The organism is Mesorhizobium sp. M0518, assembly GCF_040321125.1.
In the GTDB taxonomy this organism is placed as follows: domain Bacteria; phylum Pseudomonadota; class Alphaproteobacteria; order Rhizobiales; family Rhizobiaceae; genus Mesorhizobium.
In genome coordinates this window covers 1-53,028 of the sequence record NZ_JAMYQY010000030.1, presented here as the reverse complement: position 1 = coordinate 53,028, position 53,028 = coordinate 1, and the positions used below count along the sequence as shown (strand labels likewise).

Sequence of the window (53,028 nt, the reverse complement as noted above, 5' to 3'; positions counted from 1 at the left end):
CGCCCGGCTGGTTCAATCCCACTCGGCTCGGCACCGTCACCTTGCCCGTCGTCGACCTGCCCGTGGCAGACTCACGGAAAGGCGGCTCATGAATATCCGGGCCATCGGCAATCTCCTGATCCTCGCCACCACCGTGGCGCTGAGCTACGGCATGCAGGTGTCGAAGCCGCATTATGCCGAGCTCACCGCACCGATCCCGGTCGACGGCGCCGTCCACGACACGGTGCGGGCGCGCAGCTTCGCTGTCCGCCTCGACAGAGTGGTCTTTGCCCGCACGCTGAAGAGCGACCAGTTCGGCCAGGAGAAGCTTTTGACGACCAGCGGCCTGTGGGCGGTGGTGACGACCAGTCTCACCGCCACCAGCACCTCCACCACGGTCGCCGACGGCACCTGGCAAGGCCCGACCGGCCTGCGCTACCACCAGAGCGAACGGCTGGGCTACCGCCAGGACATGCCGCCGCATTCCATTGATCCGGGGTTGGAAAGACGCGGCCTGTTCATCTTCGAGATGCCGCCCGACCAGATCCCCGGCGCCAGCCTGCTGGTCGCCGCGCGCCGGTTCGGCCCGCTCGACGCCCAGGCCCGCATCAGCCTCGACGCGGTGCCGACCGGCGCCGATGGCCAGCCAGCGGATGTCTTGCCGCAATACGATCTTGATGCGCGACTGTAGGAAGGGGCGCAAGCCTAACTGCCCATGACCTGGCGCAGCAATGCAATCACTTCCGCAACAGAAGGACCTTCGACAGGGGGTGGATCGGCCCGCTCACAAAATTCCCTCCAAATAAACAGCGTGAGTTCCGCGCCATCGGTGCCCGGTTCGCTTGACGCATCAGTGAACTGTTCAAGGGATCGATATCGATGGTCGGACCAGAAGAGCCGTTCGACCCAGTCATAGACAGGTATCAGGTGAAAATGGAACGAATGACCCGGAGAATGGCCGTAGCGACTGATGTAGAGCCGGTTAGGCCGCAGCCGCGACGTCAATGCCTTCTGAGCTTCCGCAAGCAATGGGCCCAATTCGGCCAGAGCCGCTTGCGGCAGTTCCAAGAGGTTGTTGGTCGGCAGCTTGGAACCAAGCACCAGGTACCCGGGCAGAGCAGAGTCAGTCCGGTGGCTCAGGAGCCAGAAATCCGTCGCGGAAATCTGAAACGGTTCGGGACTCTGCAAATTTTGTTCTCCGATGCAGGGAGCTCAATCGTTTCAGAGTAACCCAGCTTGAACCCAAAGCAATTCCGCAGCGCAGTTTGCGCTCGAAACTCTCAACACTGAGCAAGACCAAGGCAAAGGCATGACCGCAGTTTCGACCGATCTCGAACCAGCCGCCGACGAAGGCCGAGAGACCGAGAAAAAATGGCGCCGGCGCGGTCTTGCCGCGCTCGCTATCCTGCTGCCGCTGACGCTGGCCGAGACCAGCTATGACAGCGTCCGTGAATGGCTGCACGGCGACGACCTCATCGCCAGGGATGTCGAGTTCGGCCAGTCCGTGCCATTCGGCGGCAGCGAGTGGCGGCTGGCCGATCTGCGCGGCGGCAAGGCCGGCCGCTTGCCCGACCACGCCTTCGCCGTCATCGCCACCTTTGCGGTAACGGTTGGCGACCCCGATCTGCAAAAACAGTGGCTGGGCTGCAAGGTGATACTGACCGACGCCGCCGGGCGCCGCTGGCTGTCCGACTTCATCTCCGGCGTCGGCCTGCCGGACGGCGTGATGAACTGCACCTCGGCGATCTTCTCCGGCGCCAAGAAGGGCGAAATCATCACCGTGGGCGAAACCTTCATCGTGCCCGAGGACGCCATCAAGACCATCCGCCCGGCTGTCGGATTGGGCAGCGAGCGGCCGTGGTTCCTGCGCTTTCAGAGGCCGCCGAAGTGAGCGTCCTTCTCCCCGTAAACGGAGAGAATTCACTTCCCCGCCCGCTTCGCCATCGAAAACGCTGTCTCCAGCACGGCGGCGAGAAAGCATATGCGCAGCGGCTCGATCAGGATGCCGGTGGAGGAATCCTGGAACGGGCTGCCGAACAGCAGCGTCACGCCATGCGAAAAAATCTGCCAGACGTCGAGCTCGTGCGGACCGATCAGCCGCGTCGTGCCCAGCCATAGCCAGGCAGCGCCCCAGTCGAGCAAGCGGTAGCCGACGACCAGCGTGCACAAAAGCACCAGACTGGAGCTGACTGTCAGCCGAACCCCGTTGGCGATCGGCAGATAGCGCGAGCGGTAACCGGCGATGAAATGCTCGACGAAATCACGCAGGAATTTCGGCAGGCCGACATAGCGCCGGCCGGCGCGCTCCAGCCGGCCGTGCACGCGCATCAGGGCGGCATCGTCGCGCACGTCATAGCCATAGATCAGCGCCGCCATCACCAGCCAGATCAGCGGCAGCAACATGAAGAAGAACAGGTTGACGGCAACCGTCGATGGCGCGATCGACTCGACCGGCACCATGGGGGCGGCCGAGGCCATCGGCACCGGGTTCGCCAGCCCGTCCACTGAGGCCTGCAGGGCCGACCAGAAATTGCGGCTCATCAGCCATTGCAGCGCCGAGTCCTTCCAGCGGCTGATCACATAGAGGCCAACGAAGATCCAGTTGGTCTCGCAGATCACCACGACGATCTGCCAGAACGAGGCGGCTTTCGTTTTCGTCTGCATGAATTTGGCCAGCCGGTGGATCAGCCAGGACACCGCCACCGAGACCAGCAGCCAGCGCGAATCGAGCACGTCGAGCACATTGGCGCTCTGGCCGAAATCGGCCTGGTCGAGCGTGGCGCGCGAATATTGGCGAACGATGTCGCCCAGAAATCCCCAGGCCGCGTAATAGGCGAAGAACGGCAGCAGCGCGATGGTGATCATCCGCACCAGCCGCGAGCCGCGCCGGTCCACAGCACCCGGCTCCTTGACGGCTTGCGCCTCGGTGGTTGCGGCCTTGTCCGCGCTGCGCTGCGCGGCCAGCACATGCGGCAGGCCGGGGCGCAACACATGGAACATCGCCACCGTCACCACCAGCTGCGCCAGCGCCACCAGCGTCAGCATCGCCAGCCCGGCGAAGTGATTGGCCAGCGCCACCTTCGCCGCGAGCTGCATGAGGAGATCGCCGACCAGCACGCCGGCCAGCACGAGTGCCACGAGTTGCGGCCAGAACCGCCGCAGCAGCGAAAAACTCAAGGTGATCGGTCTGATGATATCGGCAAACATGAGGTTCTCTCACGATGCCACCCGCCCCAGGTCTTTCTAGCAAAGCATGCTTGTTTTGCAAGAATGGGGGTCCCTAGCAAGCGCAGGTGCGAGGCACCCCCCTCTGTCCTACCGGACATCTCCCCCGCAAGGGGGGAGATTGGACGTCATGACTGCTTTCGCCAATTTTCAACGTTGAAGAGAAAGCGGCGAGGACGAAGCTGCCAATCTCCCCCCTTGCGGGGGAGATGTCCGGCAGGACAGAGGGGGGTGCCTGGGCGCCAACCGCTCCTCCCCCTTTGCTCCTCACCTTCTCACCCGCGATTTCAGCCACCGGTCGAACGCCACCGCCAGGATCAGGATGAGCCCGATGACGATGCTTTGCGTGTAGGACGAGACGTTGTTGAACTGCAGCCCGTTTTGCAGCACGCCGATGAGCGCGGCGCCCACCACCGTGCCGCCGACAGAGCCGATGCCGCCGAACAGCGAGGTGCCGCCGATGACGACGGCCGAGATGACCGTCAGCTCGTAGCCAATACCGGCGACTGCTTCGGAGGAGTTCAGCCGCGCCGACAGCACGAAGGCGGCAAGCCCGGCAAAAAAGCCGACGATGACATAGACCGAGATCAGGATGCGGTCGACGCGCAGGCCCGACAGCCTTGCCGCCTCGGCATTGCCGCCGACGGCATAGACGGCTCGGCCGTAGCGCGTGTAGCGCAGCACGATGTGGCACAGGATGGCGGCCGCGGCGAAGATCAGCGCCGGCACCGGCACGGGGCCGATCAGCCCGGTTCCGAACCAGCGCATCGAGGCGTCGAAGCCCGAGATCGGGCCGCCGTTTGAGATGGTCAGCGTCAGCCCGCGAAACACCGTCAGCCCGCCCAGCGTGACGACGAAGGGCGGCACTTTTAGCCGGGTGATGACAAGCCCTTGCACCCCGCCGGCAGCAGCGCCCACAACGACGGCGGCCAAGAGTGCTGCGAACCAGCCGAACCCTTGCGTGCCGCTCGTCGACAGCGACAGCGTGTTGGCGGAGCCGCCCTTGGCGACCACGGCGGCGACCATACCGCAGAAGGCGAGCAGCGAACCGACCGACAGGTCGATGCCGGCGGTGAGGATGACGAAGGTCATGCCGAGCGCAATCAGCCCGGTGATCGAGATCTGCCTTGTGATGTTGAACAAATTGATCGGGTCCATGAAGCTCGGCTTCAGCACCGTGAAGACGATGATCAGCGCCACCAAGAACAGCAGCGGCCCGAAGCTCATCAAAAGCCGCGCGAAGTTGACACCGCCGCGCTGATCCTGTTCCCCCGCCACGCTCATAGTATCTCCTTGCGGTCGAGTGCCATCAGTTCCATCAGTCTTTCCTCGTTTGCCTCGACGCCCGGCATCTGGCCGGTGATGCGTCCCCGGCGCATGGTGACGATGCGGTCCGACACCGCAAGCACCTCGGGCAGCTCGGACGAAATCATCATCACCGCAATGCCGCGCGCCGCAAGCTGCACCAGGATCTGGTGCACCTCTGTCTTGGCGCCGACATCGACGCCGCGAGTCGGCTCGTCGACGATCAGCACTTTCGGATCGCGCGCCAGCCAGCGCGCCAGGATCACCTTCTGCTGGTTGCCGCCCGACAGGCCTTCGATCGCCTGCTCGGCCGAAGCCATGCGGATCGACAGCATCTTGCGAAACCCGGACAGCGCATCGCGCTCGCGCCGCTCGGCCATGAAGCCGAAACCGTTGCTGAAGCTGCCCAGCGAAGCGATGGAGAAATTCGGCAGGATGCCCAGCGCGGCAAAGATCGCCTGGTGCTTGCGGTCCTCCGGTAGCAGGCCGATGCCGAGCGCAATGGCGTCCGCGGGTGATGCCGGGGCGATCGGCTTCCCGTCGAGCGTGATGGTGCCGGCCGCGATGCGGTCGGCGCCGAAGATGGCGCGCGCCAGTTCCGTGCGGCCGGACCCCACAAGCCCGGCGACGCCGAGGATTTCACCGGCCTTGAGGTCGATGTCGACGCCGTCGAGCACGATGGCGTGGGGCGCCTCGGGGTCGCGAACGGTGCGCAGGCCGCGCACCGACAGCACGATATCGCCGGCCACCGCGCGCTGCGCCGGCCGGGCGTAGAGCTCGGACGCCGCGCGGCCGACCATCTTCTCGATGATTTTGGGCAGCGCGATCGGTCCGCCCTCGCGGTTAAGATGCCCGGCCAGCCGCCCGTCGCGCAGCACCGTCATGCGATCGCATATGGCGGACGCTTCCTCCAGCCGGTGGGTGACGAACATGATGGCGACCTTGTCCTTGCGCAGCCGACCCATGATCGACAGCAGCCGCTGCACCTCGGTCTCGGTCAGCGCCGAGGTCGGCTCGTCCATGATGATCAGCCGGCTTTTCAGCGACAGGGCGCGGGCGATCTCGACCAGCTGCTGTTCGGCCACCGACAGCGCCGACACCGGCGTCATCGGATCGATGGAGAGGCCGACGCGGGCGATGATCGAGCGCGACTCTTGCTCCATGCGCCTCCAACTCACCAGCCCGAGCGGACCGAGCGGCGCGCGGCCGATAAAGATATTCTCCGCCACAGTCAGCGTCGGGATCAGGCTCAGTTCCTGGTAGATGGTGACGATGCCGAGCCGCTTGGCATCCTGCGGGCTGGATGGATGATAATCGGCACCGTCGAAAGTGATGCGGCCGCCCGACGGCGGCATGACGCCCGAGAGGATTTTCAAGAGCGTCGACTTGCCGGCGCCGTTTTCGCCCAGCAGGCCGAGGATTTCGCCGGGGCGGATGTCGAGCGAGACATCGCTCAGCGCGGTGACGCCGGCGAAATGCTTGGTGATGCCCTCGACGGCAAGCAGGATGGGCTCGGGCGATGCGGCTTCAGCTGGCGACAATGGTTGCTCCCGGATTGCAGTTCATCACGGCTCCATCAGCGCTTGAACACCCCCCTCTGTCCGGCAGGACAGAGGGGGCGCTGTCCCGCCAGCCTTGCCAAATCGCCCTACTTCGTCTCGCCAATCCTCTCCGCCTTGTCGAGATTGTCCTTGCCGATGACGATCGGCGTCAAAAGCACCAGCTTCTCCTTCGGCTCGGTCTTGTCCTTGGCAAAGGCCACCGCGATGCGCACCGCGGTGCGCGACTGCTCGCCGGGAAACTGCTCGACGGTGCCCGCAAGCTTGCCGTCGCGCACCGCGACCAGCGCTTCCGGCAGTGCATCGAAGCCGTAGATCTTGACGTCGGTGAAGTTGCGAGCGGCGCAGGCCTCCATGGCGCCCAGCGCCATGTCGTCATTGGCGCAGACGATGGCGTCGGGCTTGCCATTGGCGGCAAGGCCGGCCTCGGTCACCGACAGCGCCTCGGCGCGGGCGAAGTTGGCGGTCTGCTCGAAGACGATCTGATACTTGTCCTTCAAGGGATCGAGCACATTGTGCACGCCCTTGTTGCGGTCGATCGCCGGGCCGGCACCGGGCTGGCCCTGCAGATGGAACAGCTTGGCGCCGTTCGGGAACGCCGCCACCACGGCGTTGGCTTCCGCCTCGCCGCCCTTCACATTGTCGGCGCCGACATGCGCGAGGATGCCCTCGACGCCGTCGACGCGGCGGTCGATCGTCACTACGGGAACGCCGGCCTTGACCGCTTCCTCGATGGCCGGCGCCAGCGCATTGACGTCGAGCGGCGAGATGACGATGGCGTTGACCTTCTGCACCAGGGCGGCCTCGATGTCGGCGGTCTGCTTGGTGGCCGAGTTCTGGCCGTCGCTTTCGGTCAGATTGACGCCTTGCGTGGCGGCTTCCGCCTTGATCTCGTTCAGCATGTGCACGAAGAACGGAAAGCCGAGACTGGGCACCGAGCCAAGGATGGTGAGCTTGTCCTGCGCAAACACCGAGGGCGCGGCAACCATCATGGCGCCGAAAGCCGCGGACGACAGCAGGAATTCACGTCTGTTCATGGGATCCTCCTCCACAAGAACGCACGACCCGAAAACCGGATCGGTTTCAGGAAGGATCATGCGTCGGTTCAAAGTGTGGAGCATCCTCCCTGCGCCCGAAAACGCATGCCGCTCCAGCTGGCCGCCGCTGTAAAAAGAGCCTCCCACCGACGCCTGCGCAGGGATGCTAACCCAGCGCCAACCATTTGTGCAACCTCGATATAACAGCGCCGTCCGGCAAAATTATCGGAATTGTCGGATTTTTGGATCGTGGGCTGGCATCTCACTGAGGCGTCTGGCTTCCATTCCCTCGACCCGGCACTACCTTGGATTGACCCGCGAAGCTTTTGTGATTTGGAGAACCCGTATGAAGCTGCAAGTCATCTGCCATATGCTCGCATCACTCGACGGCAGCCTTCATCCAAGCCGCTACACGACAAGTCCGGACGGGACCCAGGCGGATTGGTCGAGCCTCTACGAGCATATCCACAATGATCTCGCGGCTGACGCCTGGATCGTCGGCCGCGTCACCATGGCCGAGATGAGCAAGGCCGGCGCGCATCCGCCGGCCAATGCCGGCAAGGTCGACCGGCCCTATCATTTCGCGCAAAGGAATGCGGGCAGCTATGCCGTGGCGCTTGATGCCTCGGGCAAGCTTCATTTTTCCAAACCCGACATCGGCGGCGACCATGTCGTGGTGCTGCTTGGGCATGATGTCGCCGACAGCCACCTGGCCGAGCTCGCCGCCGACGGCGTATCCTATATCATGTCGGAAGCGGCGGACATCAATCTCGCGGCGATGCTCGAGGTGCTCGGCAGCGAACTCGGCATCCGCCGGTTGCTGCTCGAGGGCGGTGCCGGCATCAACGGTTCCTTCCTTGCGGCCGGGCTCGTCGATGAACTGAGCCTTCTCGTGGCGCCCGCGATCGATGGACGCGCAGCAAACCAGGCCTTCGTCGAGTTTGGCGAGAGCGGCCTGGCGAGCAAGATGCAATTGTCCCTGAAGAGCTGCGAGGCGCTGGCGCATGGGCTCGTCCATCTGCGTTACGCAGTTACTCCTGGATGAGGGCTGACCGCCTCGTACAGAAGGGCCGGCAATCTGACTGATTACCGGCCCCTGTATCGTCAGCTTTAGGCCGATGCTTCAGTCAATCAAGCGGCGTATTGCATGGCATCGAGATCGGCGATCAACGTCGGGCCGGTCGGGTGCCAGCCCAATCGTGCCTGTGTCAGCGCGCTGGAGGCCGGCAGGTCCATGGTGGCGAACATCGCCATCCAGCCGAAATGCTCCGCCGCTCTTTCCGGCGCGATGGAAACGACCGGCAATTTCAGGCCCCGGCCAAGCGCCTCGGCGATGGCCCGCACCTCGACGCCTTCCTCGCCGACCGCGTGATAGCGCGCGCCCGGTTGCCGCTTTTCCACGGCCAGCCGGTAAAGCCGCGCGGCGTCGAGGAGATGGCCCGCGGAGAAGCGGTTGCGGCCTTCGCCGACATAGGCCGAGACGCCTTTTTCACGCGCGATTTCGATGAGCGGCGAGATAAGCCCTTGCTTGACCGGATTGTGGACCTGCGGCAGCCGCACCACCGACACATTGATGCCGGCGTCCAGCAAGGCATTGCCGGCCAGCTCCGAGGCGATGCGCGGATTGGGATGGCCGGGATTGAAGACGTCCTCGATCGCCAGCTCGCCATGCCCGGGGCTGCCCATGCCGACGCCGGAGGTGATCACCAGCGGCCGGTCGGAGCCGGCCAGGGCGGCGCCGAGTGCGGCGATGACGCGCTTGTCCTTTTCGCAATTTTCGGCAAACCGCGAAAAATCGTGGTCGAACGCCGTGTGGATCACAGCCTCCGCCTTGGCCGCGCCGTCGCGCAACCCCTCGGGATCCTCGAGCGTCCCCCGGAGCACTTCGGCGCCCGCGGCGGCCAGCGCCTCGGCGCCGGCGTCGGAGCGGGTCACGCCGACCACCTGGTGGCCCGCCTGGATGAGTTCGGGAACCAGCGCCGAACCGATGAAACCGGTCGCGCCGGTGAGAAAGATACGCATGCAAAATCTCCTGCACTAGTTGCCTGCGTAATATTGCTGGTCTATTATTCTATTAAAGTAGTGATCTTATCATGGTATAATGACTAACAGGATGCCCTCCAATTCCGCCGGCTCGCTGGCAGCGTTCCTCAAAGACCGGCGCACGCGGCTCGATCCGGCTTCCTTCGGCTTTTCGGGCCGCCGACGCACGCCGGGACTGCGCCGGGAAGAGGTCGCCCAACGCGCCAACATCAGCCCGACCTGGTACACATGGCTGGAGCAGGGCCGCGGCGGCGCACCCTCGGCCGATGTCCTCAATCGCATCGCCAAGGGGCTGCTGCTGACCGAGGCGGAGCGCGAACATCTTTTCATGCTCGGGCTGGGGCGCCCGCCCGAGGTCCGCTACAGGGGCGTCGAGGGTGTCAGCCCACGGCTGCAGCGCCTCATCGACACGCTCGATGCCAGCCCCGCCATAGTCAGGACCGCCACCTGGGACGTCGTTGCCTGGAACTGCGCCGCGCGGGTCGTGCTGACCGACTATAGTGCCCTGCCCGAGGGCGAGCGCAACATCCTGCGTTTCATGTTCCTGCGCCCCGCCATCCGCGCCAAGCAGCACGATTGGAAAAACCTGGCCCGTTTCGTGGTCGCTTCGTTCCGTGCCGATGCGGCACGCGCCGGCGCTGTCTCCGAGGTGCGCGAACTCGTCGACGAGCTCTGTAGCGCCAGCCCGGAATTCGACGCGCTGTGGCGCGAAAACGACGTGCTCAGCCACGGCGACGGGACAAAGCGCCTGAAACACCCGGAACTCGGCGATATCGAGCTGGAATATTCGGGCTTCGCGGTCGACGGCCGGCCGGATCTGAGCCTGACCGTCTACAACCCGGTCGACAGCGCCGTCGCCGACCGTATTCGCGCGCTGGCTCTCGCCCGACACCCCAAAGAGTAAGGGCCGGACGGCCCGTCCGCGGGGATGACGCCCGCCCTCAAGCGCGCTCGCAGACCGCTTTCAGGATCTGCAAGGTCGGCCCCCAGTAGAGATTGGCATGCGGACGGATCGCCGGTTCGGCGAAGTCGCTGAGCGTCAGCGTCAGCGTCGTTCCCCCACCCACCGGCGTCAGATCGAAGCTGACCACGGTGTGGTTTTCGGGCACGTCCGCCAGCCGCGAGGCCGACAGCGTGCTCCAGTAGCCATACGCGAAGCTCTTTTCAGGCTCAAAAGCGCGGACGGTGCCATGGTTCTCGAACGGCATTCCGTGCAGCAGTCCGCGCATCACGATCGCGCCGCCGGCATGCCCTTGCAGGCTGACAGTCAACTCCTCGTCGGACATCCATTGCGGGATCATTTCTGGCATCGTCAGTATCCGCCAGACCTTGGCCGGCTCGGCACTGATGACGACGGTCTTGGTGATCGGCGAGATGTCGAGAGACTCACTCATGCGAAGCAAGTTTATCGCGGATGCGGCGGCGACAATATCGCCGGTCCAAGAACTGCGGATGCCGCCACTGCCCCCTTGCTTTGCGCACGATTGCAGCAGCGCGTCTTGCGAAGCCATTGCAGCCCGTGGCATTTGTCGGCTCCACCAGCACAGACGGCAGCATGACACCACGGCAGACACGACAAAGCGGCAGGCAGGCGGCGCCCGGCGTCAGCCTGAACCGGGCGCTGTCGAAGCTCGGCCTGTGCTCTCGCACGCAGGCCGAGGTGCTGATCGCCGAAGGCCGCGTGCGTGTCGGCGGCAAGGTCGTGCGCGATGCAGCCCTGCGCGTCGACCTCGACCGTGACCGCATCGTTGTCGACGACAGGCCGGTGGTTGCCGAGCGCAAGGTCTATCTCGTCCTCAACAAGCCGCGCGGGCTGGTCACCACCCGCGACGACCCGCAACAGCGCGACACCGTCTATGCCTGCCTGGAAGGGCTCGACCTGCCCTTCGTCTCCCCGGTCGGTCGCCTCGACAAGGCGAGCGAAGGCCTGCTGTTGATGACCAACGACACCCGGTTTGCCAACCGGCTGATGGATCCGGCCTCGCATTTGCCCAAGACCTATCACGTGCAGATCGGCATGGTGCCGGACGCAGCGATGCTGGACAAATTCCGCGCCGGCGTGACCGTCGATGGCGAGACCCTGAGCGCCAGTTCGATCGAACTTTTGCGCAGCGGCGGCCGCACCGCCTGGCTGGAGATCGTACTCGACGAAGGCCGTAACCGCCACATCCGTCGCCTGCTCGCCGCGCACGGCGTCGAGGTTCTGCGCCTCATCCGCATCGCTATCGGCCGCCTGCCGCTCGGCGACCTCGCCAAGGGTACGGCACGGCATTTGACGCCGGAGGAACTGGAGCTGCTGGCGGGGTGAGCCCCGCGTATCGTCGATGTCGGCGGCCTTGCATCCGCGCCACCTCCTGACAGGAAGCTGTCAGGAGGCCTGGCCTATAGGTGACTCATGGGCCGGGCTGCGGCTCCAGCAATCCAGGAGCAAAACAAATGAATTTCGTCTCTGTCCGCATCATCACGTCGGACGTCCAGCGTCTCGTGCGCTTCTATGGCGAGATCACCGGCATGCCCGTGACTATGTACACAGAAGACTTCGCCGAACTCGCGACACCTGCCTGCACGTTGGCAATCGGCAGCACGCGCACCTTGATGCTGTTCGGCGGCGACATCGCCCGCCCCGCCGACAACCACACCGTCATCCTTGAGTTCCGCGTCGGCGACGTCGATGCTGAATTCGCCAGGCTCTCGGACCTACTCAGGGATGTAACGGTGCAAAAGCCGACCACAATGCCCTGGGGTAATCGCTCGCTGCTGTTTCGCGACCCCGATGGCAATCTGGTGAATTTCTTCACGCCGGTAACCGCCGAGGCGATCAGGAAATTCGACAGGTAGGGGGAGCGGTACCGCCGGCCGATGCCGCACTACTTCTGGTTCCATTTCCGGATGACCGGCTCGCTCAGATCATGCTCGTAGCCGAGCACGCTGATGCTTGCCGTATCGAGCACGAACAGCGCGCCGCCTTCGGGCGGCAGCCCGATCCAGCGCGCCGCCAGCACGCGCAAAAAATGCGCGCTGGAAAACACCAACATGTCGGCATTGGCCTTGCGTAACCCGTCAATGATCCTGTCGGCCCGCGCGCCCACATAGGCCGCCATCTCGCCCTTTGGACAACCATCGCGAAACACATTCCAGCCGGGGCGCTCGGCCAGGATCTGTTTTGTCGTCAGCCCCTCATAGGCGCCATAGTCCCACTCCTGCAGATCGTCCTTCTTGACGCTCTGCGCGCCGAAGCCGGCCAATACGCTGGTGTTGTAGGCGCGCTGCGACGGGCTCGACCATACGGCCGAAAAGGACAGGCCCTTGAGCCTATCCGCGACGCCCCGCGCGGCGGCCTCGCCAACCGGGGTCAACGGCATGTCGGTGCGGCCGGTATGCTGCCCCGAAAGGCTCCATGCCGTCTCGCCATGCCGGACCAGATGGATTTGGGGATACACGCTGCTCATGAGATGCCTTTCGATGTGGTCCGGCACCTTAAGCAACGATGCGGCAAAGGGGAATCCGCTTGGTACAAAACTGCGTGGTCGCCTGGCCTTGATCCGCGGCGGGCCGGCCCTGTGATCATCCTGGTGCCGCAACTATATCAAGGCCAGCCTCTACAAGGCTCCCGCCACCACAAGGGCACGGGCCCTTGCACAACAAGTCGAGATCATCATGTACAAACATCTGCTCATCGCCACGGACGGATCGGAACTGGCCGACAAGGGCGTTGCCCACGGCCTGACATTGGCCAAGGACCTCGGCGCCTCCGTCACCTTCGTTACCGTCTCGGAACCATTCCCGATCTTCGCCTGGGGCGGCGCCATGGCCGGCTATGCCGCCGGCGATGAGCTCGTCGCCTACAAGGAAGAGGCAGGCCGCTATGCCAAGGAAGTGCTCGCCAAATGCAAGGCGTCGGCGGACGCCGTTGGCGTGGCCGCGGAGGTGGTCCATGTCGAGGACAAGCGGCCCGCCGAAGCCATCCTGGAACTGTCGCAGGCCCTGCGCTGCGACCTGATCGTCATGGCCTCGCACGGCCGTCGCGGACTGGGCAAGCTGCTTCTCGGCAGCCAGACGGCGGAAGTGCTGTCCTACACGGAGATTGCGGTGCTGGTGGTGCGGTAACAGATTTGGCCCAGCGCGCTCCTCACATGCCCGTGAGGCTAAAGCGATAGGATTTATATTGTACGGATTCAATCCGTACCATATAATAGCAGACAAAGGAGATAGCCATGCCTCGCAACGTCGGTGATAACGGTCGAATCGATTTCCGGATTCCGCCCGAAGCGAAAGCCGTGATCGCACGTGCGGCCGCCTTGTCGAATGTCGGCCTGACCGAGTTCGTTACGCGCTCCGCACTGCGTGACGCCCAGGCTGCGATCGAACGCGCCGAACATCTTGCGCTGTCAGAACGGGACAGTCTGCGCGTCCTCGACCTGCTTGAAAACCCGCCCTCCCCGACCAACCGCCTTATCCGCGCCGCCAAAGCCGGCCAGACTCTCGCGTGAACTCCGTCACATGGCAAGAAGTGCCGATCGGGAGACAACATAACCGTGCCGCCTTCGACTGTGGCGACGCGGACCTCAACATCTATTTGCAGCGCTTTGCGCGTCAAAGTCATCAAAGCGGTGGCGCAAAAACTTTCGTCGCCGTGACGGCGCAAGATCCTTTGCGCATCCTCGGCTTCTACTCTCTCAGCCCGGCTTCGATCGACTTTGCCAGGACCCCGGCAGTCGCCAAACGCGGCCTTGGCCGCTATGACGTGCCGGTCTACCGTCTGGGTCGGCTCGCCGTAGACCGTACGATACAAGGCCGCGGCCTTGGCGGCGGTTTGCTGCTCGCCGCCGGGAAGCGCTGTATGGCAGTCGCGGAGGAGCTCGGCGGCGTTGCCTTGCTAATCGATGCCAAAGGTGACCAGGCTGCCCACTGGTATGAAGGTTACGGTGCGATCCGTCTGGATGACGCGCCGCTGTCCCTGGTCCTGCCTTTCGCCGCGATCGCCAAGGCGATAGCTGCATTCTGAACGCCTGCCGCAAGCTACAGAATACCGTCCTCCACAAGATAGACACCCAGCGCCAGCAATCCGACGAAGAACACTTTCCGGAAGGTCTCGATGCTCATCCTCCGGCGCAATGCCTGGCCGGCGAACATGCCGGCCAGCGCCGGCGCAAGGGCTGCGACCGATCCCGCCAGTTGCGCGCTCGGCGACGCCAGGGCACCGGTCCTGAACAGCCCGATGGCGAGCGCCGCCGTCGACACGGTGAAGGATAGGCCGAGCGCCTGGATCAGGTCTTCTTTCTCCAGCCGCAGCGATTGCAGATAGGGCACTGCCGGGATGACGAAGACGCCGGTGGCGCCGGTGACCAGCCCGGTCGCCACCCCGACCAGCGGTGACATCAAGGCTTCGTGGCGCACCGGCGTGGTGAAGCCGGCCTTGGCGAGGCCGAGGATCGCATAGAGCACCAGTGCGGCGCCCAGCCCGGCCGAAGCCGCGCCCGTATGCGTGCCGGTCAGCAGCCCGGCACCGGCAACGGTGCCGAGCATCACGCCGGCCATCATCGTCCATAGCCGCTTACACAGGCCGCCGAAGGACGGGCCGGTCAGCAATTGCCAGAGATTGGTGACCAACGACGGGATCAGCAGCAGCGCCGCGGCCTGCGCAGGCGGCATCGTCACCGCCAGCAGGCCCATCGCAACGGTCGGCAGCCCCATGCCGACGACGCCCTTGACGAAGCCGGCGGCGAGGAACACGGCGCCGATCCAGGCGAGGACGCCGGCGCTCAGCATGGTCGTATCTTCAAGGCGGGATCAGTCATGCAGCAGCATATCGGTTGCGTCGGCATCCAGGCTGGCGGCCTTTGCCGGCGCCGCATCGCGGCTGGTGGATACGACCGTCGCCGCGCATCCCCGCAGGCCTGATCCCGCTGGCGCCATGGCAAGGCCAGCCACGGCAATGGCCAGCACGATCGCCGTGCTTTCGAGAATGCCGAGCCGGCCTGACGTTCGTTTGTTCATCACAATTCTCCTTCGAAACTGTTTGACGAAGATCCCGGCCGATCACAATGTGGAAGTTGTGCTGCCAACCTTCGGCCAGGACGAAGGCTGGAGGGCCGATCGCCTTCCCGGGCGCTGAATATTCGCAGGAGCAAAAGAATGCGCTTCGATCTGGTCGATCTCCGCCTGTTCCTGCTGGTGGCCGAACGCGGCAGCATCACCCATGGCGCCGAGCTTGCCGGCCTGGCCCTGGCGTCGGCCAGCGCCCGCATCAAGGGCATGGAGGAGCGGCTCGGCGCGCCGCTCCTGGAGCGCCGCCGCCGTGGTGTGGTGCCAACGCCGGCGGGACAGGCGCTGCTGCATCATGCGCGCGCCGTGCAGAACCAGATCGAGGCCATGACCGGCGATCTGGCCGCCTATGCCACCGGCCTGCGCGCCCGCGTCCGGCTGCTGGCCAACACCGCCGCTACAGCCGAGTTGCTGCGCGACATCCTGCCGGCTTTCCTTGTCGCCCATGCCCAGATCGACATCGATCTCGACGAGCGCCCCAGCCATGAGATCGCGCAAGCCGTGGCCAATGGTGCGGCCGATCTCGGCATCGCCGCAACCTGGGCCGGCCTGTCGCATCTCGAACAGAAACCGTTCTTCACCGACCGGCTGGTGGTGATCGCCGCGCGGAACCGGCCCGGCCTTGAAGGCCGCACCGTCAACCTCACTGAGGTTCTCGGCGAATCTTTCGTCGGCCTCAGCACCGGCCATGCGCTGCAGGAGCACATCACGCGCCAGGCGGCCCGCCTTGGCGGCCATCTGCATGTCCGCATCCGCGTGCCTGGCCTCGACAATGTCTGCCGGCTGGTCGCGCAAGGCGCCGGCATCGCCATCGTGCCGGAAAGTGCGGCGGGTCGTTCCGTGCGCACACTGCGGCTGACCGACGACTGGGCGACGCGCCAGCTCAACCTCTGCGCCCGCCGCTTCGAAGAGCTGACGCCACAGGCAAAACTGTTGGCGGCAGCGCTGGTCTGAGCCCTGACAGCGACCACCTATCACCAGTAGCGCTGAATCATTGCCTTGCTTTTCCAATATCCGTGACGTAGCTTGTTTGCACATTGGCAAAAAAACCGCCAAAGTTTTTTCCTTTTGTGAAAGACGGGGACTTTGCGAGAACATCTCGATCTGACCGATCGGCGGCTGGTCAAACAGCTGTCGCAGGATGCACAGCCGGGCATCAACCGCATCGCGGAGATATTGGCGATTTCGGTGCCGACGGTGCGCACGCGGTTGCGCAACCTGCTCGACCGCAACCTGCTCAAGATCGTCGGCCTGCTGAATCTGACCGAGCGTCCCGAGCTGATCTCGGCCATTGTCGGCATCAATGCCCAAGGGCGCGGCCGGGCCCGCGAACTGGCGCAGCGCATTGCCGAACTGCCCTTCGTCAACTCGGCCTCGGTCGTCACCGGGCGCTTCGACATCATCGTCGACGTAACCGTGGCGGGTGACGTCGCCGACCTCTACCGCGTCACTAGCGAACTGATCCCGGGTGCCGGCGAGCCCGGCGAAGTCGTGCGCAGCGAAACCTTCGTCGTCATGGCGTCCTGCAACAAATGGGTCAGCCTGCCGGAAGGCTGCTGGTCGGACGACCGCAAGGAGCCGGCATGAAGATCGCGGTACTCGGCGGCCTCGGCCTGCAAGGCCGGGCGGCAATCGCCGACCTTGTTGCCAGCGACGGCGTCGAGGAAATCGTCTGCGTCGACACCGCAGCGGATGGCCCGGCCCGGCTTGCCGGCCTGACCGATCTTGCCCGTGTGCGCTTCGTCGTGCCTGAAGGCGCGATCGGCCCGGCGCTGGCCAATGTGCTTGATGATGTCGACGCCGTCATCGACCTGTTGCCGCAGCCATTGATGCGCGAGGCGGTGCAGGCCGCGATCGCCACGCGCACGCCGCTGGTCACCACCAACTACGCCAAGTCGATCGCCGATCTGGCGCCGGCCGCCGAACAAGCCGGCGTCTCGATCATGACCGAATGCGGGCTCGACCCCGGCATCGACCTCGTACTCTACGCGCGCGCCGCCAGGCAGTTCTCTTCGATCACCGCGATCGATTCCTATTGCGGCGGCATCCCCGAGCCGAAGGCGATGGCCAAGCCGCTGTGCTACAAGGTGAGCTGGAATTTCGACATGGTCCTGGTCAGCCAGAACCGCGACAGCGTCATGATCGAGGGCGGAAAGCGCGTCGCGGTGCCGGCCGGCCAGCAGCACGAAAACCCTTTCATCCATGAGATCGAGGTCGCGGGCCTGGGCAGGCTGGAAGCGTTCCCAAATGGCGATGCGCTGCATTATGTCGAGATGCTGGAGGCAGCCAAGGGTCTGCGCCGTTCCGGCCGCTACACGCTGCGCTGGCCGGGATGGTCGGCCTTCTGGGCGCCGCTAAAGGAGCTCGGTTTCCTCTCTGAGGACAAGGTGCCCGGCACCTCCAACAGCCCGCGCGAATTCCTCGGCCGGCTGCTCGGCCCGCAACTGCAATATGGTCCCGGCGAGAAGGACCTGTGCGTGATGCGCAATGTCTTTTCCGGCCTCGAAAGCGGCCGCGCCAAGACGGTGACGTCGGACCTGATCATCGAGCGGGACCTGGCTTCGGGCCTGTTCGGCATGAGCCTCGGCGTCGGCTATCCCGCCAGCATCGTGGCGCAGATGCTGGCGCGTGGCGAGATCACCAAACCCGGCCTGCTCAACCCGCTGCTGGACGTGCCCGACGAACCCTTCTTCGACGAGCTTGCCAGACGCGGCATCAAGGTCACCGAGACGGTGGCCTGGGACTGAGGATTTTCGAACGGTGGCTGCCGCCGGCAACGGCGCTGCCGCTCAAAAAGCACCCCAAAGGGTGAAAAACAACGAAGACATGGAACAATAAAACAAGGAGGACTACCAAATGAAGATTGCCAAGCTTTTCATCGCCGGACTTGCGCTCGCCGGCCTTACCACTGCTGCCTCAGCCGGAACACTGGACGACATCACCAAGCGCGGCGAACTGCGTGTCGCCGTGCAGACCCAGGGACCCCCTTTCTCGCTGGTTGGCGCCAATGGCGAACGCACCGGCAGTTCGGTTGAACTGGCCGAACTGATGGCCAAGGAAATGGGTGTGAATCACCTTCCTCGATTTCGACTGGGATGGTCTGATCCCGGCGCTGCTGTCAGGCAAGGCCGACCTTCTGGTCGCCGACATGACACCGACGCTGGCGCGCGGCATGAAGGTCGCCTTCACCACGCCTTACATGTACACCGGCAGCACCGTCTTCACCAAGGCCGACAGCAAGTTCAAGACCACCGAAGACTGCAAGGCCAAGGGCACCAAGATCGCCGTGCTGCTCGGCGCCACCGGCGAGAAGGAAGCCAAGAAAGCCTTCCCCGACGCCGACATCAAGAGCTACAAGGGCGGCGGTCCGCTGCTGCTCGACGCCGTCAACAACGGCCAGGCCGATTGCGGCGTCAACGACGTCTCGGCGGTCAAGGGCCAGTCGACCGCCTATCCGGCCGGCAGCTTCACCATCATGCCGGACCTTCTGTCGAAGGAGCCGCTTGCCTTCGCCACCCGCTATGACGAGCCGGACCTGCTGGTCTGGATGAACCTGTTCCTCAACCAGGTCACCATCGATGGTCGCCTGCAGAAGAACCTCGACTACTGGGTCAATTCCGACGCCTGGAAGAAAGACCACTAAGCAGCGATAAACCCAGGCGGTTAGCGCGCGTCTCAAGCGCCGCGAAACCGCCTGGAATTTCGCTTCATCCGTCGTTTCCTGCACTCTGGGGATTGCACCCAACGATGCTCGAAAATTTCAGTTTCCGCACCATCGTCGAATACCTGCCGCTGTTCGGACAGGGCCTGATCACGACCGTCTGGCTGTCGGCGCTGTCCTTTGTCGGGGCGCTCATCGTCGGCATCGTGCTGTGCGCCATGAATCTGCAGCGCGGCTGGCTGTTTCGTGTGCCGGCCAAGGCTTATATCGATGCGGTGCGTGCCACGCCCTTGCTGGCGCAGCTCTATTTTCTCTATTTCGGCCTGCCCCGGCTCGGCTTCGTCCTGCCGGAACTCGTCGTCGGCATCCTCGCGCTGTCGTTGAACAGCGGCGCCTATATCGCTGAAATCATTCGTGCCGGCATCCTGTCGATCCCGCGCGGTCAGGTCGAAGCCAGCGTCGCCTCGGGCATGACCTATGTCCAACGGATGCGCCTGGTCGTGCTGCCGCAAGCCTTCAAGGTGACGATCCCGCCGCTGCTTGGCCAAGCCATCGTGCTGGTCAAGGATTCCGCCCTTCTGTCGCTGATCTCGGTTGCCGAACTGACGCGCGCCGGCCAGTTGCTCGCCTCCGACCGCTTCATGCCGGCCGAAGGTTTCCTCACCATCGCCGCCTTCTATCTGCTGCTCTATTACGGACTGAAGGGACTGGCTGGCGTCTCCAGCCGCTGGCTCGGCACGGCGGGGGCGCGGACATGATCTGGCAACAACTGCAAAGCCTCGCCGGCTCCTATCCGCTGGCCCTGCGCGGCCTCGGCATGACCGTGATGCTGTCGCTGATCAGCCTTGTGCTCGGCACCTTGCTCGGCTTCGGCCTCGGCATCCTGCGCACCGGCGGCAACCAGCTGATCTCGGGCTTGATCGGGGCCTGGGTCGACCTGATCCGCGGCACGCCGTTCCTCGTGCAGATATTCCTGATCTTCTTCATCCTGCCGGAGTTCGGCATCGAGCTTGACGCCTTCACCGCCGGCATCATCGCGCTGACCAATCTGGCCGCCTGCTTCATCTGCGAGATCGTCGTCGCCGGCATCCGCTCGGTGCCGACCGGCCAGGTCGAGGCGGCGCTGGCGTCCGGCCTGTCGCGCTGGCAGCGCATGCGCCAGGTGGTGCTGCCGCAGGCCATGCGCATCGTGCTGCCGCCGCTGGTCGGGCAGTATGTGCTGCTGATCAAGGATTCTTCCGTCGTGTCGGCCATCGGTCTCACCGACCTCACCCGCGTCGGCTGGCTGGTGGTGCAGCGTGTGCCCAACGGCCTCTTGGTCTTCTTCCTCGTCGGCGTCGGCTATTTCATCGTATGCTATCCCCTGATCATGCTGGCCCGTCGGCTGGAGCAGCGCATGGGCGCGGCACATGGCGAGGTGCAGTTGTGACTTCCAACCCCAAAGGTCCAGAAAACATGACCACAACGGGCCTTGCCAAGACCGGTATGATCGACTTTCGCGGCGTCAACAAATGGTTCGGCTCGCTCAACGTGCTCAAGGACATCACGCTCAGCGTCGAGCCGCGCGAAGTGGTCGTCGTCTGCGGCCCGAGCGGCTCGGGCAAAAGCACTCTGATCCGCTGCGTCAACGGCCTGGAGGCGATCAAGAACGGCGACCTCGTCGTCGACGGCCAACGCCTGGGCGACCCCGCCACCAACATGACGCAGCTGCGCACCGAGATCGGCTTCGTCTTCCAGTCGTTCAACCTCTACCCGCATAAGACGGCACTCGAGAACGTCACGCTAGCCCCCATCCATGTCCGCAAGATCCCGCGTGCCGAGGCTGAAAAAGCAGGCCGTGAATTGTTGGCCAAGGTTGGCCTCGCCGACAAGGTCAATGCCTATCCCGCACAGCTCTCCGGCGGCCAGCAGCAGCGCGTGGCGATCGCGCGTTGCCTCGGCATGCGGCCCAAGATCATGCTGTTCGACGAGCCGACCTCGGCGCTCGATCCCGAGATGATTTCCGAAGTGCTCGACGTCATGGTGGCGGTCGCCGAGGAAGGCATGACCATGATGGTGGTGACGCACGAGATGGGCTTTGCCCGCAAGGTCGCCCAGCGCGTGGTGTTCATGGACGCCGGCGCCATCGTCGAAAGCGGCACGCCGGACGAGTTCTTTTCACACCCCAAGACCGACCGCAGCCGCGCTTTCCTGAGCAAGATTCTCAGGCATTGATGTCACGCCTTATAAGACATGCTTCTTTTTCGGTGTATCGACGAACCTCCGTTTGGGCAATGCGGGGCTTCCGTCATTGACGACATAGCGCAAACGCGCTGCAAGCCGTGCTTCCGCTTCAGGCCAATCCTTGAGACTTACCGGAAGCCGCGCGATGAGCTTCAGTTCGCGATCGTAAAGATCCACATGGACGAAAGGAATAGCGACGACAACGACAATGACTTGTCCAAAGCCTGCCAACTCGGAGAGTGGGATCGTTTTGTTTCTGAAGAGACGACGGTAGATGATGTTTTCGCCTTCGATGCTCCAACGTGCGTATTGGACAGCAATCCCGGCCACCATGAGACCGACAAGGAAAACACCGATGACCACTCCGGACCAAAGCTCGGCCGGGGTCTGCGCTTCGGGATGCGTGAAAATACCATAGATCATGGCTGCCAATGCGCCCCCGGCGCCCAGACAAACAAACCATCCCAGCGTTCGTTTTGCTGACCCGGTCTTGAATACGATCATTCTGCATAAGATTCCACCTGGTTCACTGTGACCGCGGGTAGCGGGAACCCCGCGACGCATTCGATGTCGAGCCGGTCTTCCCGGCGCTCCATAAGAGCCAGGTTTCCGTCGGCAGTACACTGCGGTAGATGCAAAAGGGATTGCGGTCGATCCCCACTCTCAGCGTTCCGGACCCTTTTGCAGACCATCATGATCGGCGCCAGGTGCCAAGTCACGCGAGATGGGTCACGAACGCTGGCAGGCCGCCCCGCCGTCTGAGCAGCACGATGGCGAGGAAGGCGATCACGCCGCTCGCGGCGACGACGACCAGCACCCACAGCGAATTGGCGACGGATGTCCGCGCCATCATGAAGGCGAGCGCGAACGGCGCGAAGGCCGAGGTGAACTGACGGGCAGCGCTCGCCCATCCGAGCCGCGCACCATAGCCCTCGCGGCCGAAGAGTTCGAGCGGCAAGGTGCCGCCGACGATGCTGGTGAGGCCGGAACCAAGGCCGAACAGCAACACGAACAGGAAAGCGCCTGGCAGCCATGGCGTCGTCAGGAGCAGTGCGCACAGCCCTGCTGTGATCAGCGATGCGGCGATGACGGCGAGGTGCGTCTGCTGCAGCCGCCCGCCAAACAGCATGTTGATCAGCCGGCTGGCGACCTGCGCCGGCCCGAACAGGGTCGAGACGAAGAGGCCTGCGGTTCCGAGCCCCAGCGCCGCCGTCAGCGGCACCATGTGGATGAGGATCGCCGACAGCACGAAGCCCTCGGTGGCGAACCCCGCCAGCATGAGCAGGAAGGCGGTCCGGCCGCGCCGCGCATCGAGCCGCGTGCCCGCTTCATCGGGGGCGGACCCGCGCTCTTGCGGCATGACTGCTGCATGGCGGCGCGACAGGCGCATCAGCCACGCGTGGATCGGCAGGCATAGGCCGAGATTGAGAGCGGCGAACAAAAGATAGACCTCGCGCCATGTCAGATGCGCATGCAGCGCCGAAGTCAGCGGCCAGAACAGGGTCGAGGCGAACCCGGCGATAAGCGTCAGATGGGTGATGCTGCGCTGCGGTCGGGGAACCCCGATCTGCACGATCGCAACGAAGGCGGCGCTGTAGAGAACGAAGCTGGAGGCCAGTTCCATCGCCAGCAAGGCCACAACGAAGCTCACGCGGTCGGGCGCGACGGCGCACAGCGCCAGCGCCACGGCTGCCGCCACCGAGCCGACGGTCATGATGCGGCCGGCGCCGAAGCGGTCGGCCCACCGCCCGGCAGTCGGCGCGAACAGGCTGCCGGCAAACAGCGAGGCCGACAGCGCGCCGAACACCCAGCCTTCCGTGAGCCCGAACTCCCCAGCCATTGCCGGCGCCAGGATCGAGAAGCTGTAGTAGAGCGTGCCGTAGCCAATGATCTGGGTCAGCCCAAGCGCCCAGATCGCCTTGCGCAGGACGGATCGTTCAGGCATCGGCGCCGGCCGCCATATCCTCTCGCGGCTCGGTGGCCGGCGCGGTTGCGCAGCCGCAACCCGATGCGCCGGTTGCCTTGGCGTCCGCATCCCTGACGCAGCAGGCATCGACAGCGGCCGGCGCGGGCCCGCCACAGCAGCCGGCGCTTGCCGCTACCGTCGCGACACCGACGGCGCAGCACACGCCGGTCTCCGGCAGCACCAGCCGGACCTCGCGGGCCGCGGCATGGTCTCCGGCAATATCGGCCACCACCGAGCGGACCTGCTCGTAGCCGGTCGCCATCAGGAAGGTCGGGGCACGGCCGTAGGATTTCGAGCCGACGATGGTGAAGCCCGGTTCGGGATGGGCGAGCTCTGCAATGCCATGCGCGGGAACCGTGCCGCATGAGTGGAAGTTTGGATCGATCAGCGGCGCCAGTGCCGGCGGCGCCTCGACGGCGGGATCGAGCGCGATGCGGATTTCGCTCAGGAACGACAGGTCTGGCCTGAAGCCGGTGGTGACGACGATGCGGTCGATGGCCAGGCTGAACGGCTTGCCACCCAGGCCGGCATCGACAACAAGCCCCTCGCCCTGCGTCTTGATGCCGTTGACGGCGAAGGGCGCCAGCATGTTCAGCCTGCCATCCGCCATCGCCTGCCTGGCAGCCAGCCCAAGCGCGCCGCGTTCCGGCAACTGGTCGTTCAGCCCGCCGCCGAGCAATCTCTCGATGCTGGCGTGGCGCAGCGCCCAGAAGATTTCGGTGCCAGGCGCCGCATCCTGCAGCTCCATCAGCGCCAGCGCGACGTTGATGGCCGAGTGCCCGCCGCCGATGACCAGGATGCGCTTGCCCGCATAGTCTTCTCTCGCCTTGCCGAGCACGTCGGGAATGCCATAGGCGATGCGTGCCGACGCCTCGCCTTCGCCGGAAACCGGCAGCCCGTCGACGCCGATCGGATTTGGCCGCCACCATGTTCCGGACGCGTCGATGACGGCGCGCGCGAGAACGCGGTGTTCGCCGCCGGCATCGCGATAGCGGATGACGAAGGGCGCGTCCTTGCGGCCATCATTGGCGACCTTGTCGTGTCCCTGACGGGTGATCGCGGTGACCTCGGCGCCGAGCTTCAAATTGGCGGCGATCGCGGGAAGCCGGCCAAGCGGCGTCAGATAATCGCGCACGATCTCGCCGCCGGTCGGCAGGCCCTGGCTGTCCGGCGCCGTCCAGCCGGAGCGGTCGAGCAGCGCCCGCGCCGCCGTATCGATGTTGTATTTCCATGGCGAAAACACCCGCACATGGCCCCAATCGAGCAGCGCCGCACCCACGCTTTCGCCGCGCTCCAGGATCAACGGACGAATGCCGCGCTCGACCAGATGCGCCGCGGCTGCCAGCCCGACCGGGCCGGCGCCGATCACCGCGACGGGAAGGTTTGCCATCATGTCCATAGGTTCGATCCTTCCGGTATGTTCGAATTATAAGTGCAAAAAAATCAAACCAGTGCTTTGCCGACGGCGGGCGCGCAGACGGCGTCAGCGCAGCACTCGTCGGCGAGATAGCCGATCAGCGCATTCATGCCGGGATAGTTGGCGCGGCAGATCAGCGTCGTCGCTTGCCGCTCCTGCGTGACAAGCCCGGTGTCGACCAGCCGTTTGAGGTGATGCGACAGCGTCGATGACGGAATGTCGAGCTTGCCCTGGACGCTGCCGACGGCAAGCCCGTCGTCACCGGCGCGCACCAGGATGCGATAGAGCTGAAGTCGCGTCGGATTGCCGAGTGCTTCAAGCTGGGCAGCTGCTTTTTCGAGTTTCATGGAAATAAACTACGCGGCACTTTTCGCGCCGTCAACTTAATTTCGAAAAATATGGAAATAACATCAGCCGGCGCGTTTGCCCGAGGCGCCTGTGATCACCTCGCCATCCTCCTTGGTGAACGCACCGATCTCCGGGTTGGGCAGGATGTCCAGCACCTTTTCCGACGGCCGTGCAAGGACGACGCCGAGCGGGCTGTCCACGATCGGCCGGTTGATAAGGATCGGATGTGCCAGCATGAAATCGACGATCTGCTCGTCGGACCATTTCGGGTCGGCAAGGCTGAGTTCGGCATAGGGGGTGCCCTTCTCGCGCAGCAGGTCTCGCGGTGTGATGCCCATCGCGGCGATCAGTTCGACTAGCCTTTGTCGCGACGGCGGCGTCTTCAGATATTCGATCACCTCCGGCTCCTCGCCCGACTGCCGGATGATGGCCAGCGTGTTGCGCGACGTGCCGCAATCGGGGTTGTGGTAGATGGTGATGGTCATTTCGAGGCCTTCCCAGTCGACATGGTATTCCGGACGGCGCCACCCTTCTCGTACCAGCCCTTGCTGCGGTTCACGATCCACACCACCGACAGCATGACCGGAACCTCGATGAGCACCCCGACCACGGTGGCAAGAGCCGCGCCCGAATTCAGCCCGAACAGCGCGATCGCGGCGGCCACCGCCAGCTCGAAGAAGTTCGACGCGCCGATCAGCGCCGATGGTCCAGCCACGCAGTGCCGCTCGCCGCTGAGGCGGTTGAGCAGATAGGCAAGACCGGAGTTGAAATAGACCTGGATCAGGATCGGCACTGCCAGCAGCACGATCACCAGCGGCTGCGCAATGATCTGCTCGCCCTGGAAGCCGAACAGCAGTACCAGCGTCGCCAGCAAGGCAATCAGCGACAAGGGCTGCAGCGTGGCAAGCAGGGCATCGAGCCCGACCTGTCCCCTCGCTGCCAGCAGCCGGCCACGAACTAACTGCGCGACGATCACCGGCGCGACGATGTAGAGTGCGACCGACAGCATCAGCGTGCCCCATGGCACGGTGATCGCCGACAGGCCGAGCAGCAGGCCGACGATGGGGGCGAAAGCGACGATCATGATCGCGTCGTTGAGCGCCACTTGCGAAAGCGTGAAATTCGGCTCGCCGCGCGTCAGGTTCGACCAGACGAAAACCATCGCCGTGCAGGGCGCCGCGGCAAGGATGATCAGCCCGGCAATGTAGGAATCGATCTGCACGGCGGGCAGCCATGGCCGGAACAGCCAGCCGATGAAGAGCCAGCCCAGCAGCGCCATCGAGAACGGCTTCACCGCCCAGTTGATGAACAGCGTCACGCCGATGCCGCGCCAATAGGTGCCGACCCTGGCCAGCGAGGCGAAATCGACGCGCAAGAGCATCGGCACGATCATCAGCCAGATCAGCACGGCGACAGGAATGTTGACCCTGGCGATCTCGGCCGACGCGATGGCTCCGAACACGCCCGGCAGCAGATGGCCAAGCGCGATGCCCGTGACGATGCACAGTACAACCCACACCGTCAGATATTTCTCGACGAAGCCGATGCCGGGCCGCACCGCCACAGCTGCGTTCAAAGCATGATCGGTCATGATGGCTTTCCTTGTTCGAACGGCGCGCGGCGGACAGTCACAAGCCCCTCAGCAGTCACAGGTCACGGCATTGATGACGGGACGGCAGAGCTCCGGCGCGCCATTGCAGCAATCTTCCATCAGATAGGCCAGCAGGTCGCGCAAGCCGGTCATATCGGCGACATAGCGCACGGTCCTTCCGTCGCGTTCGGGACGGATCAGCCCGGCATGGGCGAGCACCTTCAGATGCGCCGACATGGTGTTCTGGACCGTGTCGAGCCTCGTTGCGATCTCGCCCGCCGGGATACCTTCCGGACCGGCACGCACGAGCAGCCGGAAGACATCCAGCCGCGTCTCCTGGCCAAGTGCGGCCAGCGCATTCAAAGTGCTTTTCTTATCCATATATCCGAATCCTTGGATTTATGGATATCGGCTTCCCAGCGATCTGTAAAGAGTGTCCGCCGCCATCATGTGACGGCAAGCACCTTTCCCGTATCGTGCTGGCGCACGAAGTCGACGCGGGCGCCGTCCCAGTGGTAGCTGTAGTGGCGGCCCTGGACTGGAATGGTGATCGCGTCGGGCCAGAAGATGCCGATGCAGCCGCCGCCCGGCATGCGCACGCTGTTCCACACCAGCCCGTCGCTGCCTGCTGCCCGCAGCGCCCGCCCTTCCGCCTGCGAGGCGGAATAGTCGTCCGGGTCGAGCACGCCGGGCACGGCGTTGACATCATCGAGGTCGCGGTCGACGCTGCCGATCAGCACGCGGAAATCCGCCGTCCAGCCCGGCCCCTCGTTGGTGGCACGCATGAATTTCTGATGGTGGTGGATGGTCTCGGCCAGCGCCACCTCCTCGCTGTCGCCCGCATAGTAGATGCCGTAGCTGCCATCCGAGAAGCGTCCCGGCCGCAGCGTCGAACAGTGCACGAAGGGCGCCATCACGAAGCTGGCGCCGGGGCCGGAAACCCGCCTTGCGGCCGACACCTTGCCGAGGTCGCCGATCTCGAACCTTATGCGCGGGTTGGTCTTCGCCTCGACCGAGGCCAACGCCTCCCAGTCGCGCGGATCGGCAATGTCCTCGAACAGGTCGATCGGCGGGTGGATAGAGCGGATGATGCGGAAGGTCTGGTGCCAATGGACGCCGCGCCGGACCGCAAGCCCACTCACCATGCACCACGCTCCGCATCGAGCCATTCGCGCATCGCCGAGAGATCGGAAATTTCGCCGCGCAGCATCAGATCGAGGGCCGACTGGCCGCCGAAGGCGGTATTGGGCTTGCGTATCCAGGCATAGCCGCGCGCCGGGTCCGTGAACAGATAGCGCAGGCCCTTATGGATGCCCATCAGATGCGCCAAGCGGGTGCGCAGGTCGCGGTCGATCCTGCCGACGCCGCCTTCCTTCGCCCCAGTCTTCCAACGCGCCCAGGTCCGCGCCGACATGCCGCCGAGCAGGATGCAGGCCTCCAGGTCGGTGAGATTCCAGGCCTTGAACAGATTGACCGTGGTGCGCGCCAGCGCGCCAGCTTCTTCATCCGAGATAGCGGCTCCGACCGTGGCCGGCGTGGTGACGATGGACTGAAGCTGCATTTTGTGCCTCGCTGTTGGCAGACATATAGCATGTATTTGCCAATTGGCAAGATAAGTTAAACCGCATCTGATGGGAAGAGGATGGCGGGACGTGGCAGGGTTTGGGTTCCTCGCCCCCACGGAAGTGGGGGAGAGGTGGCTCGGGGAAGCCGAGACGGAGCGGGGGCGGCGCGGCCTTAGGTGATTTAGAGGGAACTTGCCAGCGTCGCAGCCCCCTCTCCGACCGCTTCGCGGCCACCTCTCCCCCGCTTTGCGGGGGCGAGGAACCCAAGTCCTGAAAGTCGCCGCCAGTACCCCGTCTACTCTGCCGCCTCATACCCTGCGATGCCCTTGATCTCGAGGAAATCCTCGAGCCCGTATTCGGCATATTCGCGGCCATTGCCCGACTGCTTGTAGCCGCCGAACGGCAGGCCGGCGTCCCACTGCGGATAATTGATGTAGACATTACCGGTGCGCATGCGCGCCGCGACTTCGCGCGCCTTCTTCATGTCCTTGGCCTGGATGTAGGAAGCGAGGCCATAGACGGTGTCGTTGGCGGTCTCGACCACCTCGTCGACGCTGTCATAGGGCATGATCGCCAGCACCGGCCCAAAGATCTCCTCGCGCGCGATGCGCATGTCGTGGGTGACGTCCGCGAACACCGTCGGCCTGACATAGTAGCCGCGGTTAAGCTCGGCCGGCCGGCCTGGGCCGCCCGCTACCAGCGTCGCACCTTCATCGATGCCGGCCTGGATCAGGTCCTGGATCTTGTCGAACTGAACCTGGCTGACGACCGGGCCGAGCTTGGTGCCGGCGGCGTCAGCGGGGCCGACGGTGAACTTTTCCGCAGCCGCCTTGGCATAGCCGGCCGCCTCTTCATGGCGGTCGCGCGGCACGAACATGCGCGTCGGCGCGTTGCAGGACTGGCCGCTGTTGCTGAAGCAGCCGGCGACGCCCTTGCTGACGGCGCTTGCGAGGTCGACATCCCCGAACAGGATGTTGGCCGACTTGCCGCCAAGCTCCTGATGCACGCGCTTGACCGTGTCGGCGGCGGCCTTGGCCACCAGGATGCCGGCACGGGTCGAGCCGGTGAACGACACCATGTCGATGTCGGGATGGCTGGACAGCGCCTGGCCGACGCCGGGACCGTCGCCATTGACGAGGTTGAAGACGCCCTTCGGCACGCCGGCCTCGTCCAGGATTTCGGCGAAGATGATGGCGTCGAGCGGCGCGATCTCGGAGGGCTTCAGCACCATCGTGCAGCCAGCAGCAAGCGCCGGACCGACCTTGCAGGTGATCTGGTTGAGCGGCCAGTTCCACGGCGTGATCAGCCCGACGACGCCGATCGGCTCCTTGACCACCAGATGGTTGCCCTTCACGTGGCGGAATTCGAAAGTCTTCAGCGTCTCGGCCATTTTGGTCAGATGCGCCAGCCCAATGCCGACCTGGCTGTCCAACGCCATCTGGCGCGGCGCGCCCATCTCGCGTGACACAGCGACGGCAAGATCGCCACTGCGCTTCTTGTAGACCGCGATGATGCGGTTCAGCAGGTCGAGCCGCTCACCAACCTCTGTAAAACCAAAGCTGTTGAAGGCGCGCTTGGCGGCAGCCACCGCCTTGTCGACATCGGCCTTGGAGCCTAGCGAAATCTGCGCAAAGGCGTCCTCATTCGAGGGATCTATGACGTCCAATGTGTTGGGCACAACAGGATCGACCCACGCGCCATCGATATAGAATTGCAGATTGTGTGACATGGTTTTCTCCTTGGCCGCATGGCCGCGCCGGGCCGTCATATCTGGATGGAGATAACGATGCACAAACGCCGCTGTCAAACGCAACCCCCGAAGTCGTTGAGCCAGTGCGGCAGTGATTGAGCCAGAGCGGTTGGGCCAGCGAGTAGTGGTGAGGATGGACTACAGCAAGATATGCCCGGCCTCGACCAGAAACCGCCTCGCGGCGGCCTGATCCGTCGCTTTCACCAACAGATGGTCACCATCGAAAGTGGACACCAGGAAGATGCCCAACCCGTTTTCCGACAACGGCCTGATAACCGACAGCACGATACCGGTTTCATCGAAGGCAAACGGGCCCTCGAGTTTGAAGGCCACCCAGTCGATATCCTGCTTGACGGCATGCGGCACGCGGTCCTGCAAGCAAACGATCGAAAGCTCGTCGTCAGTCCTTGTGATGCTGACGAAGCCTGGCCCGTCCGCCCAACCGGGAATGATCTCGCCCGCCTCCAGCCGGGAAACCGCGTAAAGCCCTAGGAGTTGCTTAAGCCTGACCCTGGCAGCCATTATCGAACTCCTTCGTCAGATTGCCGGTAATCCCGCGAGCCTCTTGCTCATATAGACCGTCATGCCGCCCATGAACGGCTCTTCCCGATCGATGACATAGCCCTGCCTCTTGTAGAGCGACACATTCGCCTCGAAGGCGCCATTGGTCAGCAGGCGAAGCTCGGCACGTCCTGCTTCGATTGCCTTGCGCTCGGCCAGCTCCAGCAACAGCCGGCCAATCCCTCTCCCCTGCGCATCCGGTGCCACGCAGACATTCTCGATCCAGAGGTGATCTGCGGCCAGGATGGTTTCGATCATCCCGACAATGCCGCCATCCTCGACGGCGAGATCGAACGGATGCTCGGCAACAGCCTTGTCGTAGTCGGCGCGCATAGGCAGCGGCTCGCGGCCGATCACCGGCACCCATTTGACATAGGCGGCACGAACGATATCCCGGATCGCGGTGGCGTCAGCGGGCTCGGCGGGCCGAAGCCGGATAGAAGAATTGGTGGTCATCAAAGTGCTCCAGATATGAAAAACCCCGCCGGCGGTGTCGCGGGCGGGGCTGGAAACGAACGAACCGGATCTATCCTGCCGGTCTTTGTCGTCGCGCAATCAGTCTGCCGCTCCGCACTGTGCAGGTGCGGCGTCGCTTGGTGTTGGTGGGCGCGAGGACGAACATGGCGCCAAGCTGGAACATGATGCGTGGCGCTGTCAAGGCGGCTGCTCGATCGGTAATGTCTCATGTCATGGAATCGCTGCGGGCCTTGCGATAAACGGCAATTGATCGATGGACAAAATATGACCGGAACGCTGAACAAGGGTGCGGATGGTTGCCATCCTGAACCTGGCCTATTTCGGGATCGAGTTTGCCGTAGCCGTCTGGATCGGATCGGCATCGCTGTTCGCGGACAGCATCGATTTTCTGGAGGACGCATCCGACAATCACCGCCGCCGACGGCCGGCTTTCGCCGTCGAGATGCAGGGACGCGCGGCAAGCAACAATTACTGGGCCAGTTTCTCCCTCCCCGCGCAACACAGCCTGACCGCGCCTTCGGGAATCGTTGCCCCCGGCGGCCGGTGGCGGCGCAATGCCCGGCCAATGGAACACCCTCCATCCCCGTCGCCGATATCCACACAAATCCGGCGGACCCGGCCCGGCCTTGGCGGCGGACGGCGCGGACGGGAATCTATCAGCCGCATCTGGTGGACGACGACCAGCGGAGCAACGACCGCGGCATGTTCTAGGCGGCGCGCCGGCAGGCGATGTCGCATCTGGACTGCACCCGCAGTCGTTCTATCTTTTTGCTCGACCCAGACCAAGCACCGGAGCCATCGCCGTGACCGTTACCGACCTCTATCGAGGCTACATCGCCTGCCTCAACAATCAGGATTGGCAAAATCTGCATCGCTTCGTCCATGACGAGGTCCACTACAATGGCGACCGCGTCAGGCTGGCGGGGTACCGCGAAATGCTGGAGCGCGATTTTCGGGAGATCCCAGACCTCTATTTCGACATCCAACTGCAAATCGCCGAACCGCCGTTCATAGCCAGCCGGCTCCAGTTCAACTGCACGCCGAAGGGAACCTTCTTCGGCCTGCCCATCAACGGCCGGAAGATCTCCTTCAGTGAGAACGTCTTCTATGAATTCCTCGACGACACAATCAGGAACGTCTGGTCGGTGATCGACAAGGCGGCGATCGAAGCGCAGCTTTAATCCAGGTCGGCCAGAAGATGACGCACAGCCAATGCCCGACCGATCGTTCGTAAAAACCGATCATTATGACGAAAATAATTCGTTGGAAAGATTATTTGAGGAATGACATTCTCCCCGCGTACTCGCCTGGAGCATTGCATTGTCTTCCGTTTCCCACTTCGCGAACGATATTCCGAAAAGCGCTTTTCCTGCTGATCTGACACCAAGGCGGAAATCCCTCAACTGGAATGGCATCGTCCCCGGCGTCGTCCTTGTCACGATGATCACGGCTGTTGCCTTCTCGGCCCGCAATGTCTCCGGCGTCGCCTTGTTCAGCCCGATGATCCTGGCCGTCGTTGCCGGCATGATCCACTCCAACGTGCTCGGCACACCGGTGCACGCCAAAGCCGGTATCGCATTCTCGCAAAAGCGCCTGTTGCGCTTCGCCATCGTGCTGCTCGGCTTCCAGCTGACGCTCGGCCAAGTCGTCTCGATCGGCGCCGGCGGCGTCGGCATTGTCGCGGCCACGCTTGGTGCCACCTTCGTTTTCACCATCACGCTCGGTCGGCTGATCGGCGTCGACGCCAAGCTGGCGCAGCTGATCGCCGCCGGCACCTCGATCTGCGGCGCCTCGGCTATCGTCGCCACCAACATCGTCACCGATGCGCGCGACGAGGACGTCACCTACGCCGTCGCCTCGATCACCTTGTTCGGCACCGTCGCCATGCTCGGCTTCCCGCTCATGGCGCCCATGCTCGGCCTCGACCAGCACGCTTTCGGCCTGTGGGCAGGCGCCTCGATCCATGAAGTGGCGCAAGTCATCGGCGCCGGCTTCCAGAACGGCACCCAGTCCGGCGAGATCGCCACCGTCGCCAAGCTGACCCGCGTCGCCATGCTGGCGCCGATGGTCGTCGCGCTCGGCCTGATGGCGCGCCGCAGGAGCAGCAGTGAGGTGGCGGCGCGGCCGCCCATGCCGTGGTTCGTCGCCGCCTTCGTCGCCATCGTGGCGCTGAACAGCCTCGTCACCGTGCCGGCCGAGGTGAAATCGGCAATGGCGCTCGCCACCACCATCATGCTGACCATGGGGCTGGCCGCCATGGGCCTGCAGGCCGACATCTCGCAGTTGCGCTCACGCGGCCTGCGCCCCTTGGCGCTCGCCTTCTCGGCCTTCCTGTTCATCGGCTGCTTCAGCCTGCTGCTGGTGAAATTCGCCTAGTCTAAACCGGGCCTAGTCCTCGAACGAACTCGCCGCGGCATAGATCGCCGCCAGCGTCTCGATGCCGGCCTGGTCGGCCTTGTCGAAGCGGCCGGGCAGCGGGCTGTCGAGATCGAGCACGCCGAAGACGCCTTCATCGTCCTCGAGCAGCACCACCAGTTCCGAGCGCGAGTCGGCATCGCAGGCGATGTGGCCGGGAAAATCATGCACGTCCTTGATCAGCATCGAGGTGCCGAGTTCGACCGCCGTTCCGCACACGCCCTTGCCGACGGCGATGCGCATACAGGCCGGCTTGCCCTGGAACGGCCCGAGCACCATTTCCTCGTCCGACTGCAGGAAATAGAACCCGGCCCAGTTGAGGTCCGGCACCATCTGGAAGATGAGTGCTGCGGTGTTGGCGGCGTTGGCGATCGAATCGCGCTCGCCGTCGAGCAGCGCCTTAAGCTGAGTGGCGAGGTCGCGGTAGAACGCGGCCTTGTCTGAGGTGTCGATGGCCTTGGCCGCAAACATGAACGTGTCTCCGTATCGAGGATAGCTGTTCGTCCGATCGCTTGCCAAAGTCGGCGAGCTCCGCGACCAGACGGCCGCCCGCACAGTCTAGCGTGGATTGCGTCCCCTCCGAAAGCCGCAAGATCAGGGGTGCCTCCCGGCGCTGAGCCGGACGGCAAGGCAGCTATGCGTAAACTTTGCGATCATCTTGAGAATCATGACGGCCCCGATCGGGGCCGTCATTCACCTCTCAAAGAGATCGGACAAGTCCCGGGTTTTAGTAGCCGCCCATACCGCCGCCGCCCGCCGGGGCAGCGTCTTTCGGCGGGATGTCGGTGATCATCGCTTCGGCGGTGATCAGAAGGGCTGCGATCGAACCGGCATCCTGCAGTGCGGTGCGCACCACTTTCGCCGGATCGACGATGCCTGCCTTGATCATGTCGACATAGACCTCGTTCTGGGCGTCAAAACCCTGATTGTGGTCCTTGCTGTCGGTGAGCTTGCCGACGACGATCGAGCCTTCAACGCCGGAATTCTCGGCGATCTGGCGGATCGGCGCTTCGAGCGCCCGCAGCACGATCGTGATGCCGGCCGTGACATCGGCATTGGCGCCGGTCAGGCCGCCAAGCACCGAGCGGGCACGCAGCAGAGCCACGCCGCCGCCGGGCACGATGCCTTCTTCAACCGCCGCGCGGGTGGCGTTCAGCGCATCGTCGATGCGGTCCTTCTTTTCCTTGACTTCCGACTCGGTGACGCCGCCGACGCGGATGACGGCAACGCCGCCGGCGAGCTTGGCCAGTCGCTCCTGCAGCTTCTCCTTGTCGTAGTCGGAGGTCGTCTCTTCGATCTGGCCCTTGATCTGGGCGACACGCGCCTGGATCGTCGCCTTGGTGCCGGCACCGTCGATGATCGTGGTGGTGTCTTTCTCGATCAGCACACGCTTGGCGCGGCCGAGCATCTCGATGGTGACGTTTTCAAGCTTGATGCCGAGGTCCTCGGAGATCATCTGGCCTGATGTCAGCACGGCGATGTCTTCCAGCATCGCCTTGCGGCGATCGCCGAAGCCCGGCGCCTTGACGGCCGCGACCTTGAGGCCGCCGCGCAGCTTGTTGACGACCAGCGTCGCCAGAGCCTCGCCCTCGACGTCCTCGGAGATGATCAGCAGCGGCCTGCCGCTCTGCACCACCGCTTCGAGGATCGGCAGCATCGCCTGCAGATTGCCGAGCTTCTTCTCGTGGATGAGGATGTAGGGCTCTTCCAGCTCGACGCGCATCTTGTCGGCATTGGTGACGAAATAGGGCGAGAGATAGCCGCGGTCGAACTGCATGCCTTCGACGACGTCGAGTTCGGTCTCTGCGGTCTTGGCTTCCTCGACTGTGATGACGCCGTCATTGCCGACCTTGTCCATCGCCTTGGCGATCATCTCGCCGACGCTGGCATCGCCATTGGCGGCGATGGTGCCGACCTGTGCGATCTCGGCCGACGACTTGACCTTCTTGGCGCGCGCCTGGATTTCCTTGACCACGGCGGAAACCGCCTGGTCGATGCCGCGCTTCAAATCCATGGGGTTCATGCCGGCGGCGACCAGCTTGGCGCCTTCGCGCAGGATCGAGGCGGCCAGCACCGTGGCGGTGGTGGTGCCGTCACCGGCGAGGTCGTTGGTCTTCGAGGCCACTTCGCGCACCATCTGGGCGCCCATGTTCTCGAACTTGTCGGCAAGCTCGATTTCCTTGGCGACGGTGACGCCGTCCTTGGTGATGCGCGGCGCGCCATAGGCCTTGTCGATGATGACGTTGCGGCCCTTGGGGCCGAGCGTGACCTTCACCGCATTGGTGAGGATCTCGACGCCGCGTAGCATGCGGTCGCGCGCATCGGTGGAGAATTTGATTTCCTTGGCAGACATGATTTTTATCCAGTTCGTTCGGAGAAAATGAGGTCAGGCAGCTTTCTTGGCGGCCACGGTCTTGTCGGTTGCAGCCGTCTCGCCCTTGTCGATGATCCCGGTCTCGCTCTTGTCGATGACGCCCATGATGTCGGCTTCCTTCATGATCAGAAGGTCCTCGCCGTCGATCTTGACCTCGGTGCCCGACCATTTGCCGAACAGGATGAAGTCGCCGGCTTTGACGTCGAGCGGAACAAGCGCGCCGTTTTCGTCGCGTGCGCCAGGCCCGACGGCGATGACTTCGCCCTCCTGCGGCTTTTCCTTGGCAGTGTCGGGGATGATGATCCCGCCCTTGGATTTGATATCGCCTTCGGCGCGACGAATGACGACGCGGTCGTGGAGTGGCCGAAATTTCATGGGAACTTTCTTTCTGGGGCCGGCACAGGCGGCCACGCCCCTCCTCTATAGACGCGTTGGCACTCGATAGATAGGAGTGCCAAAAATTATTCGCGGACCATATTAAATATTCAAAAGTATTATTTCAGCTGGCCGTTTCGTGATATCCGCAGAATGTCAAATAATTCAAAAGATTGAATTTTGCCGATCGAGTGCCTATTTATCGGACAAGTTCACTTTCACGATTTCAGGCACAAGGGAGATTTCTTCGATGGCCGAAGGCAATCAGACGATCATGGAAAAAGCTGAAGCCCGCTTTGTCGACAAGCAGAAGAAGACAGCGGAGAAAAACAAGGCGACCGCCGAATATATGTCCGAGGCAAGAGCCAGGGAAATCAAGACGGCAAGGCTGAGGGAGCTTCGGCTGGCCAAGGAAGAGGCCGATCGTGTCGCCGAGGCCCTCAATCCGACGCCGAAGAAGAAGCGGGTGACCAAGAAAGCCACGGAGGCCAAGACATGAGCCTCACCTTTCCCAACCGCAGCCGCAGCTATGACGAAGCGGGCCAGCGCATTCGTTTCGTTGGCCATGACGGCATGTTCCAGATCTCGTTTTCCGTCGCTGCCGACGCCATGGCCAAGATGCGGCCGGGCACAGCTGCCGACGAAGCCGGTTATCTCCAGACATTCGACACCGAGAGCAGCGCCATCCGCGAGGTGGCGTCGAAGGCCTATGACCGCACCCGCAAGAGCATGTATGTGCTGACGGCGGCCGATTTCGGCTGAAATGGCGGCGAGTTGGCGCTGACCGCGATCAGGTCTTGCGCTCGGCCCTTTCGCGGCGTCTGACGTCGCGGACATTCATCTGCACGACCATGTCCTCGGCCTCGCGCGGCCCCATCCCGACCATCACCTTTTGCCGGACAACCGCAGGCTGGCCGGTGAAGACATCGATGATGCTCCAGCTCTGGGGAAGCTCCATGCGCAGCGTGTAGCGGTTGGCCATGGCGGTCAGCCTTGCATCGTGAAAAACACGGCGCCCAGGATCAGCACCGTCCAGGCGACGACCGACAGTTTCAGCACCATGCCGCCATGCACGGCCAGAAGCTTCCGCAGGTGCGGCACACCTGCCGACGAGACCGGTGCCGCCGCCAAGGCGACAGGGGCCTTGAGGCCAAGTTTTCCAAAGACGGGCAGCAGCGACGGTTCACGCACGAAAGGCCTCGAATGTCAGGGAAAAGCGAAGCAAGAACGCTCGCACCCCTTCCATAGCACTTTTTTCGCGAGCGCCTGCATGCCAAATTCAAGACAGGACTGCTTTGACGGCCAGTCCCTACTGCATTCGCAACACACAATCTATTCGTGGGAACTGACTGCGCCCGGGGCAGATTGGGACGCCAAATTTTGGAGGCCTCGCCTCGGGATCGAACCGAGGCTTCAGAGATTTGCCGTCTCCAGCGTAGCCGCTCCGCCACGAGGCCATGGCTGTGAAGTAGCGGCCAAATATTTACGGAAAGGTTAATCCCGAGGGATTGTTCAGAATTTTCGGGGTCGAGTTTCAGAGCGTTCGCCAGCCAACCTTGCCGGGTCTCGCTTCCGGCGCAGAGTTGAAATCCTTCACGCCCCAAGCGGCAGCCCGCCCCGTCTCGACCGAGGGCCTCCAGCACTGCGACTGACGTTCTTCCCCTGAGCTACGCGCTTCCGAGGCTGCTTTTACCCCGCGTTGCATTTCGGAGGAGAGGAGCGGAGGCCAACCAACTTTTCCCCTTGAACAGCGATTCGATCTGGCTTAGCTTCATCTGAGAAAAGGTTTTCTCAAACAATCGTCGTCGGGCTCGGCCACCTGCCGGGCCTTATCCGGCTCGGCAAGAGAAAACCTTTTCCCAACCAAGGATCTCGGCGCGATGCCATCGGACGATCTGCCTGTTCCGGTCTTTTCCAAGCCAGTCACCTTGCGTGACGTGGCCGCCCAGGCCGGAGTCAGCGTCGCCACCGCATCCAAGGCGCTCAACGGCCAGGGCCGGATGACAGCCGAGACGCGCGAACGCATTCGCGAGACCGCCCGGCGGCTTGGCTTCCGACCCAACAGCCTGGCGCAAAGCCTGCTCCGGCGCCGTAGCTTCACCGTCGGCCTGCTCACCAACGATACCTATGGCCGCTTCTCGCTGCCGTTGATGTCGGGCATTTCGGACGCGCTGGTCGACAATGGCGTCTCGGTGTTCCTGTGCAATGTCGAGGAGGATCCGCGGCTGGGCCAGATGCATGTCGACGCCATGCTCGACAAGCGCGTGGACGGCATCATCGCCACCGGCAAGCGCATCGATCGCCATCTCCCCGTCGACCTCTCCAATCTGCGCGTCCCGGTGATCTATGCCTTCACGCAGCCAGATCCCGACGCCGTCGCTTTCGTCTCGGACGATGTTGGCGGCGCCCGGCTGGCCGTCGAGCATTTCTGCCGGCTGGGCCGCAAGCGCATCGCCCACGTCACCGGGCCGGCGAGCTTTGCCGTGGTGCACGCGCGCGTCCAGGCTTACCGCGACGTGCTCGTCGAAAACGGCCTGACGGTCAGCGAGCCGCTGCTCGGCTCCTGGTCGGAAGCCTGGGGTCACCAGGCGGTTGCGCAACTGTTCGACGGCAAAAGCGAAAGGCCGGACGCGGTCTTCTGCGGCAACGACCAGATCGCGCGCGGCGTCATTGATGCTCTGCGCGAACGCGGCCTCGACGTACCCGGCGATATCGGCGTCATCGGTTTCGACAATTGGGAGATCGTGGCCGAGGCGACGCGTCCGCCGCTGACCTCCATCGACATGAACCTGGTTGCTCTCGGGCGCGAGGCCGGGCTGACCCTGCTTTCGCTGGTCGGCGGCAAGCCCGCCGCGCCGGGCATTCGAAAACTGCCGTGCCGGCTGGTGGTGCGGCAGTCATGCGGCCATCCGCTGGATGGCTGAAACCAAGCGCCGCGCAATCGGCGCCAAGCCGCGGAGCGCGGCCAACCCTGGAGGAGGAGAACATGAGGAACCTTATTGCCAAACTGGCCCTGGCCGCTGCCGTTCTGGGTGGCGGCATCGGTGCCGCGGCCGCCGAGACGGCCAACATCTGGGTGCGCGCCGACGGCTCGAATTTCATGCCGAGGATCGTCGACGCCTACAACAAGGCGCACACCAACCAGGTCAAGCTCGACATCATCCCCAATGCCGAGATCATCCCGAAATATGGTGCCTCCGCGGCCGGCGGCACCGCGCCCGACGCGCTGTCGCTCGACCTGATCTACACGCCCTCCTTCGCCGCCGCCGGCCAGCTGGAGGACATCACCGACTGGGCCAAGTCCCTGCCCTATTTCTCGAGCCTGTCGCCTGCGCATGTGAAGACCGGCACCTACAAGGACCACATTTACGGGCTGCCGTTCTCCGCCGACGCCTCGGTGCTGATCTGGAACAAGAAACTGTTCAAGCAGGCTGGCCTCGACCCTGAAAAAGGCCCTGCCAACTGGGCCGAGATCGCGACCGACGCCGAGAAAGTCAACGCGCTCGGCGGCAACATCAAGGGCTTCTACTTCTCCGGCAATTGCGGCGGCTGCAACATCTTCACCTTCACGCCGCTGATCTGGGCGTCGGGTGGCGACATCCTCTCGGAGGACGGCTCGAAAGCGACGCTGGACAGCCCGCAGCTGCGCGGCGCCATCGATCTCTACCGCTCGATGGTCAAGAAAGACCTGGTCCCGGCAGGTGCGCAGACCGACACCGGCGCCAACTTCTTTGCCGCCTTCGCCGCCGGCAATATCGGCATCTCGCCGTCCGGCGCCTTCGCCATCGGCGCGCTCAACACCCAGTATCCCGATGTCGACTACGGCGTCACCTTCCTGCCGGGCAAGGACAGCGGCTGGTCGTCCTTTGCCGGCGGCGACAATTTCGTCGTCACCAAGGGCACCACGAAACTGCCCGTGGTGAAGGAGTTCCTCGATTTCGCCTATTCGCTCGAGGGCCAGACCATCCTCGCCAAATACGGCAGCCTGCCGGTGCGCGGCGACATCGCCAAGGAGGCACTGAAGGACCTCGATCCACGCTATCAGATCGCCGCCGAGGCTATGGCCAAGGGCAAGACACCCTATTCGGTGGTGTTCAACGACCTGATCAACTCCGCCAACGGGCCGTGGACGCAGATGATCAACGAGGTCTTCTTCGGCGACGATGTCGATGGCGCCATAGCCAACGCACAAGAGACGATGCAGTCGATCATCGACCAGGCGCCGCAAAAATAGCGGCGGCCTACCCGGCCACCCGCCCGTCTCCCTGGGCGGGTGGCCGGCGCGTTCTTTACCCTCCCTCTTGTGGCGAGGGTCGCTGCAAAGCAGCGGGGTGGGGGCAGCGCCAGTACCCCCACCCGGACCTTCGGTCCGACCTCCCCACAAGGGGGAGGTGGGGCGGCCAACTGTATCCGACGGAAGAACAGGCACGGCATGAGCTCTATCACAACCGCAGCAACCCCTGCCCCGCCCCGCGCCCGCAGGGTCGCCAGCCGCCAACAATGGATCGGCCTGCTCTATGTCGCGCCGGCTGTCGCGCTGGTCGTCGTCTTCTTCCTGATCCCGCTCGGCATGACGGCGTGGATGTCGCTGCACAATTGGCCGCTGATGGGCGAGCACAGTTATATCGGCCTCGGCAACTACGTCGCCATCCTACGCGACACCAGGTTCTGGAACGCGCTGCGCTTCACCGCCTACTACACCGTGATCGTCACCATCGCGATCTTCGTGGTGGCCTTTCCGCTGGCGCTGTTCGTCGAAAGGCCGCGGCCGCTGACCAATCTCTACCGCACCATGTTCTTCATGCCGGCGGTTGTCGGTTTCGCCTCGGCCAGCCTGCTCTGGTCGTGGCTGTTGAACGTCGATTCCGGCCTGTTCAGCCCGGCCGCCTATGACCTCGGCCTGATCGACAGGAAGTTCAACCTTCTGGCCACCTTCCAGCCGGCCTTCTGGTCGATCATCGCCATGGTCGTCTGGAAGGTCGCCGGCTTCACCATGATCATCCTGATGGCCGGCCTGCAATCGATCCCGCAGGATCTGCAGGAGGCCGCAGTCATTGACGGTGCCGGTCCGTTCGCCAGGTTCCGGGCGATCACCTTGCCGCTGATGCGTCGTACGCTGGCGCTGGCGCTGATCCTGTCGGTCGCCGGCTCGATCCTCGCCTTCGACCAGTTCTACATCATCCTGCGCGGCGGCCCGCGCAACCAGACGCTGACGGCGGTCTATTGGATCTTCAACCAGTCCTTCGTGTCGTTCAAGCTCGGCTATGGCGCGGCACTTTCCATGGTGCTGCTGGTCATCCTGGTGGCGCTCAGCCTCGTCCAGCTATGGTTGTTGCGCAAACCCGAGGGTCTCGACTGATGGCGCAGGCCGCCTCCCGTAGCCGCCGGCTCCTGAGCCGCGTCGCAGAGCATTCGACCGGCATCATCGCCTCGGTGCTGTTTGCCGCGCCGATCGTCTGGGCGGTGCTGTCGGCGTTCAAGCCGGCGGCCGAAGCGCGCCTGCCGCCGCTGCCGCCCTGGCCGACGACAGGCTTCTCGCTGGAGAACTACGCCACGCTCAACAGCTTCGGCGAAGGGCTGTGGGTCTCGGCGCAAAACAGCATCTATGTCTCGGTGATGACGGTGGTGCTGTCGGTCGCCGTCAGCGTGCTGGCCGGCTACGGCTTTTCGCGGTTCCGGTTTCCGTTCAAGGACCTGTTCTTCATCCTCATCCTGTCGACGATCATGATCCCGTTCCAGTCGATCCTGACGCCGATCTTCCTGGTGCTGACCAAGCTTGGCCTGCACAACACCCTGACCGGCCTGGTCGGCGTCTATGTGACGCTGCAACTGCCGTTCTCGATCTTCATGATGCGCAACGCCTTCGACGCCGTGCCGCGCGAAATCGAGGAGGCCGCCCGCATGGACGGTGCCAGCAATCTCACAATGCTTTTGAAGGTGATGCTGCCGCTGGTCTGGCCGGGCGTCGTCACCATCGCCCTGTTTGCCTTCCTCGGCGCCTGGAACGAATTCCTCGCCGCCCTCGTGCTGATGACCGACCAATCCAAGTTCACGCTGCCGGTGATGATGACCGCACTGCAGTCGGGCCGCTTCGGCGCCATCGACTGGGGCGCGGTGCAGGCTGGCGTCACCGTGATGATGGTGCCGTGCCTGATCCTGTTCCTGGCGCTGCAGCGCTTCTACATCCGCGGCCTGATGGCCGGGGCCGTCAAATAGACAGACCGAATGGAGTAAGTTTCATGACCGCATCGCCATCCGCAAAAACCGGAAAACCGAAGCTCGCCTTCCGCCCGCTGCCGGTGCCGCAGGTCGACGTGCACGGCTTCTGGGGCGACCGCGCCGACGCTGTCGCCACACGCACCGCCGACATCCTCTACGAGCGCTGCGTCGAGGCCCGCATGCTGGAGCAGATCGATCCGGACCGCCCCTCGCCCGGCATAGTCATCCCCTTTCACTCGCCCTCTCCCGACGAAGCCGATCGCCAGGGCGCGGAATTCACCGGATCGACGGTGACCACGCAGATGTTCTGGGATTCCGATCTCGGCAAGACGATCGAGACCGCGGCCTATTCGCTTTACCGGCGCAAGAACCCCGAACTGGAGAAGAAGATCGATGCCGTCATCGACATGTATGGCAAGCTGCAGCAGGAGGACGGCTATCTCTCGAGCTGGTATCAGCGCATCCAGCCCGGCAAGCGCTGGACCAATCTGCGCGACTGCCACGAGCTCTATTGCGCCGGCCACCTGATCGAGGGCGCGGTCGCCTATTACCAGGCGACGGGAAAACGCAAGCTGCTCGACATCATGTGCCGCTATGCCGACCATATCGCGTCGGTGCTCGGCCCCGAGCCCGGCAAGAAGAAGGGCTATTGCGGTCATGAGGAGATCGAGCTGGCACTGGTCAAGCTGGCGCGGGTGACCGGCGAGCGGAAATACATGGAGCTGGCCAAATACTTCATCGACCAGCGCGGGCAGCAGCCACATTATTTCGACGAGGAGGCCCGCGCCCGCGGCGCCGACCCGAAGGCCTATCATTTCAAGACCTATGAATACAGCCAGTCACACATCCCGGTGCGCGAACAGGACAAGGTCGTCGGCCATGCGGTCAGAGCGATGTACCTCTATTCGGGCATGGCCGACATCGCCACCGAATATGGCGACGACACGCTGCGGTCGACACTCGACCTTCTGTGGGACGATCTCACCACCAAGAGCCTCTATATCACTGGCGGACTGGGACCATCGGCGCACAATGAGGGGTTCACCAGCGACTACGACCTGCCCAACGAGAGCGCCTATGCCGAGACCTGTGCAGCGGTGGGCCTGGTGTTCTGGGCCAGCCGCATGCTTGGCATGGGGCCGAACGCGCGCTACGCCGACATGATGGAACGCGCCCTCTACAACGGTTCGATCTCGGGCCTGTCGCTCGACGGCTCGCTGTTTTTCTACGAGAATCCATTGGAAAGCCGGGGCAAGCACAACAGGTGGAAATGGCACCGCTGCCCGTGCTGCCCACCCAATATCGGGCGCATGGTCGCCTCGATCGGCAGCTATTTCTACAGCCTGGCCGACGATGCGTTGGCCATCCACCTCTATGGCGACTCGACCGCCCGTTTCGACATATCGGGCGTCCCGGTCAGCCTGACGCAGACGAGCAGGTATCCCTGGGACGGCGCCGTCGAGATCGCGCTCGAACCGCAGGCGCCGGTCGAATTCACCTTGCACCTGCGCATTCCCGCCTGGAGCGCCAGTGCCCAGTTGAAGGTGAACCGCGAAGCCATCAAGCTGGCTGAAATCACCAGCGACGGCTACGCCGCGATCAAGCGGACATGGAAAAAGGGCGACAATGTCCGGCTCGATCTCGAAATGCCGATCGAGCGGCTCTATGCCAACCCGCAGGTGCGCCAGGATGCGGGCCGCGTCGCGCTGTCGCGCGGTCCGCTGATTTATTGCGTCGAGGCATCAGACAATGACAGCCAGCCGCATCGCCTGACGCTGCCGCGGACGGCCACCATCGAAGCGCAGCACCGGCCGGAACTTCTCGGCGGTGTGGTGACGCTGTCGACCGCGGCACTTGCCGATGTCCCCGACGGCTGGCAGGACGGGCTCTACAGGCCCGAGCCGCCGACCACCGCCGAGACGCGCCTGACCGCCATTCCCTATTTCGCCTGGGACAACCGCGAGCCCGGCGAAATGCTGGTGTGGCTCAGGGACGGCTGAACGAGGTCGGTCTATGGGCGATGACCGATCCAAGCTCAGCCGCGGTCGATGCCGCAGTTTCGGGCTTTCGGTCCATATAGCGCAGACGCAGGCGCAGGAATGGCGCCTCGACGCAGGTGTAGCTGAGATAGCCGATCGGGATCGTCGCCACGAAGCACAATGCGGACCAGAGGCATGCGACGTAGAAATTGCTGATGCTCATGACATTCGTGTCTATGAACGCCGCCAATTGCATGACGAAGAACAGGTGCAGAAGATAGATCGAATAGCTGTAGGCCCCCGCCTTCTCCAGTATCCTGAACGGCGGGCTTGTTCGCTTTTTCGAAAAGCTCGTGTCGTAGTAGGCGATGCCGAATGAATAGGCTGCCGCCTCCAGGGTCGGCAGGATGATCCATATCCAATGAGGCGACGGATAGCGGCCCAGTTGGTAAAATCCGCCGGCTGCATCGAACCACCAGAAGAACCCCGAAAAAGCCATGAGAACGGCCAGCGCCAGCCAGTGTTGGTTCTTCGCGTGGGCACGCAGGTGGAAGGCAAGAATGCCGGCCAGGAACTGATCCGCATGGCCTATGATGGTTACGGACGCCGCCGACTGCACTTCACCGATCTGCACATACAGGACGGACCTCAGCACAATGGCTGCCGCGATGAACAGCAAGGGCGCGAACACAAACCGCCTGGATGCCATCAGCAAGAACGGCAGCAACAGGTAGAAGTGCGCTTCGATCGTTACCGACCAGCCGCCATTCGGGAGGGTGGGAAAAAGAAACCCCAATCCGACGCCCGTGAAATACCCGTCGAGGGACTGTCCGGCCAGGTACCTGCGGCAAGCCTCGATACATATCACGACCAGCAGAAGCGGAAGCAGCCTGAGGGCCCTGTTGGCAAAGAAGGGCAGATAGTTGATCTGCTTTCCATCGAGCAGCTTGGCGAACAGGTACCCGGAAAGCGCCATGAACAGGGAAACGCCAGTATGCCCTTCATCCAGAACGCTGAAGAGGGGAAGAGCCGGCACGAAGTCATAAGGCACCGGGCCTTCAGGAGACGCATGAAGGAAATGCCAGGAAAAGACAAGAAAGGCCGCCAGGCCACGAACATGATCCAGCGCTGGGTAATGCTCTCCGGTCGAGGATTTCATGATTTGCCCACGCGCACCGTTTCCTGCGCCGGTGTTCAGGTCATCGTTGGGCCAGAACTGTTTTCAATTCATTAAACCCTCACTGCGGAGACTTCCAAAATCAGAGATTTGCTTCGAAAAGTGCTGTGGCCTGCAAACATCCGGGGCCAAACACGACTGAAGCGTGCCGCGTCTGAGCGGATCACTTCTGGGCGGATCACTTCTGGGCGATGGTCAGCCCGATCTCCACGGCCACCAATTCCTGCAACCGCCACAGATTGCGGTCGCGGATGCCGCAGGCTTCGAGGTGGCGGATCGTCTCGAAAAGATATTGCGCGCCCGAGCCCCAATGACCGGCGGCTGTCACCAGCGTCGCCGCGATCGCCTGCTTGTCGAGCTTGCCGGCATAACGCGGATTGGCGGGATCGACGACGAAGCCAAGCGCGCGACATGGGCCGCCTTCGGTCCTGACCTGCAGCCAGCGCGGCACGTTGACGGCGGGCAGGATGGTCATTTCGCGGCGCAGCAGCGCTTCGAGGTTAGCCGCCAGCGGCTCCGCGATCTCGAACACCATGCCCTGGCACTGGCCGCCGCGATCGAGCGCCATCATCAGGCCAGGCTGCTCGACCGTGCCGCGAAAACGCTGCACCGTGAAGCAGAACGAACGATGCCAGCCGCTGGCCACCGCGCGTTCTCCGCCCCTCACCTCGCCGGCGGGCTTCCACAACAGCGAGCCATAGGCAAATAGTTTCAGCGGCCCGGCCGGAGCGCCGGCCAGCACCTCGTCGCGGATGCGCGCATAGTCGGCATCGATCATGTGAACCATGCCCGGCGTCGGCCCGGCATCCTCGACAGCACGCATGGTGCGCGCGATGAGATCCTCGGTCAGAGCCATCGGCGCCTTGCGCGGGACCCTCGATGATGCGGTGGAAATAGCCTTGCTCATCTTCGCGCTCCCAGCCCTACCGCCATGTTGCCGAAGGCTGAAGGATTCTCAAGGGCCGTGCAGCCGAGATAGATCACGAGTGGCCGATGCCGCTCTTGCGTGACGCGTCTTGGAACGATGTTGCCGGCAAACTGTTCTGTTCCTTGCCGGAGGATGCCATGAACGACGCGTCGGCAAAGCCCGCTGGCCCCGTCCTTTCATCGGCGGAGCGCGTCAACACGCTGTCCCATTTCCACCGCGCCGAGATCGCTCGCATGGCAGGATGGCGCGACCGGCTGGACAGGACAACCAACTGGGCAATCACGGTGGTGGCGGCGCTGCTTTCGGTATCGCTGTCGACGGCCAGTGCGCATCACGGCGTGCTGCTGTTCGCCATGCTGCTGATCCTGCTGCTGCTGTGGATCGAGGCGCGCCGCTATCGGTTCTTCGATTTCTATCGGGCGCGCGTACGCCAGTTCGAACGCCACTATTTCGCCCAGATCTTTTCCCCACAGCCCGACTTCGCCTCGGACTGGCTGCTCATCGTCGGCGAAGGCCTGCGCGCGCCGAAATTCCTGCTGTCGCAACGTGTCGCGCTGGCGCGCCGCCTGCGGCGAAATTATCTCTATCTCTTCCTGATCCTGCTGCTGGCCTGGGTGCTGAAGATATCGACCCCCAGCCTTCAGTCCGCAGGTGTCAGGACCGGCTTTGTCGGCTCGCTTCGCGAGGCCGTAGACAGCGCCGCCCTTGGCCCGATTCCCGGTGTGGCGATCGTGGTCTTTGTGGCGGCTTTCTATGTCGGGCTGCTCGCCTTCGCCTTCTTCGCGGCCGGCGACGACGGCGAACTTTCCTTCGGCGACGTCCATGTTTGACGTTGATGTCCGGCGACACGCCGCTGCAATGTCAACGGCGCCCCGCGGCGTTGACATGGTTGGTCCGCCGGGACGTTTGGGGAACGGAAGACCCTGTCTTCGCGGCTAGATGCCGAAGAACTGCTTGCCAATCATGTAGCCCAGTGCCGCCACGACCAGCGGAAAAAGTGCCGGCGCGGCTTTGCCTAGAAGGGAGACCTGCTGGTCCTTCGCTGGCGTATGACGTGCATTGCCGAGATTCTTGGTCATTGCTCGCCTCAGGTTCGGAGGATTTATTAGCAAATGCTTATTAAAAGCATGGCCGCATTAACGGCCTGATAGGAAATCAACTCTGATCAGATGCAAATTCTAATGATCGGCACATGGACGGCAAAGACGCGCTGCCCTATTTAGCGCGTTCGAAGCATTGGCCGGGACGCGCGGCCGTTCGCGCCAATCGGCAAAACCGCGCCTGAACAACAAGATGGCTCAGGAACCCGATTTAGCAGGTGAACGCCAGCTCCAGAGCCGGTGCAGTTCGTCCGCCGCCTCGCCCGACAGGCGCGGGGTCGAACGGCATGCCTGTGGGTACGCAGGCCGTGCGCCTCAAAAAATTCGCAAACCCAAAAAATTCGCAAACCAATGTCGGACTGGCTAGCCTTCGTCCGTCCTTGGGGTATCGAACAGGCATTCATGAAAGGATCCAGCAATGCCCGGCACCGTACGTTTGCACCGCGTTCTGACGACCAGCCCGGAAAAGGTCTATCGCGCCTTCGTTGAAGCGGACGCGCTGGCCAAGTGGCTTCCGCCAAACGGCTTCACCTGCACGGTCCATAATTTCGAGGCAAAGGTCGGAGGCACGTTCAAGATGTCGTTCCGCAATTTCACCACCGGCGACAGCCACTCCTTCGGCGGCGAATATCTCGAACTCGTTCCGGGCGAGCGCCTGCTTTACACCGACAGGTTCGACGATCCCAACCTGCCCGGCGAGATACGAGTGACCGTGGTCTTGAAAAAAGTGTCGGTCGGCACTGAAATCGACATCACCCAGGCGGGCATTCCGGACGTCATTCCGGTCGAGGCCTGCTATCTCGGCTGGCAGGAGTCGCTCAGAAATCTGGCAAAGCTCGTCGAGCCCGAGATCAATCAATAGGCTGAGAGTGGCTGGGAGAACGGTCGTTTCTGGCCTGCCGAAGCCCGAAACTTGGACTGTGGCGGGAACTGCCCTTTATCGCTAGCAATTCAACATTGCGTTTGACACCCCCTGTGACTGGACGTGTCAATGAAATGAAGAGTGCAGCGGAGGCTGAAAAAGCATGACTTTGACCAATCGAGACATTGTCGAACTAACCGAATGGCGGCGCAAGCTGCATCAGCAACCGGAAATCTCGAATGAAGAGGAGAAGACCGCAAAAGAGGTCGTCGCCTTCCTCGCCGATACGGGGCCGGACAAGGTGCTGACACAGCTCGGCGGGCACGGCGTCGCGGCCATATATGACAGCGGCAAAGCGGGGCCGACGGTGCTGTTCCGTTCGGAACTCGATGCCTTGCCTATCGAAGAACTTTCAGGCGTGCCGCATTCGTCGCGCGTGCCGGGCAAGTCGCATATGTGCGGCCATGACGGACACACCGCGATCCTGGCATCCCTCGGCCGTCAGTTGGGGCGCGAGAGGCCTGCAAGCGGCCGCGTCGTGCTGATGTTCCAGCCGGCGGAGGAAACCGGCAATGGCGCGGCCGGCGTCGTCGCCGATCCGCGCTTCGGCGAGATCGTGCCGGATTTCGCTTTCTCATTGCACAACCTGCCCGGCGTGCCGTTCGGCGAGGTGCGGCTCAAAGCCGGCGTGGTCAACTGTGCATCACGCGGCATGCGCATCGTGCTGGAAGGCAAGACCGCCCATTCGTCCATGCCGGAGACCGGCATCTCGCCGATGCTGGCGATCAGTGAGTTGATGCCGGCGCTGCCGGCGCTCGGGCGCGGAACCTTCGCCGATGACGATTTCTCCATGCTGACGGTCACCCATGCCGCGATGGGCGAAGCCGTGTTCGGCATCGCGCCGGCTCACGCCGAGGTGTGGGCAACGCTGCGCACCCGGCGTGACGAGCGCATGGCAAACCTGTGCGCTGCTGCCGAAGCACTGGTCGCCAGGATCGCGGGCGAGCATCGCCTTTCCGTCCGCTGGGACTATCACGAGATCTTCGTCGCCAGCGTCAACGCGCCGGACGCGGTGGAGCATCTGCGGCGCGCGCTCGATGAAGAGGGCGTCGCGCACGGCGAAGAAGCCCTGCCGATGCGCGCCTCTGAAGATTTCGGCCTGTTCGGCCATAGTGCCAAGTCGGCGATGTTCTTCCTCGGTGCAGGCGAGCGGCACCCTGCCTTGCACAATCCCGACTATGACTTTCCCGACGACCTGATCCCGATCGGGTCAAGGATCTTCATGCGCACGGCACGTAATTTGCTGGGCTGACCTCCGCCAACTCTAACACCGAAAGGAACACGCAATGCCAACGATGCCAAAGAACACGATTTGCCTCTGGTTCGACAAGGACGCCGAGGCTGCGGCTCGCTTCTACGCGGAGACCTTTCCCGACACCAGGGTGGCGCCGTTCACCGTGCGCCGAGCGACTTTCCGTCCGGCAAGAAAGGCGACGTGTTGACGGTCGATTTTACCGTTGCCGGCATTCCCTGCATCGGATTGAACGGCGGCTCCACATTCAAGCAGAGCGAGGCCTTCTCGTTCCAGATCGCCACCGACGATCAGCAGGAAACCGACCGCTACTGGAATGCCATCGTCGGCAATGGCGGCCAGGAGAGCGCGTGCGGCTGGTGCAAGGACAAATGGGGCGTGTCCTGGCAAATCACGCCGCGCACGTTGACCGAGGCCATGGCGGCCGGCGGCGAGGAAGCCAAACGCGCCTTTGATGCGATGATGGAGATGACGAAGATCGACGTCGCGGCGATCGATGCAGCCCGGCGCGGCTGACCTCGATCGCAGCTGAGTTGCTATCGGACCTTGATGACGACCTTGCCCTTGGCGCGTCCTGTTTCGACATAGGCCAGCGCCTCGTTGGCGGCTTCGAAGGGAAAGACCCGGTCGACAACCGGGCGGATCGCACCGGCTTCGATGAGCGATGCGATCTTGCTCAATTGCTCGCCCTGCGCCCACATGAAGAGAAACGAGAACGTCACGCCACGGCGCTTGGCTCTCGCTCGAATACCGCGGCTCAGCAGGCGAAGCACCAGCTTCAGCACCATGTTCAGTCCCTTTTCCCTGGCGAAGTCGGGATCCGGTGGGCCGGAGATGGAGATGAGCTTGCCTCCCGGTTTCAGCACATTCAGTGACTTTTCAAGTGTCTTTGTGTCCTGGCTGTTCAAGACGACGTCGTAGCCCGACAGCACTTTTTCGAAATCGTCTTTCTTGTAGTCGACGACGACATCGGCGCCGAGCCCCTTGACCAGACCGGCACTCGCCGCGCTGGCGGTGGTCGCAACGGTCGCGCCGAGATGCTTTGCCAGTTGGATGGCGAATGTCCCCACGCCGCCGGATCCGGCTTGAATGAAGACCTTCTGTCCCCTCTTCAGGTTGGCCCTTTCGATGAGCGCCTGCCAGGCGGTCAGGCCGACCAGCGGGATCGAGGCCGCCTCTTCCATGCTGAGGTTCCCGGGCTTCAGGGCTACATCGGCCTCATCCATGGCTATGAACTCGGCGAATGTCCCGATCCGGCCATCGCGCGGCCTCGCATAGACGTCGTCGCCGAGTTTGAACTTGCGGACTGTCGATCCCACGCGGACAACCCTCCCGGCCACGTCGTGACCCAGGATGAACGGCCGGCGATAGGGTAGGATCAGCTTGAACTCTCCGGTTTTGACCTTGGAATCGAGCAGGTTCACCGCCGCGGCGTGGACCTCGACCAGGACATCGCTGTCCCCGAGTTTCGGCTCCGGCATTTCGGCCAGCCGCAGCGTGCCTTTCTTGCTATACTGGTCGACGACGAATGCCTTCATGGCAGTGACTTTCTGAGAGTATTTTTGGCTAGTCGCATGTGCGTGAAATCCTCTGCTCGCTGTCGTTCAGACCGGCAGGCGGAACTGTTTGCGCAGGCTCTTGTCGAATATCCCCGCGGGAGCAAAGCGACGCAGCAGGCTGACTTGGCGCGCTGCCTTGCCGGCGGTGTAGCGCCGTTGCGGACGGGCATCGGTCGCTGCTTTGACGACCACCTGCGCCACCACTTCGGGCCGATCGGCGACAGGCATCACATCGCGAAGCAGCGCTTCCAGCGTAGCTCGAGCCTGATCGTATTCCTGCAAAGGCGAATCCGGCTGGATCCCGTTCTGGTCGAAGACAGTACGAACGAATGCCGGCTCGATGACCGAGACGCGAATATTGAAGGCACGAACCTCATGGTCGAGCGATTCCGAATAGCCCTCGAGCGCGTGCTTGACTGCCGAATAATGCGCTGAATACGGCGCCGGCACTAGTCCCAGCACAGAGCCGATATTGACAATGCGCCCCTCGCCGCGCCGCCGCATCGACGGCAGCACAGCATTGGTCATGCGGATGACGCCGAACAGATTGACGTCGAACAAGGCCTGCACCTGTGCAATCGAGAATTCCTCGGCGCCTCCAAGCTGGCCGACGCCGGCATTGTTGACCAGGAGGTCGATCCGGCCGGTCTGCGACAGCACCGTCGAAACGAGTGCGGCAACGGCTTCACCGTCGGTCACGTCGCAAACCAGCATGGTCACCCCATCCGGGCCGTCGTCGGCCTTGCGCCGGCTGGTTCCGAAAACCGTGAACCCCGCCCTTGCCAGAGCCTCGGCACTGGCGCGGCCAATGCCCGAAGAGGCTCCCGTCACAACAGCGGTTTTTCCGGAATTCGCATTCATTTCGTGCTCCAAAATCATGAGGGCTAGCTTTTTTGCGCCCGTTGAATTACAGTCGTAATATCAGATTACGTTCATAATGCAATAGCAGAAAGGAATAGCAGCCATGCGCTACGAAAAGGGCCGGAAGGACACCTCGCGCGGACGGATCATGGAGGTCGCAGCGGAACGCTTTCGCGGCGACGGCATAGCTGCGTCCGGACTGGCGACCATCATGAGCGACGCCGGGCTGACGAACGGCGCCTTCTATCCACACTTTCAATCCAAGGCGCAGCTTGTCCGCGAAAGCGTGGCGGCGGCGATGGAGCTTCAGGCGCAGCAACTGGCGGAAGCATTGGCTTCGGGCGTGGAGATGGCCATCGACACGTATCTGTCGGCCGAGCACCGGGACAATCCCGGAAAGGGCTGCGCGTCAGCTGCGCTGCTGCCGGAGCTCGCCCGTCAGCCGCCTGAAACGCGTGAAGCCTATACAGACCACCTGCTGGCTTTGGTGCGCCAGTTGGCGGAAGCGCTACCGCAGGCCAAGAATCCGGAAGGCGTGGCGCTGGCTGTCTTTGCAACGCTCCTCGGCACGCTGCAAATGGCCCGCGCCGTGGGCGGAACGGAATTGTCCGATCGCATCCTCGCGGTGGGGAAAAATGCGGCAAAGACGCTGATCGAGCAGCGTTAGCGCTCCAGGAAAGATCGTAACGGCGTTGCCGGCCATATGGCTGACATCGGGTGATCGCGAAGGAAGCTGATCGTGAGGAATATGCCGGGCGTTGACGGATAGCCGATCCGTCAGATCTTCCGGCTGGCCAGCAGCCTTGTCAGCCAGTCCGGATTCATTTCCGGAACAGAGGACAATAGCCGTTCGGTATAGGCCGCGTGCGGTGGCGTGAGAACTTCGCTCTTCAATCCTTGCTCGACGACTTTGCCGCGGTGCATGACGACGATTTCGTCGGCTATCGCGCGCACGGTAGCAATGTCATGGGTAATGAAGATGTAGCTCATTCCGAGTTCACGTTGGAGACGTATGAGAAGCTTGAGAATTTCCTCTTGGACGATCTGGTCGAGCGCGGACGTGATCTCGTCGCAGATGATAAGCTCCGGATCGGCAGCCAACGCGCGGGCAATGC

63 protein-coding genes, 1 tRNA gene and 3 pseudogenes (1 of these 67 only partly in view) are annotated in these 53,028 nt (G+C 63.4%); 32 read left to right on the top strand and 35 right to left on the bottom strand.

From position 1 onward, the window contains the following. Together NKI66_RS29685 and NKI66_RS29680 are read left to right on the top strand one after the other, a co-directional pair. Nucleotides 1-92, top strand: the end of a protein-coding gene (locus NKI66_RS29685; protein ID WP_128305544.1) for a hypothetical protein. Its footprint begins 505 nt before the window's first position; the window shows 92 of its 597 coding nt (coding positions 506-597); its start codon lies off the left edge, out of view; it ends in the stop codon at nt 90-92. Continuing rightward, nucleotides 89-670 (top strand): hypothetical protein, encoded by a 582-nt coding sequence (locus NKI66_RS29680; protein ID WP_023813285.1) that lies wholly within the window; start codon nt 89-91, stop codon nt 668-670. The genes NKI66_RS29685 and NKI66_RS29680 overlap by 4 nt, the downstream gene beginning before the upstream one ends. Before the next feature lie 14 nt (nt 671-684). On the opposite strand, the gene NKI66_RS29675 is transcribed toward NKI66_RS29680, so the two are convergent. Further along, nucleotides 685-1,167: an HIT family protein gene (locus tag NKI66_RS29675; protein WP_128305542.1), complete on the bottom strand. Its 483-nt coding sequence runs from the start codon at nt 1,165-1,167 to the stop codon at nt 685-687. Nucleotides 1,168-1,288: 121 nt separating this feature from the next. Between NKI66_RS29675 and NKI66_RS29670 the strand changes: the two genes are divergently transcribed. Next, complete coding sequence (locus NKI66_RS29670) at nt 1,289-1,870, top strand: hypothetical protein (protein ID WP_023813283.1); 582 nt, start codon at nt 1,289-1,291, stop codon at nt 1,868-1,870. 29 nt (nt 1,871-1,899) lie between these two features. Here NKI66_RS29670 and NKI66_RS29665 read toward each other — a convergent pair whose 3' ends face one another. The 4 genes from NKI66_RS29665 to NKI66_RS29650 all read right to left on the bottom strand — a co-directional run bounded on the left by NKI66_RS29665 (nt 1,900) and on the right by NKI66_RS29650 (nt 7,105). Then, nucleotides 1,900-3,186 carry a hypothetical protein gene (locus NKI66_RS29665; protein ID WP_023813282.1) on the bottom strand — a complete coding sequence of 429 codons (1,287 nt, stop codon included), beginning with the start codon at nt 3,184-3,186 and terminating at the stop codon, nt 1,900-1,902. A 285-nt stretch (nt 3,187-3,471) separates the two neighbouring features. Continuing rightward, a complete protein-coding gene (locus NKI66_RS29660) occupies nt 3,472-4,488 on the bottom strand; it encodes an ABC transporter permease (protein WP_128305541.1) in 1,017 nt (338 codons plus the stop codon). Then, complete coding sequence (locus NKI66_RS29655) at nt 4,485-6,050, bottom strand: sugar ABC transporter ATP-binding protein (RefSeq protein WP_023813280.1); 1,566 nt, start codon at nt 6,048-6,050, stop codon at nt 4,485-4,487. The genes NKI66_RS29660 and NKI66_RS29655 overlap by 4 nt, the downstream gene beginning before the upstream one ends. Nucleotides 6,051-6,157: 107 nt before the next feature. Then, on the bottom strand, nt 6,158-7,105 hold the full coding sequence (locus NKI66_RS29650; protein ID WP_013530574.1) for a substrate-binding domain-containing protein: 948 nt from the start codon (nt 7,103-7,105) through the stop codon (nt 6,158-6,160). Nucleotides 7,106-7,451: 346 nt separating this feature from the next. On the opposite strand from NKI66_RS29650, the gene NKI66_RS29645 reads away from it, so the two are divergent. Next, nucleotides 7,452-8,150: a RibD family protein gene (locus tag NKI66_RS29645; protein ID WP_023813278.1), complete on the top strand. Its 699-nt coding sequence runs from the start codon at nt 7,452-7,454 to the stop codon at nt 8,148-8,150. 86 nt (nt 8,151-8,236) lie between these two features. On the opposite strand, the gene NKI66_RS29640 is transcribed toward NKI66_RS29645, so the two are convergent. After that, nucleotides 8,237-9,127 carry an SDR family oxidoreductase gene (locus NKI66_RS29640; protein ID WP_352721080.1) on the bottom strand — a complete coding sequence of 297 codons (891 nt, stop codon included), beginning with the start codon at nt 9,125-9,127 and terminating at the stop codon, nt 8,237-8,239. Between the two features lie 91 nt (nt 9,128-9,218). Here NKI66_RS29640 and NKI66_RS29635 point away from each other — a divergent pair, with 91 nt between their 5' ends. After that, a complete protein-coding gene (locus NKI66_RS29635) occupies nt 9,219-10,052 on the top strand; it encodes a helix-turn-helix transcriptional regulator (RefSeq protein WP_023813275.1) in 834 nt (277 codons plus the stop codon). A 37-nt stretch (nt 10,053-10,089) separates the two neighbouring features. On the opposite strand, the gene NKI66_RS29630 is transcribed toward NKI66_RS29635, so the two are convergent. Beyond that, nucleotides 10,090-10,542 carry an SRPBCC family protein gene (locus tag NKI66_RS29630; RefSeq protein WP_031213613.1) on the bottom strand — a complete coding sequence of 151 codons (453 nt, stop codon included), beginning with the start codon at nt 10,540-10,542 and terminating at the stop codon, nt 10,090-10,092. Nucleotides 10,543-10,703: 161 nt separating this feature from the next. On the opposite strand from NKI66_RS29630, the gene NKI66_RS29625 reads away from it, so the two are divergent. Then, the gene (locus tag NKI66_RS29625) at nt 10,704-11,456 is read left to right on the top strand and encodes a pseudouridine synthase (RefSeq protein WP_031213612.1); all 753 of its coding nucleotides are present in this window, start codon (nt 10,704-10,706) and stop codon (nt 11,454-11,456) included. A 128-nt stretch (nt 11,457-11,584) separates the two neighbouring features. Next, entirely contained in the window at nt 11,585-11,986 is a 402-nt protein-coding gene (locus NKI66_RS29620; protein WP_023813272.1) for a VOC family protein, read from the top strand. A gap of 29 nt (nt 11,987-12,015) precedes the next feature. Here NKI66_RS29620 and NKI66_RS29615 read toward each other — a convergent pair whose 3' ends face one another. Beyond that, the gene (locus NKI66_RS29615; protein WP_031213611.1) at nt 12,016-12,597 is read right to left on the bottom strand and encodes a histidine phosphatase family protein; all 582 of its coding nucleotides are present in this window, start codon (nt 12,595-12,597) and stop codon (nt 12,016-12,018) included. A 208-nt stretch (nt 12,598-12,805) separates the two neighbouring features. Here NKI66_RS29615 and NKI66_RS29610 point away from each other — a divergent pair, with 208 nt between their 5' ends. The 3 genes from NKI66_RS29610 (at nt 12,806) to NKI66_RS29600 (ending at nt 14,153) form a co-directional block, all read left to right on the top strand. Beyond that, nucleotides 12,806-13,255, top strand: coding sequence for a universal stress protein (locus NKI66_RS29610; protein WP_023813270.1), 450 nt, complete (start codon nt 12,806-12,808; stop codon nt 13,253-13,255). A 107-nt stretch (nt 13,256-13,362) separates the two neighbouring features. Then, nucleotides 13,363-13,638 (top strand): type II toxin-antitoxin system TacA family antitoxin, encoded by a 276-nt coding sequence (locus NKI66_RS29605; protein WP_023813269.1) that lies wholly within the window; start codon nt 13,363-13,365, stop codon nt 13,636-13,638. Then, nucleotides 13,635-14,153 (top strand): acetyltransferase, encoded by a 519-nt coding sequence (locus NKI66_RS29600; protein ID WP_023813268.1) that lies wholly within the window; start codon nt 13,635-13,637, stop codon nt 14,151-14,153. Before NKI66_RS29605 ends, NKI66_RS29600 begins: the two co-directional genes overlap by 4 nt. Nucleotides 14,154-14,167: 14 nt before the next feature. On the opposite strand, the gene NKI66_RS29595 is transcribed toward NKI66_RS29600, so the two are convergent. Together NKI66_RS29595 and NKI66_RS29590 are read right to left on the bottom strand one after the other, a co-directional pair. Beyond that, on the bottom strand, nt 14,168-14,917 hold the full coding sequence (locus tag NKI66_RS29595; RefSeq protein WP_023813267.1) for a sulfite exporter TauE/SafE family protein: 750 nt from the start codon (nt 14,915-14,917) through the stop codon (nt 14,168-14,170). Between the two features lie 21 nt (nt 14,918-14,938). After that, nucleotides 14,939-15,145: a hypothetical protein gene (locus NKI66_RS29590; RefSeq protein ID WP_023813266.1), complete on the bottom strand. Its 207-nt coding sequence runs from the start codon at nt 15,143-15,145 to the stop codon at nt 14,939-14,941. A gap of 138 nt (nt 15,146-15,283) precedes the next feature. Between NKI66_RS29590 and NKI66_RS29585 the strand changes: the two genes are divergently transcribed. From NKI66_RS29585 to NKI66_RS29575, 3 genes are all read left to right on the top strand, one after another. Next, nucleotides 15,284-16,147 carry a LysR substrate-binding domain-containing protein gene (locus tag NKI66_RS29585; RefSeq protein ID WP_023813264.1) on the top strand — a complete coding sequence of 288 codons (864 nt, stop codon included), beginning with the start codon at nt 15,284-15,286 and terminating at the stop codon, nt 16,145-16,147. 132 nt (nt 16,148-16,279) lie between these two features. Beyond that, complete coding sequence (locus NKI66_RS29580; protein WP_023813263.1) at nt 16,280-16,780, top strand: Lrp/AsnC family transcriptional regulator; 501 nt, start codon at nt 16,280-16,282, stop codon at nt 16,778-16,780. Further along, the gene (locus NKI66_RS29575; protein WP_023813262.1) at nt 16,777-17,940 is read left to right on the top strand and encodes a saccharopine dehydrogenase family protein; all 1,164 of its coding nucleotides are present in this window, start codon (nt 16,777-16,779) and stop codon (nt 17,938-17,940) included. Before NKI66_RS29580 ends, NKI66_RS29575 begins: the two co-directional genes overlap by 4 nt. A gap of 169 nt (nt 17,941-18,109) precedes the next feature. Here the strand turns inward: NKI66_RS29575 and NKI66_RS29570 are convergent, their stop codons facing one another. After that, nucleotides 18,110-18,319 carry a hypothetical protein gene (locus NKI66_RS29570; RefSeq protein WP_352753789.1) on the bottom strand — a complete coding sequence of 70 codons (210 nt, stop codon included), beginning with the start codon at nt 18,317-18,319 and terminating at the stop codon, nt 18,110-18,112. Here NKI66_RS29570 and NKI66_RS29565 point away from each other — a divergent pair. The 4 genes from NKI66_RS29565 to NKI66_RS29550 all read left to right on the top strand — a co-directional run bounded on the left by NKI66_RS29565 (nt 18,264) and on the right by NKI66_RS29550 (nt 21,068). Next, nucleotides 18,264-18,836, top strand: a complete 573-nt coding sequence (locus NKI66_RS29565; RefSeq protein ID WP_352753791.1) for an ABC transporter substrate-binding protein — start codon at nt 18,264-18,266, stop codon at nt 18,834-18,836. The genes NKI66_RS29570 and NKI66_RS29565 overlap by 56 nt on opposite strands. 104 nt (nt 18,837-18,940) lie before the next feature. Continuing rightward, a complete protein-coding gene (locus NKI66_RS29560; RefSeq protein WP_023813260.1) occupies nt 18,941-19,612 on the top strand; it encodes an amino acid ABC transporter permease in 672 nt (223 codons plus the stop codon). Further along, nucleotides 19,609-20,283, top strand: coding sequence for an amino acid ABC transporter permease (locus NKI66_RS29555; protein ID WP_023813259.1), 675 nt, complete (start codon nt 19,609-19,611; stop codon nt 20,281-20,283). The genes NKI66_RS29560 and NKI66_RS29555 overlap by 4 nt, the downstream gene beginning before the upstream one ends. 26 nt (nt 20,284-20,309) lie before the next feature. Continuing rightward, nucleotides 20,310-21,068 (top strand): amino acid ABC transporter ATP-binding protein, encoded by a 759-nt coding sequence (locus NKI66_RS29550; RefSeq protein ID WP_023813258.1) that lies wholly within the window; start codon nt 20,310-20,312, stop codon nt 21,066-21,068. A 9-nt stretch (nt 21,069-21,077) separates the two neighbouring features. On the opposite strand, the gene NKI66_RS29545 is transcribed toward NKI66_RS29550, so the two are convergent. From NKI66_RS29545 to NKI66_RS29490, 12 genes are all read right to left on the bottom strand, one after another. Beyond that, nucleotides 21,078-21,581, bottom strand: coding sequence for a hypothetical protein (locus NKI66_RS29545; protein ID WP_128305598.1), 504 nt, complete (start codon nt 21,579-21,581; stop codon nt 21,078-21,080). Between the two features lie 211 nt (nt 21,582-21,792). Next, a complete protein-coding gene (arsK, locus tag NKI66_RS29540; RefSeq protein WP_128305597.1) occupies nt 21,793-23,022 on the bottom strand; it encodes an arsenite efflux MFS transporter ArsK in 1,230 nt (409 codons plus the stop codon). After that, the gene (locus NKI66_RS29535; protein ID WP_502900167.1) at nt 23,015-24,436 is read right to left on the bottom strand and encodes an NAD(P)-binding domain-containing protein; all 1,422 of its coding nucleotides are present in this window, start codon (nt 24,434-24,436) and stop codon (nt 23,015-23,017) included. The genes arsK and NKI66_RS29535 overlap by 8 nt, the downstream gene beginning before the upstream one ends. Before the next feature lie 50 nt (nt 24,437-24,486). Then, the gene (locus NKI66_RS29530; RefSeq protein WP_023809325.1) at nt 24,487-24,807 is read right to left on the bottom strand and encodes an ArsR/SmtB family transcription factor; all 321 of its coding nucleotides are present in this window, start codon (nt 24,805-24,807) and stop codon (nt 24,487-24,489) included. Between the two features lie 63 nt (nt 24,808-24,870). Then, nucleotides 24,871-25,293 (bottom strand): arsenate reductase (glutaredoxin), encoded by a 423-nt coding sequence (gene arsC / locus NKI66_RS29525; RefSeq protein WP_023809326.1) that lies wholly within the window; start codon nt 25,291-25,293, stop codon nt 24,871-24,873. Beyond that, nucleotides 25,290-26,399, bottom strand: a complete 1,110-nt coding sequence (gene arsB, locus NKI66_RS29520; protein WP_023809327.1) for an ACR3 family arsenite efflux transporter — start codon at nt 26,397-26,399, stop codon at nt 25,290-25,292. The genes arsC and arsB overlap by 4 nt, the downstream gene beginning before the upstream one ends. A gap of 48 nt (nt 26,400-26,447) precedes the next feature. Continuing rightward, nucleotides 26,448-26,780 (bottom strand): ArsR/SmtB family transcription factor, encoded by a 333-nt coding sequence (locus tag NKI66_RS29515; RefSeq protein WP_023809328.1) that lies wholly within the window; start codon nt 26,778-26,780, stop codon nt 26,448-26,450. A 65-nt stretch (nt 26,781-26,845) separates the two neighbouring features. Further along, complete coding sequence (locus tag NKI66_RS29510; protein ID WP_023809329.1) at nt 26,846-27,544, bottom strand: RES family NAD+ phosphorylase; 699 nt, start codon at nt 27,542-27,544, stop codon at nt 26,846-26,848. Then, the gene (locus tag NKI66_RS29505; protein WP_023809330.1) at nt 27,538-27,960 is read right to left on the bottom strand and encodes an MbcA/ParS/Xre antitoxin family protein; all 423 of its coding nucleotides are present in this window, start codon (nt 27,958-27,960) and stop codon (nt 27,538-27,540) included. Before NKI66_RS29505 ends, NKI66_RS29510 begins: the two co-directional genes overlap by 7 nt. A 299-nt stretch (nt 27,961-28,259) precedes the next feature. Beyond that, the gene (locus NKI66_RS29500) at nt 28,260-29,693 is read right to left on the bottom strand and encodes an aldehyde dehydrogenase family protein (RefSeq protein WP_023809331.1); all 1,434 of its coding nucleotides are present in this window, start codon (nt 29,691-29,693) and stop codon (nt 28,260-28,262) included. Nucleotides 29,694-29,852: 159 nt separating this feature from the next. Further along, on the bottom strand, nt 29,853-30,236 hold the full coding sequence (locus NKI66_RS29495; protein WP_023809332.1) for an ACT domain-containing protein: 384 nt from the start codon (nt 30,234-30,236) through the stop codon (nt 29,853-29,855). A 15-nt stretch (nt 30,237-30,251) separates the two neighbouring features. Beyond that, nucleotides 30,252-30,731, bottom strand: coding sequence for a GNAT family N-acetyltransferase (locus NKI66_RS29490; protein ID WP_023809333.1), 480 nt, complete (start codon nt 30,729-30,731; stop codon nt 30,252-30,254). A gap of 313 nt (nt 30,732-31,044) precedes the next feature. On the opposite strand from NKI66_RS29490, the pseudogene NKI66_RS29485 reads away from it, so the two are divergent. The 3 genes and pseudogenes from NKI66_RS29485 to NKI66_RS29475 form a co-directional block, all read left to right on the top strand. Beyond that, nucleotides 31,045-31,161, top strand: a pseudogene (locus tag NKI66_RS29485) (cation transporter); the annotation flags it as partial. Between the two features lie 394 nt (nt 31,162-31,555). Then, nucleotides 31,556-31,933, top strand: a complete 378-nt coding sequence (locus NKI66_RS29480; protein WP_023809335.1) for an ester cyclase — start codon at nt 31,556-31,558, stop codon at nt 31,931-31,933. Between the two features lie 139 nt (nt 31,934-32,072). Next, nucleotides 32,073-33,128, top strand: coding sequence for a YeiH family protein (locus NKI66_RS29475; RefSeq protein ID WP_023809336.1), 1,056 nt, complete (start codon nt 32,073-32,075; stop codon nt 33,126-33,128). A 12-nt stretch (nt 33,129-33,140) separates the two neighbouring features. Here the strand turns inward: NKI66_RS29475 and msrC are convergent, their stop codons facing one another. The 3 genes from msrC to NKI66_RS29460 form a co-directional block, all read right to left on the bottom strand. Beyond that, entirely contained in the window at nt 33,141-33,638 is a 498-nt protein-coding gene (gene msrC / locus NKI66_RS29470) for a free L-methionine (R)-S-oxide reductase MsrC (protein WP_023809337.1), read from the bottom strand. Nucleotides 33,639-33,894: 256 nt separating this feature from the next. Beyond that, complete coding sequence (groL, locus tag NKI66_RS29465; protein ID WP_023809339.1) at nt 33,895-35,520, bottom strand: chaperonin GroEL; 1,626 nt, start codon at nt 35,518-35,520, stop codon at nt 33,895-33,897. Between the two features lie 33 nt (nt 35,521-35,553). Further along, nucleotides 35,554-35,916, bottom strand: coding sequence for a co-chaperone GroES (locus tag NKI66_RS29460; RefSeq protein WP_023809340.1), 363 nt, complete (start codon nt 35,914-35,916; stop codon nt 35,554-35,556). Nucleotides 35,917-36,166: 250 nt separating this feature from the next. Here NKI66_RS29460 and NKI66_RS29455 point away from each other — a divergent pair, with 250 nt between their 5' ends. Next, the gene (locus NKI66_RS29455) at nt 36,167-36,415 is read left to right on the top strand and encodes a hypothetical protein (RefSeq protein WP_023760015.1); all 249 of its coding nucleotides are present in this window, start codon (nt 36,167-36,169) and stop codon (nt 36,413-36,415) included. Further along, complete coding sequence (locus NKI66_RS29450) at nt 36,412-36,678, top strand: DUF1488 family protein (RefSeq protein ID WP_023809341.1); 267 nt, start codon at nt 36,412-36,414, stop codon at nt 36,676-36,678. Before NKI66_RS29455 ends, NKI66_RS29450 begins: the two co-directional genes overlap by 4 nt. A gap of 28 nt (nt 36,679-36,706) precedes the next feature. On the opposite strand, the gene NKI66_RS29445 is transcribed toward NKI66_RS29450, so the two are convergent. From NKI66_RS29445 to NKI66_RS29435, 3 genes are all read right to left on the bottom strand, one after another. Beyond that, nucleotides 36,707-36,898: a hypothetical protein gene (locus tag NKI66_RS29445; protein ID WP_023809342.1), complete on the bottom strand. Its 192-nt coding sequence runs from the start codon at nt 36,896-36,898 to the stop codon at nt 36,707-36,709. Nucleotides 36,899-36,903: 5 nt separating this feature from the next. Continuing rightward, nucleotides 36,904-37,107, bottom strand: coding sequence for a hypothetical protein (locus tag NKI66_RS29440; RefSeq protein WP_023809343.1), 204 nt, complete (start codon nt 37,105-37,107; stop codon nt 36,904-36,906). 190 nt (nt 37,108-37,297) lie between these two features. Then, nucleotides 37,298-37,373: transfer RNA gene (locus NKI66_RS29435), tRNA-Cys, on the bottom strand. Nucleotides 37,374-37,796: 423 nt separating this feature from the next. On the opposite strand from NKI66_RS29435, the gene NKI66_RS29430 reads away from it, so the two are divergent. The 5 genes from NKI66_RS29430 (at nt 37,797) to NKI66_RS29410 (ending at nt 44,135) form a co-directional block, all read left to right on the top strand. After that, nucleotides 37,797-38,840 carry a LacI family DNA-binding transcriptional regulator gene (locus NKI66_RS29430; protein ID WP_023809344.1) on the top strand — a complete coding sequence of 348 codons (1,044 nt, stop codon included), beginning with the start codon at nt 37,797-37,799 and terminating at the stop codon, nt 38,838-38,840. 62 nt (nt 38,841-38,902) lie between these two features. Continuing rightward, a complete protein-coding gene (locus NKI66_RS29425) occupies nt 38,903-40,150 on the top strand; it encodes an ABC transporter substrate-binding protein (protein ID WP_023809345.1) in 1,248 nt (415 codons plus the stop codon). Between the two features lie 198 nt (nt 40,151-40,348). Beyond that, nucleotides 40,349-41,275 carry a carbohydrate ABC transporter permease gene (locus NKI66_RS29420; RefSeq protein WP_023809346.1) on the top strand — a complete coding sequence of 309 codons (927 nt, stop codon included), beginning with the start codon at nt 40,349-40,351 and terminating at the stop codon, nt 41,273-41,275. Beyond that, a complete protein-coding gene (locus NKI66_RS29415) occupies nt 41,275-42,132 on the top strand; it encodes a carbohydrate ABC transporter permease (RefSeq protein ID WP_023809347.1) in 858 nt (285 codons plus the stop codon). The genes NKI66_RS29420 and NKI66_RS29415 overlap by 1 nt, the downstream gene beginning before the upstream one ends. Before the next feature lie 23 nt (nt 42,133-42,155). Continuing rightward, nucleotides 42,156-44,135 carry a glycoside hydrolase family 127 protein gene (locus NKI66_RS29410; RefSeq protein WP_023809348.1) on the top strand — a complete coding sequence of 660 codons (1,980 nt, stop codon included), beginning with the start codon at nt 42,156-42,158 and terminating at the stop codon, nt 44,133-44,135. Here NKI66_RS29410 and NKI66_RS29405 read toward each other — a convergent pair. Together NKI66_RS29405 and NKI66_RS29400 are read right to left on the bottom strand one after the other, a co-directional pair. Continuing rightward, nucleotides 44,122-45,273: an acyltransferase family protein gene (locus NKI66_RS29405; protein WP_023809349.1), complete on the bottom strand. Its 1,152-nt coding sequence runs from the start codon at nt 45,271-45,273 to the stop codon at nt 44,122-44,124. The genes NKI66_RS29410 and NKI66_RS29405 overlap by 14 nt on opposite strands. 196 nt (nt 45,274-45,469) lie before the next feature. After that, entirely contained in the window at nt 45,470-46,198 is a 729-nt protein-coding gene (locus NKI66_RS29400; RefSeq protein ID WP_023809350.1) for a gamma-glutamylcyclotransferase, read from the bottom strand. A 158-nt stretch (nt 46,199-46,356) separates the two neighbouring features. Here NKI66_RS29400 and NKI66_RS29395 point away from each other — a divergent pair, with 158 nt between their 5' ends. Then, a complete protein-coding gene (locus tag NKI66_RS29395; protein ID WP_023809351.1) occupies nt 46,357-47,049 on the top strand; it encodes a DUF2270 domain-containing protein in 693 nt (230 codons plus the stop codon). Nucleotides 47,050-47,154: 105 nt separating this feature from the next. On the opposite strand, the gene NKI66_RS29390 is transcribed toward NKI66_RS29395, so the two are convergent. Further along, complete coding sequence (locus NKI66_RS29390) at nt 47,155-47,298, bottom strand: hypothetical protein (protein WP_023809352.1); 144 nt, start codon at nt 47,296-47,298, stop codon at nt 47,155-47,157. A gap of 439 nt (nt 47,299-47,737) precedes the next feature. On the opposite strand from NKI66_RS29390, the gene NKI66_RS29385 reads away from it, so the two are divergent. From NKI66_RS29385 to NKI66_RS29375, 3 genes and pseudogenes are all read left to right on the top strand, one after another. Next, nucleotides 47,738-48,181, top strand: a complete 444-nt coding sequence (locus NKI66_RS29385; protein ID WP_023809353.1) for an SRPBCC family protein — start codon at nt 47,738-47,740, stop codon at nt 48,179-48,181. Between the two features lie 163 nt (nt 48,182-48,344). Then, a complete protein-coding gene (locus NKI66_RS29380) occupies nt 48,345-49,493 on the top strand; it encodes an amidohydrolase (RefSeq protein ID WP_023809354.1) in 1,149 nt (382 codons plus the stop codon). 34 nt (nt 49,494-49,527) lie between these two features. Further along, nucleotides 49,528-50,009, top strand: a pseudogene (locus NKI66_RS29375) (VOC family protein). 20 nt (nt 50,010-50,029) lie between these two features. Here NKI66_RS29375 and NKI66_RS29370 read toward each other — a convergent pair. Continuing rightward, the gene (locus NKI66_RS29370; RefSeq protein ID WP_352753788.1) at nt 50,030-51,031 is read right to left on the bottom strand and encodes an NADP-dependent oxidoreductase; all 1,002 of its coding nucleotides are present in this window, start codon (nt 51,029-51,031) and stop codon (nt 50,030-50,032) included. 66 nt (nt 51,032-51,097) lie between these two features. Beyond that, nucleotides 51,098-51,913 (bottom strand): oxidoreductase, encoded by an 816-nt coding sequence (locus NKI66_RS29365; protein ID WP_352753787.1) that lies wholly within the window; start codon nt 51,911-51,913, stop codon nt 51,098-51,100. 103 nt (nt 51,914-52,016) lie between these two features. On the opposite strand from NKI66_RS29365, the gene NKI66_RS29360 reads away from it, so the two are divergent. Next, nucleotides 52,017-52,580 carry a TetR/AcrR family transcriptional regulator gene (locus NKI66_RS29360; protein ID WP_352753786.1) on the top strand — a complete coding sequence of 188 codons (564 nt, stop codon included), beginning with the start codon at nt 52,017-52,019 and terminating at the stop codon, nt 52,578-52,580. A gap of 110 nt (nt 52,581-52,690) precedes the next feature. Here NKI66_RS29360 and NKI66_RS29355 read toward each other — a convergent pair. Further along, nucleotides 52,691-53,028 (bottom strand): annotated as a pseudogene (locus NKI66_RS29355) (ABC transporter); the annotation flags it as partial.

Coding starts and splice junctions, on each gene's coding strand:
- NKI66_RS29365 (WP_352753787.1), bottom strand. CDS start 51,913: ATGAATGCGAATTCCGGAAAAACCGCTGTTGTGACGGGAGCCTCTTCG.
- NKI66_RS29515 (WP_023809328.1), bottom strand. CDS start 26,780: ATGGATAAGAAAAGCACTTTGAATGCGCTGGCCGCACTTGGCCAGGAG.
- NKI66_RS29550 (WP_023813258.1), top strand. CDS start 20,310: ATGACCACAACGGGCCTTGCCAAGACCGGTATGATCGACTTTCGCGGC.
- msrC (WP_023809337.1), bottom strand. CDS start 33,638: ATGTTTGCGGCCAAGGCCATCGACACCTCAGACAAGGCCGCGTTCTAC.
- NKI66_RS29555 (WP_023813259.1), top strand. CDS start 19,609: ATGATCTGGCAACAACTGCAAAGCCTCGCCGGCTCCTATCCGCTGGCC.
- NKI66_RS29640 (WP_352721080.1), bottom strand. CDS start 9,127: ATGCGTATCTTTCTCACCGGCGCGACCGGTTTCATCGGTTCGGCGCTG.
- NKI66_RS29400 (WP_023809350.1), bottom strand. CDS start 46,198: ATGAGCAAGGCTATTTCCACCGCATCATCGAGGGTCCCGCGCAAGGCG.
- NKI66_RS29500 (WP_023809331.1), bottom strand. CDS start 29,693: ATGTCACACAATCTGCAATTCTATATCGATGGCGCGTGGGTCGATCCT.
- groL (WP_023809339.1), bottom strand. CDS start 35,520: ATGTCTGCCAAGGAAATCAAATTCTCCACCGATGCGCGCGACCGCATG.
- NKI66_RS29535 (WP_502900167.1), bottom strand. CDS start 24,436: ATGATGGCAAACCTTCCCGTCGCGGTGATCGGCGCCGGCCCGGTCGGG.
- NKI66_RS29615 (WP_031213611.1), bottom strand. CDS start 12,597: ATGAGCAGCGTGTATCCCCAAATCCATCTGGTCCGGCATGGCGAGACG.
- NKI66_RS29445 (WP_023809342.1), bottom strand. CDS start 36,898: ATGGCCAACCGCTACACGCTGCGCATGGAGCTTCCCCAGAGCTGGAGC.
- NKI66_RS29620 (WP_023813272.1), top strand. CDS start 11,585: ATGAATTTCGTCTCTGTCCGCATCATCACGTCGGACGTCCAGCGTCTC.
- NKI66_RS29585 (WP_023813264.1), top strand. CDS start 15,284: ATGCGCTTCGATCTGGTCGATCTCCGCCTGTTCCTGCTGGTGGCCGAA.
- NKI66_RS29415 (WP_023809347.1), top strand. CDS start 41,275: ATGGCGCAGGCCGCCTCCCGTAGCCGCCGGCTCCTGAGCCGCGTCGCA.
- NKI66_RS29645 (WP_023813278.1), top strand. CDS start 7,452: ATGAAGCTGCAAGTCATCTGCCATATGCTCGCATCACTCGACGGCAGC.
- NKI66_RS29450 (WP_023809341.1), top strand. CDS start 36,412: ATGAGCCTCACCTTTCCCAACCGCAGCCGCAGCTATGACGAAGCGGGC.
- NKI66_RS29430 (WP_023809344.1), top strand. CDS start 37,797: ATGCCATCGGACGATCTGCCTGTTCCGGTCTTTTCCAAGCCAGTCACC.
- NKI66_RS29380 (WP_023809354.1), top strand. CDS start 48,345: ATGACTTTGACCAATCGAGACATTGTCGAACTAACCGAATGGCGGCGC.
- arsC (WP_023809326.1), bottom strand. CDS start 25,293: ATGACCATCACCATCTACCACAACCCCGATTGCGGCACGTCGCGCAAC.
- NKI66_RS29360 (WP_352753786.1), top strand. CDS start 52,017: ATGCGCTACGAAAAGGGCCGGAAGGACACCTCGCGCGGACGGATCATG.
- NKI66_RS29370 (WP_352753788.1), bottom strand. CDS start 51,031: ATGAAGGCATTCGTCGTCGACCAGTATAGCAAGAAAGGCACGCTGCGG.
- NKI66_RS29605 (WP_023813269.1), top strand. CDS start 13,363: ATGCCTCGCAACGTCGGTGATAACGGTCGAATCGATTTCCGGATTCCG.
- NKI66_RS29420 (WP_023809346.1), top strand. CDS start 40,349: ATGAGCTCTATCACAACCGCAGCAACCCCTGCCCCGCCCCGCGCCCGC.
- NKI66_RS29460 (WP_023809340.1), bottom strand. CDS start 35,916: ATGAAATTTCGGCCACTCCACGACCGCGTCGTCATTCGTCGCGCCGAA.
- NKI66_RS29665 (WP_023813282.1), bottom strand. CDS start 3,186: ATGTTTGCCGATATCATCAGACCGATCACCTTGAGTTTTTCGCTGCTG.
- NKI66_RS29505 (WP_023809330.1), bottom strand. CDS start 27,960: ATGCAGCTTCAGTCCATCGTCACCACGCCGGCCACGGTCGGAGCCGCT.
- NKI66_RS29635 (WP_023813275.1), top strand. CDS start 9,219: ATGCCCTCCAATTCCGCCGGCTCGCTGGCAGCGTTCCTCAAAGACCGG.
- NKI66_RS29495 (WP_023809332.1), bottom strand. CDS start 30,236: ATGGCTGCCAGGGTCAGGCTTAAGCAACTCCTAGGGCTTTACGCGGTT.
- NKI66_RS29680 (WP_023813285.1), top strand. CDS start 89: ATGAATATCCGGGCCATCGGCAATCTCCTGATCCTCGCCACCACCGTG.
- arsB (WP_023809327.1), bottom strand. CDS start 26,399: ATGACCGATCATGCTTTGAACGCAGCTGTGGCGGTGCGGCCCGGCATC.
- NKI66_RS29625 (WP_031213612.1), top strand. CDS start 10,704: ATGACACCACGGCAGACACGACAAAGCGGCAGGCAGGCGGCGCCCGGC.
- NKI66_RS29670 (WP_023813283.1), top strand. CDS start 1,289: ATGACCGCAGTTTCGACCGATCTCGAACCAGCCGCCGACGAAGGCCGA.
- NKI66_RS29575 (WP_023813262.1), top strand. CDS start 16,777: ATGAAGATCGCGGTACTCGGCGGCCTCGGCCTGCAAGGCCGGGCGGCA.
- NKI66_RS29590 (WP_023813266.1), bottom strand. CDS start 15,145: ATGAACAAACGAACGTCAGGCCGGCTCGGCATTCTCGAAAGCACGGCG.
- NKI66_RS29630 (WP_031213613.1), bottom strand. CDS start 10,542: ATGAGTGAGTCTCTCGACATCTCGCCGATCACCAAGACCGTCGTCATC.
- NKI66_RS29425 (WP_023809345.1), top strand. CDS start 38,903: ATGAGGAACCTTATTGCCAAACTGGCCCTGGCCGCTGCCGTTCTGGGT.
- NKI66_RS29390 (WP_023809352.1), bottom strand. CDS start 47,298: ATGACCAAGAATCTCGGCAATGCACGTCATACGCCAGCGAAGGACCAG.
- NKI66_RS29610 (WP_023813270.1), top strand. CDS start 12,806: ATGTACAAACATCTGCTCATCGCCACGGACGGATCGGAACTGGCCGAC.
- arsK (WP_128305597.1), bottom strand. CDS start 23,022: ATGCCTGAACGATCCGTCCTGCGCAAGGCGATCTGGGCGCTTGGGCTG.
- NKI66_RS29395 (WP_023809351.1), top strand. CDS start 46,357: ATGAACGACGCGTCGGCAAAGCCCGCTGGCCCCGTCCTTTCATCGGCG.
- NKI66_RS29650 (WP_013530574.1), bottom strand. CDS start 7,105: ATGAACAGACGTGAATTCCTGCTGTCGTCCGCGGCTTTCGGCGCCATG.
- NKI66_RS29405 (WP_023809349.1), bottom strand. CDS start 45,273: ATGAAATCCTCGACCGGAGAGCATTACCCAGCGCTGGATCATGTTCGT.
- NKI66_RS29595 (WP_023813267.1), bottom strand. CDS start 14,917: ATGCTGAGCGCCGGCGTCCTCGCCTGGATCGGCGCCGTGTTCCTCGCC.
- NKI66_RS29410 (WP_023809348.1), top strand. CDS start 42,156: ATGACCGCATCGCCATCCGCAAAAACCGGAAAACCGAAGCTCGCCTTC.
- NKI66_RS29490 (WP_023809333.1), bottom strand. CDS start 30,731: ATGACCACCAATTCTTCTATCCGGCTTCGGCCCGCCGAGCCCGCTGAC.
- NKI66_RS29385 (WP_023809353.1), top strand. CDS start 47,738: ATGCCCGGCACCGTACGTTTGCACCGCGTTCTGACGACCAGCCCGGAA.
- NKI66_RS29660 (WP_128305541.1), bottom strand. CDS start 4,488: ATGAGCGTGGCGGGGGAACAGGATCAGCGCGGCGGTGTCAACTTCGCG.
- NKI66_RS29545 (WP_128305598.1), bottom strand. CDS start 21,581: ATGATCGTATTCAAGACCGGGTCAGCAAAACGAACGCTGGGATGGTTT.
- NKI66_RS29510 (WP_023809329.1), bottom strand. CDS start 27,544: ATGGTGAGTGGGCTTGCGGTCCGGCGCGGCGTCCATTGGCACCAGACC.
- NKI66_RS29560 (WP_023813260.1), top strand. CDS start 18,941: ATGCTCGAAAATTTCAGTTTCCGCACCATCGTCGAATACCTGCCGCTG.
- NKI66_RS29530 (WP_023809325.1), bottom strand. CDS start 24,807: ATGAAACTCGAAAAAGCAGCTGCCCAGCTTGAAGCACTCGGCAATCCG.
- NKI66_RS29455 (WP_023760015.1), top strand. CDS start 36,167: ATGGCCGAAGGCAATCAGACGATCATGGAAAAAGCTGAAGCCCGCTTT.